A 55,400-nucleotide genomic window follows, 5' to 3' on the forward strand; every position below is an offset into this window, starting at 1 on the left:
CTGTAGCCATGCCGTCCGTCTCATCCCCAGCCTCCCTTTGGCTGGCGATAAAACCGGACAACTCATGTGCTACCTAATCCGGACAACTCATCTGCTTACGACACTGCGCCGGCCTCCCCTTGGCAAGGCGGCGGGCGGCTTGTATAGAGCCCGCCACCCTCAATTCCACTCTCCATCACAAGGACGACCCCATGGCGCTCGAACGCACCTTTTCCATGATCAAGCCGGACGCGACCCGTCGCAATCTCACCGGCGCTATCACCAAGATACTGGAAGATGCCGGCCTGCGCGTCGTCGCTTCGCGCCGGGTGTGGATGAGCCGCCGCGAGGCGGAAGGTTTCTATGCCGTCCACAAGGAACGTCCGTTCTTCGGCGAGCTGGTCGAATCCATGTCGTCGGGCCCGACAGTCGTGCAGGTACTGGAAGGCGAGAACGCCATTGCCAAGAACCGCGAAGTGATGGGCGCCACCAATCCGGCAAGCGCCGCCGAAGGCACTATCCGCAAGCTGCACGCACTGTCGATCGGCGAGAACTCCGTGCACGGTTCCGATGCGCCGGAAACCGCCGCGCAAGAGATCAAATACTGGTTCTCGGATACCGAGATCGTCGGCTAAGCCGGCATCCGAACCCCATCAAAAGGCCGGCGCAACGCCGGCCTTTTTCGCTGAAGCCCGTCGCGTTCGACCGGTCTCATGCGATGCGCTTCAGGTTCTTGTTTTGATGCATGTCGGTATCGCAAAACCGCTGCACGCTGCTGCGCGACATGCAGTAGCGGACATTTTCAGCTTCAGGCTCCTCGATGGGTCACCGGTGCGTTAAGCTCGGAGGGCGGATCAAACGCGGTCCCGACAATGAGGATTTGGGGAGCCGACAAGGCCATGACCAGCGCCATTCCCGGCTTCTTCCAGGGCACCGAAATGCCAACCAGCGGCTGGTGGGAAGCGCTGTGGCCCGAGCCTGCCAGCGTCCTGGCGGCAGTAGGCATGAAGCCCGGCACGGACGTGGTCGATCTCTGCTGCGGCGACGGCTGGTTCACGCTGCCAATCGCCAGGGTCGCCCGTCATGTGATCGCCATCGACATCGATGCCGATCTGCTCGAAGTCGCAAGGCGGCGGTTGGCCGAAGGCGGCGCGGGCAATTGCGAGTTTGTGGCGGGCGACGCCTATGAGCTTGCCGGGCTGGTGCCTCAAACCGTCGACTTCGTTTTCATGGCCAACGCTTTCCATGGCGTTCCGGACCGGCCGCGCCTTGCCCGCGCCGTGCGGACGACGCTTGACCCTGCCGGTCGTTTTGCCATCGTCAACTGGCAGCAGTATCCGCGCGAGCAAACCACGGTCCTGGGCGAGCCGCGCGGGCCAAAGACCGAGCTGAGGCTGTCACCCAAACAGACCATCGCGGCGGTGGAAGCGAGCGGGTTCAAGCTTGCCGAAGTGGTTGATGTGCCGCCCTATCACTATGGCGCGGTATTCAAACAAGCGACAAATTGAGAATGCCGGGCGTATGCGACTTTGTCGCTAGGATGTGTGTCGCCCGCCGCCCCCTAGCGGCGGGTTCTGTCAGTCTATTTCGCCTGGCGTTCCTTCACGTTCGCATGTTCATTCGCCGCCTCCGTGTCGGTGGACGGGGTCTTGGTCTCTTCACCTGAAAACGGGCTGCCCTGCCCCGGTGCGAGATCGCCGCTATGGCCGGCCTTGTTGGTCTGGAACGGTTGGCTGTCCGCTTTGAGACCGTGGTCAAGAGCATTGACAAGATGGTCGTCCGCCTTGGCAAGGCCGGTAAAGGCAAGGAGCGATGCACCGGTGGCGGCAAGGATAAGCGTGTGCGTTTTCATGTCTGGACTCCTTTGAGTTAAGGCCAGAACGAGCCGCAGCCATTCTGGCGGCTTCAACGAAGGGACAAACGTCCCTTTTGCATTACCCGCCATTTTATGTGGAACTAACGCGCCCTCTGCCCGGCCTATTCCCGCTGAAACACATCGTGATCGACATGCGGCTGCCGCGCGGGCCAATCGGCGCGGACTAAGCGCTAGCTCGCGGCATTGAAGCGCAGGATGTCGCGGCCGTTTCTGTCGGCGATGACAAGCTTACCGGCGTCGACGTGGTAGGATGCTGCTTTGGCCAGCGCCTCGAACAGCGCCTTTTCCTCGGCCATGACCTGAGGCGCGCAGGCCTTAAAGGTCGAGCCGATGTCGCTGATAGCGATCGTCGAGCCGTTTATCCTGGCGGTGGCGAAATAGACGTTGCAAGGGCCGCTGCCGCCGGCCTTGCCGGCTTCGCTGATGCGGAATGTCGCCCGCGGCTCGGCAATCACGCCGATGCCGTCGATATATTCGACCAGCCAGCTTTGGCCGAATACGGAAGGTGCCGCCGGCTCGTCGCCCGGCGCCGCCATTTTCAGCATGATGGTCTGTGGCGCGTCGCTGAGCGGGTCGACCTGATGGCGCGTATCGGCGACGAATAGCAGCCGGTCATCGACAGTGATGAGCGCCTGCAGCGCGTAGGTCATATCAGGCCGGATCACCCGCGGGTCGAAGCTGATCTCGAACTTGATCGGCACCTGGCCGGCCGGCACCACCTTGCGCTCGCCGATGATTGCGGCCGGCGCGTCGGCCAGCGACACGTCGGCAAGCTGCACGGAAAGCACGGCATTGGGCGGCAGCGCGATGCGCTCGCGATACATCACCTCGCCCTTGAGGGTCTTTTCGGCAGCCACGGAACGATCCGGAACGGCAAGTATGCCAACGGCCAGCGGCACCAGTCCGAAGATGAAGAACTCGGCGATCCTGTCCAGCATGATCCTGCTCCCCTTCCGGCAAAGGGTTTCGCAGGATTGCGGTCAATGAATGGCCGGCGGCGTATTGGCATGGCTGCCCCAGGAATTTATTTGGACGGCGGGCGCTTTCAGCGGCCCGCCGCCTTGTCGTCGGCCTTCTTGGCCGCTCCGCAAGCTCTGTTCAGTCCACGCTCGGCGACTATTTCGGAAAAGCCCATGCCGCAGGATGAGCTCCAGTCGGGCGATCTCGGCCGCCGGTTTGACTAGGCCGCGGCATTCACCGCCGGTTTGCTCGATCCTGACCGTGCCCCGCCTGACTCGGTCTCGGGGCCGAACGGGAAGGCTGCGATCAAGCGATATGCCGTCTACCGCAACAACGTCACGGTCAGCCTGATCGATGCGCTGGCCGCCAGCTTTCCAGCGACGCTGCGCATCACCGGCCCGGATTTCTTTCGCGCGATGGCGCGCTTTCACATCCGCGAAACGCCACCCACCTCGCCGCTTCTATTCGAATATGGCCGCGACTTTCCCGATTTCATCGAGCGCTACGAACACGCGCAGTCGATGCCGTGGCTGGCCGACGTGGCGCGCATCGAGCGGGCCTGGCTCGATGCCTATCATGCCGCCGACGCGGAGGCGCTGTCGGCTGAGGCACTGGCGTCGATCCCTCGCGAGAGGCTTGCCGACACCGTGCTGCGGCCGCATCCGGCGACGCGGATCGCGCGCTCCCGGTTCCCGGCAGTCACAGTCTTCGCGGCAAACCGGAACGACGCTCCTGTTGGGCCAATCCGGGCAACCGGCGCTGAAGATGCGCTGGTCACGCGGCCCGGCCTTGAGGTCTTCGTCCGCCACCTACCACCCGGCGGCGCAGTATTTATCTCGCATCTGGTCGCGGGCGAGTCGCTCGGCGCAGCGGCCGCGGCGGCGTTTGCGGAGAGTGCCGAATTCGAGCTTTCCGCCAACATTGCCGGCGTGCTGGAAGCGGGAGCCTTCACGACGGCACATCAGGAAAGGTGAGCACGATGAGCGATAGGCAGAACGCGAGCACCGAACCGCGAGGGTTCGCCGCTCTCGTCGAAAGGCTGAATGCCGCCCTGCGCACGATCGCGACGCCATCGCTGACGCAGCTTGTCCTGCGCTGCGCCCTCGCTGTCCCGTTCTGGCGGTCCGGCGTCAACAAATGGGACGGTTTTCTACACTTGAACGATGTCGCAGTGCTGCTTTTCAGCTCGGAACTCAAATTGCATCTGCCGGGCGGTCCTTATGATTTTCCGGCACCCGCGCTGGTGGCGTTCGCCTCAGGGTCAGCGGAGATCGTGTTGCCAGTTCTCCTTGTTATCGGCCTGGCGACGCGACTGGCGGCATTCGGGTTGCTGCTGATGACGCTGGTCATCGAGTTCACCGTGCCGGACGGCTGGCCGCTGCACATTACCTGGGCGGCGATGGCGCTTGGCATCATGGCCTGGGGACCCGGCCGGATTTCGCTCGATCATCTGATCGGCACTGACAAAGGTTGAGGGCTCGCGGAAGCCTGGTCAGTCTCGCTTCCAGCGGCTCGCCGCCTTGTCGTCGGCCTCCTTGGCGTCAACCCAGCCGCCTTCGGAACCGTCGCTATGGTGTTCCTTTTTCCAGAACGGCGCCCGTGATTTCAAATAATCCATCAGGAAATTCGCGGCCTCGAACGCCGCCTGCCGGTGGGCGGAAGCGGACACCACCAGCACGATGTTTTCGCCCGGCGCGATCTTGCCGTGGCGATGGATGACGGTGAGCCCCTGCAGCGGCCAGCGCGCGATTGCCTCGCCCGCGATGCGAGATATCTCGGCTTCGGCCATTCCGGGATAATGTTCGAGCTCGAGCGCGGAGAGCCTGCCTTGCTCGTCGCGGCAGAGGCCGGAGAAGGTCACCACAGCGCCGATGTCGTTGCGACCCCTCGTCAGCCTGGCGATCTCGGCGGCGACGTCGAAATCCTCCGCCTGGATGCGCACGACAGGCACCACCGCGGACATGGTTCAACCACCGGTCATCGGCGGGAACAGCGCGATCTCGCGCGCGCCGGCGATCTTTTCGCGGTGCTCGACATGTTCCTGGTTGATGGCGACGCGGATCACGTCAGGATATTGCAGCGCGTGCTCGTATTCCTCGCCGCGCGATTTCAGCCAGCGCAACAGGTCGGCGACCGTTTCGATGCCGGCCGGCAACTCGACGTCTTCTTCCGGTCTGCCGATCCGCTCGCGCACCCAGGCGAAATAAATGAGCTTCGTCGACATGCTACTCGTCCATGATGTGCTTGAGGCCGGCGCGGAAATAGTCGTAGCCAGTGTAGAGCGTCACCAGGGCGGCGATCCACAGCAGCACCAGCCCGGTCTGGGTGGTCAGCGGAAAGAGCTTGTCGCCGGCCGGGCCCGCAAGCAGGAAGGCGATGGCGATCATCTGGATGGTGGTCTTCCATTTGGCGAGTTGCGTCACCGGCACCGAGACCTTCAAAGCCGCCAGATATTCGCGCAGGCCCGAGACCAGGATCTCGCGGCACAGGATGATGATCGCCGCCCACAGCGACCAGCCGGCGATGCCGGCATGGCGGTCGGTGTCGGCGGCAAGCAGCAGCAGGCAAGTGGCGACCAGCAGCTTGTCGGCGATCGGGTCGAGCATCTTGCCGATGTTGGAGGTCTGCTGCCAGGCGCGCGCCAGATAGCCGTCGAAGTAATCGGTGATCGAGGCGAGCAGGAAAATGATGAGCGCCGACCAGCGCGCGAAGTCGCTCGATTTCAGATGCCCCTCCAGGAAGAAGCACAGCACCACCAGCGGCACCGCCAGGATGCGGGCGTAAGTGAGCATGTTGGGCAGGTTGAACGCGCGCTGGGACATGTTTTGGGAACTCTTTCTGCCTGCTTAGTCAAATCAGAAGCGAATGTGGGGGGTCAACAGGCCAGAATCGATTAGCCAGCCGAAATATCGGCAATAAGTCTTAGCTCTCGTGAAAATGATTGTAGACCAATTTCGCCACCTGTTCGGAAATGCCGTCGACCTTGACCAAGTCCTCGACGGCGGCACGGCTGACCGCCTTGGCCGTACCGAAATGCATCAGCAGCGCGCGCTTGCGGCCGGGTCCGATGCCGCTGATCTCGTCGAGCGGGCTCTTGACCATCTCCTTCTTGCGGCGGGCGCGGTGCGAACCGATGGCGAACCGATGGACCTCGTCGCGCAGCCGCTGGACGAAATAGAGCACCGGATCGCGAACGGGCAGCGAGAATGGGGCCCTGTCCTTGACGAAGAAGCGTTCGCGGCCGGCATCGCGGTCCTGACCCTTGGCGATGCCGATGGCGACAACGCGATCCTCGATGCCGAGATCGGCGAGGATCTTGCGCACCGCCGTCATCTGGCCCTGGCCGCCATCGATGAGGATGACGTCGGGCCAGGCGGGGAAGCCGCCCGCGTCCTCGATATCGTCGCCCGGTTCGGTAGGGCCCGCCTCGCCCGCGCCCTCGGTTTGCCGGGCATCGCCATGTTCCTTCAACAGCCGCGAGAAGCGCCGCTGCATCACCTCGCGCATCATGCCGAAATCGTCGCCCGGCGTGATCTCGGTCGAGCGGATGTTGAACTTTCGATACTGGTTCTTCACAAAACCTTCCGGCCCGGCGACGACCATGGCGCCGACGGCGTTGGTTCCCATGATGTGCGAGTTGTCATAGACCTCGATGCGCACCGGCGGCTTTTCCAGGCCGAAGGTCTCGGCAAAGCCAGTGAGCAGCCGCGCCTGAGTTGAGGTTTCGGCCAGCCGCCGGCCGAGCGCTTCGCGCGAATTCTGCAGCGCATTGTCGGTCAGGTCCTTTTTCTCGCCGCGCTGCGGCACCGAGATCGACACCTTGCGGCCGGCGCGGGTGGAGAGCGCCTCCGCCAGCAATTCCTGGTCCTCGACGCCATGCGACAACAGGATGGTGCGCGGCGTCGGCTTGTCGTCGTAGAACTGCGCCAGGAACGATCCCAGCACCTCGCCGGCTTCGAGCGCCGGATCGGCCTTGGGAAAATAGGCGCGGTTGCCCCAGTTCTGGCCGGTGCGGAAGAAGAACACCTGGATGCAGACCTGGCCGCCCTCCTGATGGATGGCGAAGACATCGGCCTCGTCGACGGTCTGCGGATTGATGCCTTGATGGCTCTGCACATGCGACAGCGCCGCCAGCCGGTCGCGATAGATGGCGGCGCGTTCGAAATCGAGGTTCTCCGAAGCCTGCTGCATGGCGGCGGAGATCTCCGTCTTCACCTTCTGGCTGCGGCCGGAAAGGAAATCCTTCGCCTCGGCGACAAGCCTTGCATAATCGCCATGCGAGATTTCGCCGGTGCATGGGCCGGCGCAGCGCTTGATCTGGAACAAAAGGCAAGGCCGGGTGCGGTTCTCGTAGAAGGAGTCGGTGCAGCTCCTGAGCAGGAAGGCGCGCTGCAGCGAGTTGATGGTACGGCCGACGGCGCCGGCCGAGGCGAACGGGCCGAAATAGTCTCCCTTGCGTGAGCGCGCGCCGCGATGCTTGTAGATACCGGGCGAGACATGATCGCCGGTCAACAGGATATAGGGGAACGACTTGTCGTCGCGCATCAGCACGTTGAAGCGTGGCCGCAAGCGCTTGATGAGGTTGGCTTCAAGCAGCAGCGCTTCGATCTCGGTGCGGGTGACGACGAACTCCATCGTCGACGTCTCGCGCACCATGCGGCCGATGCGGCTGGTGTGGAACCGGCCTTGCGCGTAGCTGGTGACCCGCTTCTTCAGGCTGCGTGCCTTGCCGACATAGAGCACGTCGCCGTTGGCATTCATCATGCGGTAGACGCCGGGCGCATTGGGCAGCCGCTTGACCAGCGTCTGGATCACCTCGGCGCCGACCATGCCGTCGGCGTCGCCGGCATGCGGGGTCCAGTCGATGGCGGTGAAGGTGACGTCCGGACCGCCGGCTGCAGGCTCGACGACCTCTTCGGCCGCCTCGTCCTCGAGGTCGATTTCGGGCGGCAGGTCGTCGGCGCCACCGCGCGTTTTTTGTTTCTGGTCCATGGGGCTCATTCCGCCATGCCTGTCACATCGGGCGTCTGCCATGCAAGGTGCTGGCCGCCGTCAAGCGCGATCATCTGGCCGGTGACCGAGCGTGCCGCCCAGAGATAACGGATGGTGGCACCGAATTCCGGCAATTCCGGGCCGCGTTTCAGGATCAGCCCGGCAATCTGGGCATCGAAATCGCTGTCGTGCTGGCGCGTGTTCTTCAAGGTCGGGCCAGGACCAATAGCGTTGACGCGGATGCGGGGACCCAGCGCCTGCGCCATCATCTCGGTCGCCGCCCACAATGTCGACTTCGACAGCGCATAGGAAAAATAACGCGGCGTCGGGCGCCAGACGCGCTGGTCGATCATGTTGACGATCAGCCCCTCACTGCTCTGCGGCAAGGCCCGGGCGAAAGTCTGCGCCAACAGCGCCGGCGCCTTGACATGCACGGCGAAATGGCGATCCCAGGCCGGCCAGTCGAAATCCTCAACACTGTCGTGCTCGAACAGCGAGGCGTTGTTGACCAGCAGCGACACCGGCCCGAGCGCCGCCGCCGCGCGGCCGACTAGGTCGCCGACCGCGTTCATGTCGGTCAGGTCGGCAGCAACCACTGCGGCCCGGCCATGTCGACCAAAATGACCACTGTTGATTTCGGCCGCCAGTGCCTCGGCCTCGGCCAGCGAGCGATTGCAGTGAATGGCGACGGCAAAACCATGCGCGGCAAGGTCCTCGACGATCGCCCTGCCGATCCGCTTCGCCCCGCCCGTCACCAGTGCCGTCGCGGCGACCTTGCTCATCTGTCAATCCTTAATCCGATGCCGATTCCGACCTGCCGGGATGGCGCCGGCAAATTATGGCCCGCCAAGCGTTAAATCCCATTTCCACCTGGGGCAGGATTGTGGCAAAGTGGCCAGTGGGCGTTCTGGCTCGACCGGAATTCGGACCAGCCCGCCCGCAATATAGGGTGCTGGAGCCCTTACACCAAGCCGTGTGCAGTGCAGCACGGCGAACCTGCTGACATTGGCTGTTGCGAAGATGCAACGTCAAGGTTCTGCCTCATTCGTGCCAGGGAATGACCCAAGTTCAGGTTCGCTTCAGCCGCATTTCGACACGACATTTGGAACCGTTGAACGCCGGATCCGTTTCACCCCCCGGACGGGTTGAGGGCGCTCATAAACAACAAGCCTGTGTCCTGTGGCTTAAGGAGTAAAGAACAATGCAAGCCAATCTTAAATTTGCGCGACCGCTCGCGGTGGCGTTTGGGCTGTTCGCCCTCGGCGGAACCGCCTATGCCGCGGACGTGGTTCAGGAAGAGCCGCCGGCACCTGCCCCAATTGCAGAACTTCCGGTCGCATCCTGGGCCGGTCCCTATGCCGGTGTGAGCGTCGGCTACGGCTTCGCTGGCCACGCCAAAGCCAAAGACATTGGCGTCGACGTCGACACCAAGGGTTTCGTCGGCGGCGTCTTCGGCGGCTATAATTGGCAGCAGGAGAACTTCGTCTACGGTGCCGAAGCCGATATCGGCTACAACGGCGTCAAGGGCGACGATGCCGGCATCGAGGCCAAGGGTGGCTTCGAGGGCTCGCTGCGTGCCCGCCTCGGCTATGCCGTCAGCCCGGACATCCTGCTCTACGGCACCGCCGGTGGCGCGCTGAAGAACCAGAAGATTGAAGCTGCCGGCGTAAGCGACACCAACACGCAGTTCGGCTGGACAGCCGGCGTCGGTACCGACATCAAGATCACCGACAATGTGTTCGGCCGTGTCGAGTATCGTTACACGGACTTCGGCAGGAAGGACTTCGACGGTATCGGCAAAGTCAAGTCGACCGACAATCGCGTCACTTTCGGCGTCGGTATGAAGTTCTAAGTCGTCCAAGCCACGACACGAAAAAGCCGGGCCTCGCGCCCGGCTTTTTTTGTGGCACCGGTTGAGGCCGCCCGCCTTCAAGCCGGGATGGCGGGCTTCAGTTCCGGGAACTTCTCGTCGAAGCGTGCCGCCCAGCGCGTCAGCCGGCCGCGGCCCTTTTCCCATTTTCCGGCGAAGCGCAGCGAGAGATAGCCAAGGCAGGCGCGCAATGCGATTTGGCCTAAGGTGATTTTCTTCGGCAGCTTCGGCGGGTTGGCGTTGAGCAGATCGAGCGCGGCCGAAATCTTCGTCCACTGGCGCTCGAGCCAAGGCTGGTAGACCATCTCTTCCGGCCGCGTGCGCCGCTCATAGACCATCGACAGCGCGCAGTCGCAGATACCGTCGGCCAATGCCTCCAGCACCTCCGCCTCAAGGCGCTTGTCGGGATTGCGCGGAAACAATGCGTTCTTCGACATCCGGTTGAGATGCTGGGTGATGGCGCGGCTGTCGTGGACCGAGCGGCCGTCATCGAGCACCAGCACCGGGATCTTGCCGAGCGGATTGGCGCCGATCAGTTCGGCCGGCCTTTCCTCGGTCTTTATCGGCACGAGATCGACCGCGATGCCAGCATAAAGTGCTGCCATGCGCACTTTGGAACTGTAGGGGGAAGTAGACGCGTAGAGCAGTCTGGGCATTGTCGATTCCTGTTTGCCGGCTACAGCTCCATATGCCCCGTTGGACGCGCAAAAGGACGCCGTAGCATTGTGACTTCGCGCATAACCCTCACCGAAAACCGATTCCGACGGGGCTCGTGCGTGGGCACTGTTGACCGATCATGCAGGGTTCATCAACGGCCAGAGGCGGAAAACCGCGCCGCCAGAGTACAGCCATTGTCTCGACGTCAATCGCGATGCGATAAGCCGCAGTGCGGCGGCAGACGCGAGCGCGTCGGACAATCCAAATCCGAATTGGCTACCAACTCGGCCTTGCACCGAAGGTTGGCCTTTGGCAGCCACGAAAACCCCACCGGACTTCGCCGCATGGCGAAGTCCTGGGAGCTGCGAAAAGACGTCTTCCTCCCGCCTCTTTCTCGTCTGCCCGACCGTCAACCAAGAAGCGAGGCGCCTGTCCGGCATCCCGCCCTGACTGTCTTGAGTATTGTCCCCGACGGTAGCAGGGCGGCGACTACTTCTTGGCCTTCGCCTTTGCGGGCGCTGCCTTCGGCTTGGCCGCGGGCGCTGCTTTCTTCACTGCCGCAGAAGATTTCGCAGCGGCGGCCTTTGCCGGTGCTGCCTTCTTCGCAGCTGGCTTCGCCGCGGCCTTTGCAGCCGGCTTCTTGGCCGGTGCCGCCTTTTTTGCCGGTGCAGCCTTGGCCGGTGCTGCCTTTGCCTTGGCAGGTGCTGCTTTCTTCACGGCCGGTTTTGCCGCGGCCTTGGCGGCCGGCTTTTTGGCCGGCGCTGCTTTTGCCTTAGGCGCGGCCTTCGCTTTGGCAGCGGGTGCCGCTTTCTTCACAGCAGTTGCGGCCTTTGCCGCGGGTGCTTTTGCTGGTGCTTTCTTTGCCGGTGCCTTGGATGCCGGCGCCTTGGATGACTGCTTAGCCATATCATGCCCCTTCCGTTGTGCCGACGGCCGTTATTGACCCGGCGCGCATTGCATATCTGACTCGCGGCTTGCTAGCCAGCGAAGCATTAGAATGATTTTTGCAGCTTAAGTTTCGGTTACGGCGAGCGCACGACCATTTTACCCGCGCAAAAACCGGCTGCGAATCTTTGTCTCCCGCAGTGAAGTTCTGCGACAGAAATTCTGGCCGCTCTATCTCGACCGGTCTTCTCGTCAAGCTCAGGACCTTTTCGACCAGCTTTGCGCTTCAACGTCCGACGCTCAGCGCGAACATTGTCCAGAACGAAGGCGGTCGCCCGCCTCGTCTTGTTTGAAAAGATAAACTACAGGTAAGTAGGAAGCAACGCGACGAGCACGCCGCAGCACTATCTTGCACGGCGCGATGAAAGTAAGCAGACAGCTCACATTTCTGAAGGACAGGATATCGTTCGATAGATCCGGTCGAGCCGACCGCGTGATCGAAAGCGCTTGGCCGTTCAGGTGCCGAGCGGCTCACGGCTCATCTGCAGCCGGCGCGAAGGCTCGGCCCTGTGGAGATGGACGGCGAAGGTATCCCATGGCGGCATGACGGAAATCTGTGCCAGGATGCGCCCCGCTTCACCGAGATGATAGCCGCCGTGCAGTACGACGTGGGTCAGCATTTCCTGTCGCGACATCAATACCTTATCCCCGTCGGTGAACACGAAGGCGAGGGGCTCGGACAGCTGCCGCGACGAAACGGTTTCGAGATAATCGGGATACCAGCGATCGGTCGCTGCGACCGCGGCGCGAAGTTCGTCGAACGCCGGCGTGTCCTCAGTGGTGGCGGCGCAGTAGCCATGGCTTGCGTCAACCAGGTGCGCCGAGAATATCCGCGACACCACATGGCTGTGATCGACGAGCCGTATCACGGCCTGCCGTTCCTTGCCGTGAACATGCGGGTCGAGACTCGCGAGCTTTTCCAGCAGTTCGTCATGGCCCAGGCCTGATAGGCAAACAGGCTGCGAAGCAGAGCGAGCGCACTCATGGTCGGTGTCCTTTTCCGGAAATGCGAGTATGTTGTTTATATTTTCAGGAGAATGAGAGGGCGTGTCTACTCGCATTGCAAAACCGCATCCGCGCATGCGCAAGCAGCCGCGCCAGGCGCGTTCCAGGGCAACCGTCGAGGCGATCATCGAGGCAGCGGCTCATGTTCTGAGCGGGCTGGGCTGGGCCGGCTTCACCACCAACAAAGTGGCCGAGACAGCAGGTGTAAGCATCGGCACGCTCTACCAGTATTTTCCCGACAAGCTCTCCCTGCTCGCAGCCGTCCGGCGCCGTCACTTCGATCATGTGCTGTCGGTCATTCGCGATTCGGCGGAAGACCAAAAGCCGCTCAGGACATTCGCGCAGGAGCTGGTGCGCGGCATGATCGCGGCACACAGCATTCACCCGACACTACACCAGGTGCTGCTCGACGAGGCGCCTGGCGATCGTGGCTCCAGGGCCGCCCATGCTTCGTTCCAGGCACAATACCTCAATCACTATGCGACTGCTGTCGCCAGTTATCGCAAGCCAAGGAAAGGCGCCGACACGGAGTCCGTGGCGCGGGTGCTGTCGTCAGCGATCGAAGGTGTGATCCACAACGCGGCACGCCGGAACATGCTCGCCGCGCCGGAGCTGCAAAAGCAACTCGTCGAACTGATCTGCGCCTATCTATCGGGAGCGGGCCGTACCGGTCGATAGCGCATGGCACGGCGAAAATCGGGATTTCTGTGTGTCGTTCAAACCCGGCTTGTGAGGTGCGGCAGGGACGATGCCAACAATGCCGCACCTGATGCGGTCAAGAGTGTGAGGACGATCTTTCGAAAAGTCGCCTCGCCGATGCCGATGTAGAGTCTCGCGCCAAGGAGTGTCGGTATCAACATCGCCGGCGCGACGACGGCAAACATCGGCAGCATTTCGAGCTTGATCTTTCCGGCCGCAAGATAGGCGGCCATCGTCATGGAGAGGGTCACAAGGTTGAAATTCTGGATGACAATACGCTGCCTGTCCTTTTCCCATTGGCGCAGCACGCACCACAGCGTTGGAACCGGGCCGGTGAAGCCGCCAAGTCCACCCATGATGCCGCCGACCAGACCTATTGCACCGTCTGCAACAGGACCCCCGACCGTGATGGGAGGGAGGCGACGCGCAAAGAGCATCAAGGGACACCAAACGACCAGCAGCGCGCCGAAGACAAGCTTGAACAACTGCACATCCAGCAAGGGCAGGATGGCGACACCGACCGGAATCCCTATGGTCCCGCCGATCAGGAAGGGCAGCAGAAGCCTGAGATCGAAACCCCGGCGGACGGTGACGGCAGCGATGATCTGACCGGTGAGCGCCCCAAAGACCGCCATGGCAGCAGCCAGTTGGGGTTCCACGGTCCAAACCCAAATCGACATGGCAACCAGGCTGAAAGCGAACCCGGAAAGCCCCTGGACGAAGCCAGCAACGACCGCGCCGAGAGCAACAGTATAAACAAGCAAATCCATGTGGTGCTGTTTCCCCGCAAACTCGTGACAGCAGATCGCGCATCCCGCGAATGCTGCGCCGCATGGAAACGGTGACGGTCGATCAGGTGGCCGGTGCTAAAAAGTCGGAATCAGCGAGTGCGCGATCAGCGCAGGACGCGGCAGCGGCCGTTGTAGACCATCCAGCGGTCGAAGCCCGACACGCAGAATTCGACATTGTCGCCGATCGACGCAAAGCCCTGGCCTTCCTCGATCAGGTACCAGATGGTGCGGGCGCGGCCATCGGAGAGGCTGACGGTGGCGCCGCAATAACGGCGACCGATCGGCCAGATGTCGTCGGCCGGCAGATAGCGATGCTGGTGGATGCGCTGGAAGTCGACGATCTGCACATCCGGCAAATGCGGCACGTGATGCACCTGATAGGAGAAGCGGTCGGTGATTTTGTTCAGCACCCAGGCCTCGCCGCACACGCCGCTGTCCTCGTCGGTATAGATTGCAAGGTCGGCGGCCTGCACCGCCTGAGTAACGCCGAGAGGCGCAGCCAGCGGCGTGCAAACGGCGAGCAGTACGGCAAGGGCGGATTGGGCGAAGCGAGTCATGGCAGCCTCTCAAGGTCGACTGCGCGCACTGTGCGGATTCGCTGACGCGCGGTCAAGCGGTTGTAGCGACTATGGTTGTGGTGACGCGGTTGCACTGAGGGAACGGCAAGGACCGCATCTCAAACTACTCTCCCGCCAGCCAGTCCAGCGTCCAATGCGATGGCTGCTCGACAGCAAGCAGCCGGTGCAGCGCCGGCAGCAGCGTCCGCAACTCGCCCTCCAGGGTGAAGGGCGGATTGACCACCACCATGCCGCAGCCATCGAGGCTCGGCTCGACGGAGGCCGGCCTGATCTCAAAACCGATGTCGAGCAGCCTGGGAACGCCCGTCTGCTTCAGCGCCTTGCGGAAGGCGGCGACCGCCTTGCGGTCCTTGAGCGGATACCAGAGCGCGTAAATCCCTCCTGGCCAGCGCCGATGGGCTCTTTGCAGCCCGTCGACCAAGCGACCGAACTCGCCCTCTTCCTCGAAAGGCGGATCGATGAGGACGAGACCGCGCTTCTCCTTTGGCGGCAGATGCGCGCCGAGCGCCAGCCAGCCGTCGAGCTCGATCACCCGGGTCTGGAAGTCGCCGTCGAACAGCGACTTCAGCCTGGCGGCATCCTTGGGATGCAACTCGACCGCCGACAGCCGGTCCTGCTTGCGCATCAGGTGCCGGGCGATCAGCGGCGAACCCGGGTATTTTGTCACGCCGCCGTCCGGATTGAGCGAGCGGACGGCTTCAAGATACGGCGCCAGCAGTGCTGCCGCCGGCGCATCGAGGGCCGCATCGACCAGCCGGCCGATGCCGCCTTGCCATTCGCCGGTCTTTTGCGCTTCGGTCGAGGACAGATCGTAACGGCCGATCCCGGCATGGGTGTCGATGACCCGAAACGCCTTGTCCTTCTGCTTCAGATATTCGATCAGCCGGCTGAGCACGACATGCTTGACGACATCGGCGAAGTTTCCGGCATGGTAGGCGTGGCGATAGTTCAATTGGAGCCCCTGCCCCAGCGAGGCGGTGGCGGCTGCGAGTTCGGATTTTCCGGCCGGCGGCCGAAACGGAATGCCAGCACCAGCCCGGCCAGGCCGGCCGCCATCAGGGAAAAACCGACCGGTCGCGCCCGGCGGTCGACCTCGCCGGCAGCCGAGCGCAGGACGAGATCGACGGCCCGCATCGGAATGCCCTCGGCGTCGCCTGGACCAACGGTGAAAATGTAGGGGCCGGTGGTAACGGTCGGGATCAGGCCGGCCTCGTCGCGAAAGATCCTGTCCGGCAGTTGCGGACTGACCTGCCGAGGATTGTCGGAATGGTTGAACTGCAGCGTCGAGGCGAGCACCGTCCTGCCGGCGGTGGCGGCAGTAAGGGTCAACACGGTGCGCTGCTGCGAGACGATACGCTCGGCTCTTGCCGTAAGGTCGACCAGCACGCGTAGCGGCCCGTCGCGTGCGCTAAGGGCCACCGTCACTGGCTTGAACCGGCCCTGGTCGTAAACCCTCCAGGTGCCGATCTCACGGCCGGAGAAATTGGTCATCGCCCAGGGATAGACGACGCCGATGCCGGTACCGATGAGCAGTATCAGGGCGAACAGAGAGCGCATGAGGTCAAGACCCGGTATTCGGCGTGCTGGTGCCGTCGCGGGCGCGCTCCATTTCGTCCAGGAGCATGTCAAGGCCGAGATCAAACGTCCGGTCAAATTCGGCGGTGCCGAAATAACGCCCGGCCGCAGCTACTTTTGGAAAATCCTGCGCCAGTTGCTCATCGCTGACCGTGGTCACGGCCGAAGGCCCCTTCGCATAGCCGGCAGTCTCGTCGAGGATGGCACCCATCAGATAATAGCCGGTGGTACGGAACAGCCGCGCACCAAGTTCCGGTCCGAAGCCGCCGGCCTCGAACAGGCCGAGGATGCCGTTCAGCCACGCAAGGCAGGTCGGCGAGTTCATCCGGTAGGTAACAAAGAAGCTGGCGAAAGCCGGGTGCTCACGCGCGACGCGGCGGAAATCCTGCACGGCGATGCGCAACCTTTGTCGCCAAGGTAGGTCCGTGTCGGGCATTTCGAGGGAGCCGATCAGCCGGTCCACCAAGGCTTCGAAGAGATGCGCCACCGAAGGAAAGTGGTGATAGATGCTCATCGCCTCGCAGCCGAGTGCAGTCGCTAGCTTGCGCATCGAAAAACCGGCGAGGCCCTCGCTCTCGATCACCTTCAAAGCGGCAGCCTCGATCATCTCGCGAGACAGTCTGCCGCGCGGTCGCTTTTTTTTGATCGATGTGTCCATGGTGCCGCTTGACAACTTACACTGTAAGGTTCATTTTCGACATTACCTTACACCGTAAGGTCTACAAACGCCAGAGGAGAACGTCATGTCTGTCTATCGTACTTTTTCATCAACGCATTCTTCCATCCGCCGTGCCTGCCTGCTCGCCGCCGCCTGTGTGCTGACGCTGGCTGCAACTCCTTCTTATGCCGATGAGTATGACGCAACCGTCAAGGACATCCAGTCGACCATGGGCGGGGTGCCCGGTTTCGTAAAGCAGTTCCCGAAAGCCGGTCTGCCCGGTGCATGGGCCGAGGTCAAGGCTATCCAGCTCAGCGACAAGACGGCGCTGCCGCCGAAGGTCAAGTCGCTGATCTCGCTGGCGGTGGCGGCGCAAATCCCGTGCAACTACTGTATCTGGTCGGACACGCAGGACGCCAAGCGGGCCGGCGCCACCGACGAGGAGATCCAGGAGGCGGTCGCCGTTTCAGCGCTGACCCGCCATTGGAGCACCATCTTCAACGGCATGCAGGTCGATTTCGATACATTCAAGAAGGAGATGGGCGGCCAGTAATGCGCTCGTCATTAGAGCGGGATCCGTTCAAACTGAATTGGCCCTCCCGCTCTGACTGTTTGTGTGATCCGCCAGCACCTCATTGATGACCCGCCACGATTTTTCCGCCTCGCGCTGATTGCCGTCATGTCCCGAAGCGACGATCAGCGCCTTCCACAACGCCCAGCCCCGAGCGCGCGCCCAGCTGTGCTCGTCAAGGGCAATGGCATCGCGGAACGCCTGACGGCTCTCGCCGTAAAATTCCGTCCACGCGATCACCAGATCACAGGCAGGATCGCCGATAGCCGAACTACCGAAATCGACCACCGCGCACAGCTTGCCATCTTCGACGAGCAGATTGCCCGAGGCGACGTCGCCATGGACCCAGACCGGCGGCCCTTGCCATCGCGAGGCAAGGGCTGTCGCCCACACGGCTTCGGCTGCGGCCTTGTCGATGCGGCCGCCGAGCGCCGAGAGCGCGGCTCGGGTCTCGGCGTCGTAGACCGAAAGCCGGCCACCGCGGTGGAAATTATGCCGCCCTGCCGGTGGCCCATCGGCAGCGTCGATCCGGTAGAGCGCAACCAGAAAGCCGGCCAGCGAACGGGCGAACTCAGTAAGATCGGCAATCAGTCCACCAGCCGCCGGTCTGCCGCCAAGCCAGCGATAGACGGACCAAGGCCATGGATAGCCTTCCCCGGGCGCGCCTTTGGCCAGCGGCACGGGTATGGGCAGAGGCAGGTGAGGCGCCAGGCGGGGCAGCCAGCGATGCTCCTTCTCGACCTGGGCGACATAGGCGGCAGCGCTCGGCAGCCGCACCGACATGCGATCGCCCAGTCGGAACGTGCGGTTGTCCCAGCCGCCAGGCTCGACCGGCTCTACCGGCAGGTCCGCCCATTTGGGGAACTGCGCGGCAATCAGCCGGCGAACAAGTGCGGCATCTATCGGCATGCCTGGTGTTCGTTCATCGGGCGGCATCGGGCTTGCTCAGGTCTTTTGAATAGCCGGCAGTCCATCTTTTTGGCGTCGCATTCTTGCGGCGCCAGTGATTCCACTAGGCGGCAAATTCCCTAAGCCTTGCGTTCCCAGCGCCGGTCGGGCGTTTGCTGCCAGTAGGTCACGGTGTGGCCAGCCTCCTTCATTGTCTTCCAGTGCGTGCGTGCCGCCTCTAGCTGGGCTGCATCGTGACCGTCGAACAGGAACACGGCGCGCTGGTAGCCGCCAAGCTCCGGCGGCACCGCCCCATCGACCAGGAAGCGTATCTGCGCCTGGTTCGGATTGTCAGGGCCGACGGTCAGAAGCACCGGCTGCTCGGCGGGACGGGCTTCGCGGTCCGTTGCGTGGGCCAGGAATGAATCGTCCCGGAAAGTCCACAGATGCTGGTCCAGCGCGTCGCGCCGTTCCTCGGTGCCGGTCTGTACCACGGCGCGCCAGCCGCGATCGATACTGCGCTCCAGGAGGCCGGGCAGCGCATCCTCCAGCGTCGATTCGGTCAGGTGATAAAACAGAATCTCGGCCATGGCTCAGTCTACATTTTCGGAATCCCGCCCCAGCCGCTCATTGCTCGTAATGATCGCGCAGCAGCCGGTCGAGCAGCCTGACGCCGAAGCCGGAAGCCCATGACTGGTTGATCTCGTTGGAGGGCGCGCCCATAGCGGTGCCGGCAATGTCGAGATGCGCCCAGGGCGTGTCCTTGACGAAACGCTGCAGGAACTGCGCGGCGATGATGGCGCCGCCGTGGCGGCCGCCGATGTTCTTCATGTCGGCATTCTTGGAATCGATCAGCTTGTCGTATTCGGCACCGAGCGGCATGCGCCACACCCGCTCCTGCGTCGCCTGTCCAGCCGCCGTCAGCCGGTCCGCCAACTCGTCATTGTTGGAAAACAGGCCGGCATAATGCTGGCCGAGCGCGACCATGATGGCGCCGGTCAGCGTCGCCAGATTGATCATGAATTTCGGCTGGAAGCGGTCGTTGCAGTACCACAGCGCATCGGCCAGCACCAAGCGGCCCTCGGCGTCGGTATTGAGCACTTCGATGGTCTGGCCCGACATCGAGGTGACGATGTCGCCCGGTCGCTGAGCGTGGCCATCGACGGCGTTTTCGACCAGTCCGACAATACCGACGACATTGACCTTCGCCTTGCGCGCGGCTAGCGCGTGCATCAGCCCGGTGACGGCAGCAGCGCCGCCCATATCCCCCTTCATGTCCTCCATGCCCGAGGCCGGCTTGATCGAATTGCCGCCGGTGTCGAAGGTGACGCCCTTGCCGACGAAGGCGACCGGGCTTTCCTTGGCCTTGCCGCCGTCCCACCGCATGACCGCGATGCGGGCGCCACGCGGCGAGCCCTGCGCTACGCCCAGCAGCGAACCCATGCCGAGCTTCTTCATCTCCTTCTCGGCCAGGATCTCGACCGTGACGCCGAGCGCCTCCAGTTCGGCGATGCGGGTGGCGAATTCCACCGGCCCCAGAACATTGGCCGGTTCATTGACCAAATCGCGCGCCAGCAAGACACCGTCGATCACCGCCGCTTCATCGGCGAAGGCCTTCTTTGCAGCTGCCGGATCGGCGGTGTGAATAGTTACCTTGACCGGCTTTTTTGGCTCGCGCTTGTCGTCACCATTGTTCTTTTTGGTCTTATACTTGTCGAAGGAATAGCTGCGCAGCAGGATGCCTGCTGCGAGCTGAACGGCTTGCCTGCCGCTGATGGCGGCACCGGGAAGATCGAGCACGACGGCCACTTCGGTTGCCTTGCGAAAGGACGCGGCAATCGTGCCACCGAGCTTCAGCCAACCATAATCATCGAGATTGGAGCCCTTGCCGGCACCGACCGCTACCAGCCGCTCGAGCGATGTCCCTTCCGGTGCCAACACTTCGACCAGGCTAGCGAATTTGCCAGTGAAGTCGGCGACCGGAAAAGCCCGATCGAGGGTCTTTGCCGGATCACAAGCCCTGGCGGCATCGCTGAGGTCGCCCTCGTCGGCCACCAGAACGAAAACGCTGCCCTTTTTGGGCGCGGCGATTTTGGCGAAGGCAATCGAGGGTCTCGAATTCATGATGTCCTGCTTTCGGGAAGTGCGTTGGATTATCGCGAGAGGCGTTCGATTGGTCGGACCGAAAGGTCCCGTGTTGTTGCGTCAGTGAGCGGCGGGTTGAAACAGCTCGATGACATTGCCCGATGGGTCTTCGAGCAGGGTCTGGGAACCACCGACGCCCGTTATGATATCGTTGCGAAAGACAAGTCCAGCACTCTTGAGGCGCGCAACCTCTTCTTTCAGGTCCGGCACCACCAACTGGATGCGGTTCCAGCCTCCCGGCACCGGCTGCCGGCCATCCGGCATAGATCGTGCGCCCGAACTGCCAGGCCCGCTCAGAAGGAGCCGTAACGCGCCGCGCGTGACGGAAGCAAAAGCCGGTCGCGCGTCCTGTTCGACGGTAAAGCCCAGTTGTCCACAGTAGAAATCGATCGAGGTGGCGACATCATCGACCATGTAGCGAATGCTGACTGGCGTCATGATCATTGACCTTTCGGTTCGGGCACGCTCCAACAAGGTGTGTCTATTGCGGGCGGAACAATCGGCATAGTCCTGCTCACTATCGCTGCTTGACAATCCGCGCCGCTATCGCCCTGGCCTGAATGCGGGCATTGGCGAAACAACCGCGAATGCTCGGCCGCATGCCGGTAAACCACAGGCCGGGCAATTTCGGATCGGCATCGCCGCCGTTGAAAAGCGGAACGCCCTTGCCGTCGAGAACGCCGAGCTTGCCAACCATCTGCTCCAGACCGGTGCGATAGCCGGTCGCTGCAATGACGATATCGGGCGTGATCAACCTGCCGTCATTCAACACGACGCCGTCCTGGGTAAATTCCCGCAATGATGGCATCACCACGATCGTGCCTGCCTTGATGGCGCGAACCGCGCCGTCGTCGGCTGCGATCGCGGTATAGTCGGCGCTCAGACGGCTCGCACCGCCTGTGGGCGCCAGCGGAAGCCCAAATTTCGTCAGGTCGCCGAAAACCAGGCGCTGGGTTGTCGCCATCACCGCATCGGCCAGCCGCACCGGCAAGCTCGCCATTAACGGTGAAAGCCTGTGGACGGCGACCTTGCCGATGCGTTTCGGCAGCAGAGAGGGGCCGTTGCGGGCCGACAGCCAGATGCTTTGGGCGTCTGCATTCGCCAGATGATTGAGTGCGTCGAAACCCGAATTGCCGGCACCGACCACCAGCACCCTTTTGCCGGCGTAGTCCTTCGCATCGCCAAAATCGGCCGAATGGATAATCCGGCCTGCAAAATCCTTCATGCCTTTCCACGCGGGAATAAACGGCTGCCGGTCGCGCCCGGTGGCGACGACGACATGGCGCGCCAGACGACGTCCGGCGTTCGTCCGCACGGTCCAGTGATCGCCGTCGAACGTGACCTCTTCAACGGCAACGCCGAACGCGACCGGCAGACCATGCGTCTGGCTGAAATCATTCAGATGGCGAATGACGGCCGATTTATGCGGAAAAGCCGGGGTGCCTGCGGGATAGCCGACACCGGGGAGCGTCGAGAGATCGCGATGGGTATTGAGGTGCAGCCGCTGGTGGCGCCGATGCCAGGGTTCGGCAAGCCGGCTCTCCTTTTCCAGGACGAGCGTCGGTACGCCGGCCTTCATCAAGGCGTGGGCGGCGGCAAGGCCGGCCGCGCCGGCGCCGACCACGATCGCGCCGTCAAAGACGGTTTCCCGACCGGTTTGACTGCGCAATTTTTCCGCTTCCATGCTGGGGCTCAACAGATCCTGACCCGTCTTATCACGCCGCGGCGGTCGCGACCGGCGCGACATTTGGTCGTTTTGCCGCATTTGACAAGACTTTGGCCGAAATCGCTCCCATATGCGATATCGAACCACCCACGATTCGTCGCGGCACGGCCCCGCTTCCCGCCGCAACCTGTTGTTAACCAACAAATGTTCGCCCTTTCTTATCCATTGCCGCCGACACTCCGGCCCAGCGGAATGTATGATACGGGACAGAACCCGGATCGAACCGCCAAACTGAGCCAGTTGTGCAGCCGGCGCCGGACGACTACCTTGTTCCAAGGCATGATGCCGTTCGAAATCGCCGAGAAAAGCCTTCATGAAGGTCGTTGAACGTTACATCATGCGCCGTGCCTTCGCGGTATTCGCGCTGGCGCTCGTCTGGACGCTGGCGATCGTCTGGACGACTCAGGTCCTCGCCCGCATCGACCTCGTCACCGATAGCGGTCAGTCGGCCCTCACCTTCTTCGAAGTCGCAGCGCTGATCATCCCGACGATCGTTCCGATCGTCGTACCGTTCGCCCTGGTGGTCGCGGTCGCCCAGATCCTCAGCGTGATGAATTCGGATTCGGAGCTCGCCGTCATCAATGCCGCCGGCGCTTCACGCTGGACAATCGTCAGGCCGATCATGCTTCTGGCACTCGCAGCCAGCGTTTTTTCGTTCGCCGTCGACAATGGCGTCGACCCCTACGCGCGCCAGAAGAACCGCGAGCTGATAGCATCTTCGCGTGCGGATCTGTTGTCGTTGATCATCCAGGAAGGCACCTTCCGCAAGATCGATGACGGCCTGTTCCTGCAGGTTGGCGAACGGCTTCCCGACAATCGCCTCGGCGGCATCTTCGTCGCCGATTCGCGCGAAGAAGGCATCAATCTCGTCTATTATGCCAAGTCCGGCAGCATCATCGAACGCGGCGACGAGAAGGTGCTGATGATGAATGACGGGGTGATCCATCGCAAAACCATGACCGGCGACCTCTCGGTGATCCGGTTCACCTCCTATGCCTTCGATTTGTCCGCTTTCATGTCGGCATCATCCGACATCCTGCTTTTGCCGAAGGACCGGACGACCCAGTATCTGCTCAATCCCAGTCCGAACGACAAGATGTACCAGCAAAAGCCGAACAGGTACCTGGCCGAGCTCGACCAGCGTTTTTCCGAGTGGTCCTATTCGCTCGTCTTCGCGCTGATCGCGCTCGCCGTCGCCGGAGATGCACGCTCGCATCGTGAGGCGCGTGTGCACCCGCTGATCACGGCAATCGCGATCGCGCTGTTCGTGCGCTGGCTCGGGTTCTTTGCCGCCGGCAAGGCCGACAAGGTGCCGCAATATGCCTATATGGTCTACGGCGTCCCGATCGTGACATCGGCGATCGCCATCTGGTTCATTGTTTCCAACCGGACCATGGAACTGCCTGTTGCCTGGGCCGACTGGGTGACCAATCTTGCCGGCCGCTTCAGTGAGGGCTGGAGCGCCATCAAGCTCCGTTTTGCTGGGCGCGGCGCTTCCGGACAGGGAGCCGGCTGATGGGCTGGACTCTGGGTCGATACTTCTTCTTTCGCTATGTGACGATCACCATCTGGTTCTTCATCGGTCTTTTGGCGCTGGTGTTCCTGATCGATTTCACCGAGCTTTCCGGCCGCACGACCGGCGTGCCAGGCTTCACTTACGGAACTGCCTTCGCCATTTCCGGGCTCAGGATGCCGATGATCATGCTGCAGACGGTGCCGTTCGTCGGCCTGTTCTCGGCGATGGCAACCCTGGTGTCGCTCAACCGCAAATATGAATTGGTAATCGCCCGTTCCGCCGGGGTTTCGGCATGGCAGTTCCTGCTGCCATGCTGCATCGGGGCGCTGCTGTTTGGTGCCTTGTCGGTTGGCGTCATCAATCCGATAGCCGCCCACGCCTATTCCTGGTCCGAGCAGATCGAGACCCAGCTCCGTTCGGGCAAGTCGAATACGGTCTCGGCCGATGCCGCCCCCTGGATCAGGCAGAAAACCAGTTCCGGCGATACCATCATCGGAGCGCGCGCCATTCTCGATCAAGGCCTGGAGATGGCCGACGCGGTCTTCTTCAGCTTCAGTCCGCAAGGCGATATCATCGAGCGCAAGGATGCGGCGCGCGCCTTTTTGCGGGACGGCTACTGGGAATTGCAGGACGTCAAGATATTCCGGGACGGCACCATCCAGTCGTTACCCAGCGGTCGGCTACCGACCAATCTCAAGCCGGAATTCGTGCAAGAGCGGTTGGCGCGCCCTGAGACTATCCCCTTCTACGATTTGCCCGGCAAAGTCGAGGTGGCCCGCTCCTTCGGCCTCAAGGCAAATGCCTTCGCCATGCAGTTCGATTCCCTGGTGGCGCTGCCCTTCCTGCTCGTGGCGATGACGCTGATTGCGGCAACGGTATCAATGCGATTTGCGAGGATGGGGCAGTCGGCGACGATGATTCTGGGTGGCATCGTGGCCGGCTTTCTGCTTTATGTCGTTTCGGTGCTGGTCAAGGCATTCGGCGTAGCGGGATTCGTACCCACAGCCGTAGCGGCTTGGGTCCCGGTTGTCGTGGCTATGTTCTTCGGGGTGACATTCCTGCTATACAAGGAAGACGGCTAGTGAGGGAGGCGGTTTTGCGCAGCCATAGGCACGCCGGTTTGGCACGCCTCTCTGCGGCGAGCGCCTTGGCATGCCTGCTTGCCACCGTCGCCCCGGCTGCTCCGGCTTTTGCCCAGGACGTCAGTGACCTGGCGACGAAGGTTCCGAGTGGCACGCAGATGCTGCTGGCAGCCGATACGCTGGTTTACGACAACGACAAGCAGACCGTGACGGCCGTCGGCGGCGTCCAGATCGACTATGGCGGCAACCGTCTCGTCGCCCAGCGGGTCGAATACAACCGCAACACCAAACGCCTCGTCGCCAGCGGCAATGTCGAACTCGTCAATAGCGACGGCACCAAGATCTATTCGCAGCATGCGGACATCACCGACGATTTCGCCGACGGCTTCGTCAACGCGTTGCGGGTCGAGACCATAGACAAGGCGTACTTCGCCGCCGAAAGCGCGGAGCGCATGGGCGGCGTGCTGACGACATTCCACAATGGCGTCTACACCGCGTGCGAGCCGTGCGAGGACAAGCCCGACAAAGCGCCGACCTGGCGTATCAAGGCCAGGAAGATCATCTGGAACGGCGAAAAGAAGACGGTTCGCTTCGAAAACTCGAACTTCGAGTTCTTCGGCTTTCCGCTGGCCTATCTGCCGGCTTTCGAGATCGCCGACCCAACGGTCAAGCGCAAGAGCGGCTTCCTGATTCCCGGCGTCGCCTACAAGAGCGACCTCGGCGTCGGTGTTAAGGTCCCTTACTATTTCGCGCTCTCGCCGACCTACGATCTCACTGTCACCGGCAGCGGCTATACCAAGCAAGGTTTCCTCGGTGAGGCCGAGTGGCGGCAGCGCTTCAACAACGGTCAGTACAGCCTGAAAATTGCAGGCATCCGGCAGGAGAATCCCGACGCCTTCATCGACGACAATGGCCACAACGTCAATTCGGGTACCGAAGGCGACCCGAACAGGTTCCGCGGCATGATGGGCACCCAGGGCCAGTTCGCCATCAACACGCGCTGGGACTTCGGTTGGGACATCCTGCTGCAGAGCGACAAGAATTTCGCGCGCACTTACGACATCGATGGCTTCAACGACAGCGTGCACCGCTCCGAGGTGTATCTGACGGGACTCAACGATCGCAATTACTTCGATGTGCGCGCCATGCACTTCGACGTTCAGGAAGACACTCTCGCCAGCGATCCGACCGCACGCGCCGCCAAGCAGCCCTGGGTGCTGCCCTCGCTCGACTACGCCTATATCCCCGACATGCCGGTGGCCGGCGGACAGCTGTCGTTCGACGTCAACGCGCGGGTCATAGACCGCGACAGGCTCGATACGGCTCTTGCAGATTCGGGCATCCCTTCGTCCGTCAACAACGTTCGCGGCATCGACGGTCAATCCGGCCGCCTTACCGCGGAAGCCGAATGGAAGCGCACCTTCACCACCGATGGCGGGCTGCTGCTCACACCGCTCTTGGCGCTGCGCGGCGACGCCGGCTACGTCAACGCCTCCTCGGCCTCGCTCGACGCCATCAACCAGATGGCGACCAATCTCGGCGTCGAAGACGATATGCGTTCATCGCTTGCCCGCTACATGGCGACCGCCGGCCTTGAGATGCGCTGGCCGGTGCTGTTCTCGATGACCAGTTCCAGCCATGTCTTCGAGCCGATGGCGCAAGTATTCATGCGTCCGAACGAGCAATATGTCGGCGGGCTGGCGGTTCCCAACGAGGACGCCCAGAGCTTCGTCTTCGACGCCACGACGCTGTTTGAGCGCGACAAATTCTCGGGCTATGACCGCATGGAAGGCGGCACACGCGCCAATGTCGGGCTCCGCTATTCCGGCGCATACGACAATGGCTGGGGCACCAATGCGGTGTTCGGCCAATCCTACCAGCTCGGCGGCCAGAACTCGTTCGGCACGCCGGATCTGGTCAACGTCGGTGCCTATTCGGGTCTTGAAACTGCAACCTCCGACTATGTCGGCCTTGTCGGCTTCAACAGCCCCAGCGGATTTTCCGGCTCGGTCAGCGGCCGTTTCGACGAGCAAAGCTTCGAGATCCGCCGCGCTGAGGTAAAGGCCGCCTTTTCAGGCCTGCCGGTATCGCTGAGCGCCAAATACGCCTTCATCCAGGCGCAGCCGCTCTATGGCTTCTCCACGGATCGCCATGAGGTCACGCTCGGCGCCTCGACGCATCTTGCCGAGAACTGGCGCGTCTTTGGCACCGGCACATATGATCTTGAGCAGAGCGTGCTGGTCAAGGACGGCGTCGGGTTTGCCTATAGTGATTCGTGCTTTACCTATTTGATGACGTTTTCGGAAAGACGTGACCTTAACACCAGGGAAGTGTCGCAGAACGTCGGCTTCAACCTGTCGTTCCGCACGCTCGGCGATTTCGGTTCGTCGCAACGCTCCATCGACACCATCCAATAACGGCAGTCGGCAACGGGGCGGCTGGCGGACGACATTGTTTCGCCGCATAGAGCAGGCACGGATTTCGGCGACCTGAACTGGGATGGGTTGGGTCGAATCGGGATGGAACTGGGATGCTTTCGATGAGGAAATACCTCTTTTCGGCAGGGTTCGCGCTGCTGGTGGCGTTCTCGACCACCGCAGTGACGCCGCCGGCTTTCGCCACCGAGATCAAATACGTCGTCAACAACGTACCGATCACCACAGGCGACATCCAGCATCGGGCCGCTTTCCTGCGCCTGCAGCGCAGAAAGGGCGATGCCGGCCAGGAAATGATAGATCAGACGCTGCGCTCGGCCGAGGCCCGGCGCCTAGGCATCCGCATCAGCGATGCGCAGGTCGATGCCGCCTATCAGCGTTTCGCCACGAACAACAAGATGCAGCTCAAGCAGCTTGATGGTGTGATGGCGCAATCAGGCGTCACCAAGGAGCACTTCAAGGAATTCATCCGAGCGCAGATGGCCTGGAACCAGGCGCTGTCCGCGCGCTACCGCTCCGCCGACGGGGGCGGCGCCATAAGCGAGCAGGACGTCGTCAAGCGCATGCTCGAAAAAGGCGGCAGCAAGCCGAGCGCCACCGAATACATGCTGCAGCAGGTCATCTTCGTGGTGCCGGCAGCCGAGCGCAGCGCGACGCTGGCCAAGCGCAAGCGCGAAGCCGATGCCATGCGCGCCCGCTTCAACGGCTGCAACACCACCCGCGAATTCGCCAAGGGCCTGATCGATGTCACCGTTCGCGACCTCGGCCGGGTGCTGGCGCCGCAACTGCCGCCGGACTGGGCCGAGCAGATCAAGGCCACCAAGGTCGGCGGCGCCACCGCGACGCGCGAGACCGACCGCGGCGTCGAATTCGTCGGCATCTGCTCCTCGCGCGAAGTGTCGGACGACAAAGTCGCGCAGATGGTGTTCCAGAGCGAGGGCTCGAGCGACAAGAACGCCGATGAGCTCTCAAAGAAATACGTCGAGGAGTTGCGGAAGAAAGCCCGCATCATCGAGCGCTGAAGTCGCGATCGCCATGCCTGACGCAGAGCTTCCGCTGGCGTTGAGCGTCGGCGATCCGTCCGGCGTGGGGCCGGACATCGCCATCGCCGCTTGGCAGGCCCGCGACAGCGCCGGCGTTCCGTCTTTTTATCTCCTTGCCGATCCGGCGCTGATTGCCGCGCGGGCGCACGGGCTCGGCACCGATATCGCGATTGCCGAGACGACGCCGGCGCTAGCGCCTAGTGTGTTTTCGCGCGCGCTGCCGGTGGTGGCGCTTTCCGCCCGTTTCGTCGACAGTCCCGGCCGCCCGGATCCAGCCAACGCCGCCGGAATCATCGAGGCGATCGACCGCGCCGTTGCCGACTGCCTGGCCGGCCGCGCTGCCGCGGTCGTCACCTGCCCGATTGCCAAGAAGCCGCTCTACGATGCCGGCTTTCGCTTTCCCGGGCACACCGAATATCTGGCGCATCTGGCATCACTTCACACCGGCACCGAAGTGACGCCGGTGATGCTGCTTGCCGGTCCGGACCTGCGCACCGTGCCGGTCACCATTCACATCGCACTGGCCGAGGTGCCGAAGGCGCTGACGACCGACCTGATCGTCGCCACCGGCCGCATTACCGCCGCCGACCTTGCAAACCGCTTCGGAATTGCCAAGCCGCGGCTCGCCATCGCCGGCCTCAACCCTCATGCCGGCGAAGGCGGCGCGATAGGCACCGAAGACGAGCGGATCGTGCGCCCGGCGATCGACAGGCTGAGGCAGGAAGGAATAGAAGCCTTCGGGCCATTGCCGGCCGACACCCTGTTTCACGCTCGCGCCCGCGCCGGCTATGACGTGGTGCTCTGCATGTATCATGACCAGGCGCTGATCCCCGCCAAGGCGCTGGCGTTTGACGAGGCAGTCAACGTCACGCTCGGCCTGCCCTTCATCCGCACCTCGCCCGACCACGGCACCGCCTTCGACATCGCCGGCAAGGGCATTGCCCGTGCCGACAGCCTGATTGCGGCGCTGAAACTCGCTCGCCTGCTTGCCGATACCGGGAAAAGGCCGTAGGCCACTGGGCCCAATGAGCCCAATTCGATGGCCTTAACCCGACGAGCCCAGCCCGATGAGCCCAGCCCGATGAGCCCAACCCGATGAGCATAGACGGCCTGCCGGCACTGCGCGAGGTGATCGAGCGCTATGGGCTGCAGGCGAACAAGGCACTCGGCCAGAATTTTCTGCTCGACCTTAACCTGACAAGCAAGATTGCGCGGACCGCCGGCGACCTGAGCAACGTTACGGTTATCGAGGTCGGTCCCGGTCCGGGCGGGCTGACTCGGGCCCTGCTCCTCAACGGCGCCCGCCGGGTCGTCGCGATCGAGCGCGATGAGCGCTGCCTGGCGGCCTTGGCCGAGATCGCGAACCACTATCCGGGTCGGCTCGAGATCGTGGCCGGCGATGCGCTGAAAACTGATTTTGCAGCGCTTGCCAAAGGAGCGCCGGGAAGCGGGGGGTCGGTGAAAATCGTTGCCAACCTGCCTTACAATATCGGCACCGAATTGCTGATCCGCTGGCTGACCGTGACCGAGTGGCCGCCTTTCTACGCGTCGATGACGCTGATGTTCCAGCGCGAGGTCGCCGAACGCATTGCAGCCAGCCCCGGCAGCGAGGCCTATGGCCGGCTCGGCGTGCTTGCAGGCTGGCGGACGGAGGCGAGGATTGTCTTCGACGTGCCGCCCCAGGCGTTCACACCGCCACCCAAGGTGACGTCCTCGGTGGTGCATCTGGTGCCGCGCGCCAGCCCCTTGCCGGCAGAGGTCAAACGGCTTAGCCGCGTCACCGAAGCGGCATTCGGCCAGCGCCGGAAAATGCTGCGGCAGAGCGTGAAAAGCCTCGGCGGCGAGGCACTGCTCACCCGCGCCGGCATTGATCCGACCAGGCGTGCGGAGACGCTCAGCGTCGAGGAATTCGTTCGCCTGACCAACGCGGTGTGATGCCGGGAAGCGTCCGCGTGGAATTTCCGCTCTCATGGCATAGATAGCCGGACATACCCTGCCCGGAGGCAAACAGTGGCCGCCTATGTCATTTCCGACGTCACGATCCGTGACGCCGAGGCTATCGAAGCCTACCGCGCCCGTGCGGCTGCCTCCATCGCCCAGCATGGCGGGCGCTGTCTGGTACGCGGCGGCGAGGTGGAAAGGTTGGAAGGCGACTGGTCTCCCGGGCCGCTGATCATCGTGGAATTCCCCGACATGGACACGGCGCGGCGTTGGTACCGCTCCGCCGAATATGCCGCGGCATTGGAACTGCGCGACGCCGCGCTCAGCCGCAATCTGATCCTGGTCGCGGGGACAGCGCCTTGATCAATCCGTCTTCTCATCGAGCAGCCCCGAGACGAAATCGAACAGGCCCGGCCGGCGATCGCGTCTGAGCCGTTCGGCCGTAACGATGCCGCGCACCTCGGCGAAAGCGCGGTCGAGATCGTCGTTGACGATGACGAAATCATACTCCTTCCAGTGCTCGATCTCGTTGCGGGCGTTCTTGAGCCGCGTCTCGATCACCGCTTCCTGGTCCTCGGCGCGACGCTTCAGCCGCGCCTTCAATTCCTTCATCGATGGCGGCAGGATGAAGATCGAGACGATGTCGGCGCGCATCTTCTCCTTGAGCTGCTGAGCGCCTTGCCAGTCGATGTCGAACAGCATGTCGCGGCCTTCGGCCAGCGCCTGTTCGGCCGGCTCGCGCGGGGTCGCGTAGCAATTGCCGTGCACCTCCGCCCATTCGAGCAGCGCATCGGAATCGCGTAGCCGCTCGAACTCGCGCATGGTGCGGAAGTGGTAATGGACGCCCTCTATCTCGCTGCCGCGGCGTGGCCGCGTGGTGACCGAGACCGACAATTCTAGGCTGGAATCGCTCTCCAGCAGATTGCGCGCAATCGTCGACTTGCCGGCGCCTGAGGGCGACGACAAGACCAGCATCAGCCCGCGGCGCCGAATGCGGGAACCCAAATCCCTAGCGGTCATGGGGCTTGGCAGTCATGTGGCTTGGCATCGGGATCATTCCAGATTCTGGACCTGTTCGCGAAACTGGTCGACGACCGCCTTCAGCTCCAGCCCGATGGCGGTGACTGCGGCAGCATTCGACTTGGAACACAGCGTATTCGATTCGCGGTTGAATTCCTGTGCCAGGAAATCGAGCTTGCGGCCGATGGCGCCACCGCCGGCGAGCAGCGCCCGCCCCGACGCCACGTGCGTCTTCAGCCTGTCGATTTCCTCGCGTATGTCGGCCTTGGTGGCCAGAAACGCCGCTTCCATATGCAGCCGGCTGGCGTCCAGATTGGCGGACGCGTCCATCAACAAGCGGATCTGCTCGGCGAGCCTTTCGCGGATCGTGGCCGGCTCGCGTGATGGATCGGCCTCGGCCCGCAGCGTCAGCGCCTCGATGGCATCGATATGGCCGGACAGCAGGGCACGAAGTGCGGCACCTTCGCCCTGGCGCGCCTGCTGCAGCCCGTTCAGTGCTGCTTCCAGCGCCGACAGTATCGCGGTATCGAGCGCACTGCGCGCCTCTTCGGTTTCGATGGTTTCGGGAATGTCGAGGACGCCGCGCAGCGCAAGCAGGCCGTCGGCCGCCGCAGGGGCTACTCCGAACTCCTCCTGCAGCCGCTTGGCCAAGCCCGCCAGATCCTTCAGGAAAGCCTCGTTGACCACGGGTTGCGCTTGCGCGCCGGCGGCGCGGCCAATGGTCAGCGTCATCTGGAAATTGCCGCGCGCAAAACGCTTTTGCACCGTCTGCCGGACGGCCGGCTCCAGCCGGTCGAAACCTTGCGGCAGCCGCAACCTGACCTCGACGCTTTTGCCGTTGACGGACTTGGCTTCCCAGGCAATCGAAGTACCGTCGTGTTCGGCGACACTGCGCGCAAAACCGGTCATGCTCTGCAAGTTCATGTAGCCGTGCGTCCCTTTGCCGAATGCCCTCAAGCCGGAGCGATTTTCTCCGGGCAGGATCATGTGAATTTCAATGCCATAGCAGCCCTTGCACATCCACCCGGACATGCACAGGGCCAACCTGATGGCGTCCGGCCCTACTGGGCGGCGGTGGCGCCCGCATCGTCAACGATGGCTCCCGCCGGCGTGTCGGCTCCGGTATTGGTTGCCCCGGCCTTGGCGGCGTCCTGCGCCTGCTTTTTCAGCAGTGCCCGGTAGCGAGCGACATTCTCGTTATGCTCATCGAGCGTCGAGGCAAAGACGTGGCCGCCGCTGCCGTCGGCGACGAAGTAGAGATCGCTGGTCTTCGACGGATTGGCGACGGCCTCCAGCGCCGCACGGCCGGGATTGGCGATCGGCGTCGGCGGCAAACCGTTGATCAGATAGGTGTTGTAGGGCGTCGGCTTCTGGATGTCCGACTGATAGATCGGGCGATCGATAGGTTTGCCCTTGCCACCGAAGAGGCCGTAGATGATGGTCGGGTCCGACTGCAGCCGCATACCCTTGGCCAGCCGATTGAGGAAGACGGCGGCTACGCGCGAGCGTTCATCGCCCTTGCCGGTCTCCTTCTCGACGATCGAGGCCAGGGTGACAAAATCCTCAACATTGGCGATCGGCAGATCTGGCGCTCGGCGCTGCCAGACCTCGTCGACCAGCTTCTTCTGGTCGGCCAGAAGCTTGTCGACCATCTGCTGGCGTGTTGCGCCGCGGGTGAAGCGCAGCGTGTCGGTGGCGAGGCTGCCCTCAGGTGGAGTGGTCGACGGCATATCGCCGGTCAGCGCGTCCTGCTCGGCGATCCGTTGCAGCGCCTGCTCCACCGTCAGCCCCTCGGGGATAGTCAGCGAATACATCACCGACTTGCCGCTCTTCAGCAGTTCCATGATGTCGTGCATCGACGCCTGCGGCTTGATCTCGTATTCGCCGGCCTTCAGGGCGGAATCATTGCCGAAGGCGCGCACGCCAAGGCGGAAAATGCGGGCGTCGCTGATCAGTCCTCGCCGCTCAAGCTGGTCGGCGATCTCCTGGACGCCGCTATTCGGCTTGACCAGGAAAGTATCCCCATTGGCCGACGGGCCGGGCTCGTTGAACTCCTGCTTGCCGAAATACAGCGCAACGCCTGCCGCCAGAACCATCAGCATCACCGAAGAGATGACAAAGTTCATGAACACGACGAACTGGCTGCGCGAGGCACGCGAGCGCTTCGGCGGCGGCGTGCCGGCCTCGGGCCGCAACGCCTCGCTGGCCGTTTTCGGCACGATCGGGCCGGACGTTGCTGGCCGTTGCCCGAATTCCCCGTTATCGGCCGGATTTGTGTTCATAGCGCCCTACCATTTGATCTTGCGACGAATCCCCTCGGGCAGAGTAGGGGCGAATATGGCAAAATTGACGGCAGACGGAAACCGGCAGAGCGGTCAGCCATTGTAGCGCTGGAAGACGAGCGAGGCGTTGGTGCCACCGAAGCCGAAGGAGTTGGACAGCGCCACGTCGATCTGCCGGGCTCGCGGCTTGTGCGGCACCAGGTCGATCGCCGTTTCGCGCTCCGGATTGTCGAGATTGATGGTCGGCGGCGCGATGTTGTCGCGAATGGCGAGGATCGAAAAGATCGCCTCGGCAGCACCAGCCGCGCCCAGCAGGTGGCCAATCGACGATTTGGTCGACGACATCGATATCTTAGAGGCGGCGTTGCCGACCAGCCGTTCGACGGCGCCGAGTTCGATCGTGTCGGCCATGGTCGATGTGCCGTGCGCGTTGATGTAGTCGACATCTGCGGGCGTCAGCTTCGCCCGGTTTAGCGCCGCTGTCATGCAACGGAAAGCGCCGTCGCCATCCTCGGCAGGCGCGGTGATGTGATAGGCGTCGCCGGTCAGACCGTAGCCGGTGACCTCGGCATAGATCTTGGCGCCGCGGGCCTTGGCGTGTTCGAGTTCCTCGAGCACGACAACACCGGCGCCCTCGCCCATGACGAAGCCGTCGCGATCGCGATCATAGGGGCGCGAGGCCGTTTGCGGCGCGTCGTTGCGCTCGGTGGAGAGCGCGCGGCAAGCGGCGAACCCGGCGACCGAGAGTCTCGTCACCGGCGCTTCGGCGCCGCCTGCGACCATAACGTCTGCATCGCCCCAGATGATCAGGCGGGCGGCGTCGCCGATGGCGTGGGCACCGGTCGAGCAAGCGGTGACAACGGCGTGGTTTGGGCCTTTCAGCCCATGCCGGATCGAGACCTGGCCGGAGACGAGGTTGATGATCTGGCCGGGGATGAAGAACGGGCTGATGCGGCGCGGGCCGCGTTCCTTGAGGATCATCGCATTCTCGGCGATGCCTTCGATGCCGCCGATGCCAGAACCGATCAGCACGCCGGTGGCGCACTGATCCTCGTGCGTCTTCGGCTGCCAGCCGGAATCCTTGAGTGCCTCGTCGGCGGCCGCGATTCCGTACAGGATAAAATCGCCGATCTTACGCAGTTCCTTCGGCTCGAGAACGGCTTCAGGATTGAAAGTGGCGTTGGAGCCGTCACCGCGCGGAATGACGTGGGCGACCTTGCAGGCAAGGTCTTCCACCTCGAATTCGGTGATGCGCTTGGCTGCGCTGCGGCCGGTTAGAAGCTCCTTCCAGCTGTGCTCGAAGCCCATGCCGAACGGCGAAAGCAGCCCAAGGCCCGTGACGACGACACGCCTCATCGCAGGTCCTCCTCGGTGATGACTGCAAATAGCGTCAGGCCGAGGCCTTGTCGATGTATTTCACCGCATCGCCAACAGTCAGGATGGTCTCGGCGGCGTCGTCCGGGATCTCGACACCGAACTCTTCTTCGAACGCCATGACAAGTTCGACCGTGTCGAGGCTGTCCGCGCCCAGATCATCGATGAAGCTCGCCTGCTCCGTCACCTTGTCGGCATCGACGCCAAGGTGCTCGATGACGATCTTCTTGACGCGCTCTGCGGTGTCACTCATTTGGGCATCCTCGTCTTTTGGTTGTCTGTCTTCGTTAGCGGGCAGAATGCCGCTAATCAAGCTGAAAGATGGTCCTGCCGGAAACGCAGCGGAACAGGACCGGTTTTTGCCCGAACCGCCGGGTTGCGGGCGGCATTACACGAAAAATCCCGTGCATCCAAGACGGAATGAAGCGTTTTCCCAAGTGTTAGATCATTGCCATGCCGCCATTGACATGAATGGTCTGGCCGGTGACGTAGGCTGCCTCGTTGGAAGCGAGGTAGGCGACGGCAGAGGCGACTTCGGCGCCCGTGCCCATGCGCCGGGTCGGGATCGCCGCCATGATCGCCTCTTTCTGCTTGTCGTTGAGCTTGGCGGTCATCGCCGATTCGATGAAGCCCGGGGCGACGCAGTTGACGGTGATATTGCGGGTGGCGATCTCCTGCGCCAGCGATTTGGTAAAGCCGATCATACCGGCTTTGGAGGCGCAGTAATTGGTCTGGCCGGGATTGCCGGTGACGCCAACCACTGAAGTGATGTTGATGATGCGGCCATGGCGGCGCCGCATCATCGGATGGGTAAGCTCACGGGTCAGCCGGAACACGGCGGTCAGGTTGACCTCGAGCACGCTATCCCAGTCGGCGTCAGCCATGCGCACGAACAACCCGTCCTTGGTGATGCCGGCATTGTTGACGAGGATGTCGACGCCTTCGAGGTCGGCCTCCGCCTTCTGGCCGAGCGCCTTGACGTCGTCGCGGTTGGAAAGATTGGCCGGGAAAAGCTTGACCCGGTCGCCCAGTTCGGCAGCCAGCGCCTCCAATTTCTCGATACGTGTGCCATGCAGGCCGACGATGGCGCCCTGGCCGTGCAGCACGCGGGCGATCGCCTCGCCGATACCTCCCGATGCGCCGGTGACGAGCGCCTTGCGGCCGGTCAATTCGAACATTCTTGCCTCCTGATCTGAGCGAACACCCTTTGCATGGAGCGGGGTCAAATCGCCAGTTGATTATGCAAGCGCCGCCAGCGCCGCCTCGACATCCGCCGCGGATCCGATGGCAGTGGTGGCAATATCGCGGTTGATGCGGCGGGCCAGCCCCGACAGCACCTTGCCGGCGCCCACTTCGTAAAGCGTCGCAACGCCGTTGCTGCCGAACCACTCCACCGTTTCGCGCCAGCGCACGCGCCCGACCACCTGTTCGACGAGGCGGCGCGCAATCTCGTCGGGATCGCTCGTCGGGGCCACCGTAACGTTGGAGACCAGCGGCACGGCGGGCGCACTCTTAGTCACGGCGGCCAGCGCCTCCCGCATGATCTCGGCCGCAGGCTTCATCAATGCCGAATGGAAGGGCGCCGAAACCTGCAGCATCAGCGCCCGCTTGGCGCCCTTCTCCGTGCATAGCTTCGCCGCCAGTTCGACCGCCGGCCTGGCGCCGGAGATCACCAGCTGGCCGCCGCCATTGTCGTTGGCGATCTGGCACACCAAGGCTTGCGCGGGATCTTTGGCGGTGCCTTGGGCGGCCTCTGCGCAAGCGGCCTCGACGTCGGCCTGTTCCAGCCCGATGATCGCCGCCATGGCGCCCTCGCCGGCCGGTACAGCCGCCTGCATGGCATTGCCGCGGATACGCAACAGCCGGGCGGCGTCGGCGACCGAAACGAAACCAGCGGCCGCAAGTGCCGAATATTCACCGAGCGAATGGCCGGCGACATAGGTGACCTTGCCGTTCAGGGAGAAGCCGCGCGCCTCCAGCGCCCGGACTGCGGCAAGTGACACCGCCATCAGTGCCGGCTGGGCATTGGCGGTCAGCGTCAGCGTCTCTTCCGGGCCTTCCCAGATCAGCTGCGATAGTTTTTCACCGAGCGCGTCGTCGACTTCCTCGAAGATCCGCCGCGATTCCACAAAAGTATCGGCGAGGTCCTTGCCCATGCCGACGGCCTGGCTGCCCTGCCCCGGAAAGGTGAATGCGATGGCCATCGTCGGCTCCCAGCTGCTGGTTCTCGCTGCCTGTGACGCAAGGCGTGCGCCCAAGTCAAGTCCAACCTTGACCGCTCAGCGTCGGCCGAGTGCCTGTTTCGGCAGGCTTTTTGGCGATCACTCATGATGAAAACCGCTCACGATTTGTTTGCTGGCTCTTCTTATTTCCGCCGCAGGCGCTAGGCTTTGCGTGACAGTTCGATGACAATCGAGTGACGCCTTTGTTGCGGGCCGGGGAACTATTGAAGTGGCAAAGACCAAGCAGAGCGCAGCCGAGGCGGCGCCACAGTTTCTTGAAGGCGATCCGTCGACTGGCTATCTGCCGGCGCGCAGATGGCCTGTCATCCGCTATGGCCTTATCAGCTTGCTGGCTGCGGCCATCCTGGTGTTTGCCATCGAACTGATCGTGCGCGGCAACTTTGCCGGCACCATTGATTTCTTTCTGCAGCCTTTCAAACCCGGCTGGACCACGATCATCATTTTTGCGCTGATCCTCATCGGCCTCGACGCCGTGCTCGGCCGCAGCCATCAAAGCCTGATGATCGTCGCGCCGCTGACATTGTCGCTGGCGTTCGTCGGCCACCAGAAGTCGCTCTATCTCGGCGATCCGCTCTATCCGACCGATTTCCTCTATTCCCGGCAGATCGTGGCACTGATGCCGCTCCTGGTCCGCGACCGCCCGGGAACCGCCATTGCCCTGGCGATCGGCATCGTCGGCGGGCTGTCGCTGCTCGTCTATGGCTGGCGGTTATGGCGCCGCCGCGTTCCGGCGCTCAGCCACAAGGGCCGCCTTGCCCGGCTGACGCTGACGGTGCCGCTGATCGCTTTCTTCGTCTCCATCATGGACTATGCCACTTTCTCGTGGACGCGCGACCGGCTGCAGATCATCCCGATTATGTGGGACCAGAAGGAAAACTATGCCTCGAACGGTTTTGCGCTCGCCTTCGCGCTGAACGTCCCGATGGCGCATGTCTCGGCGCCGCCCGGCTATTCCGACAAGGCGATCGAAGCGATCGGCAAACCGCAGGTGACCGCCTCGGTACCTGCCGAGAAGCCCGACATCATCGTCGTGATGAGCGAATCCTTCTGGGATCCGACCAAGCTGCCCGGCGTCACCATCACACCCGACCCTATCCCCAATGTGCGGGCACTGCGCACGGGCTACATGTTCTCGCCCGAGTTCGGCGGCATGACGGCCAACATCGAGTTCGAGGCCCTGACCGGCTTTTCCAACGCCTTCCTGCCGGCGGGCAGCATTCCCTACCAGCAATATGTGCGGACACCGACCCCCTCGCTGGCGACCTTCCTGAAAAGTCAGGGCTACCGGGCACGCGCCATCCATCCCGGCACCAACTGGTTCTGGAATCGGGGGGCCGTCTATGCCGATTTCGGCTTCAACGACTTCAAGTCCGAGGAGACGTTGCCGCCCATGCAGAAACGCGGACCGCTCGCGTCGGACGCAGCGATGACCGACGAGATCATCCGCGAAGCCGATACCAGCGCCGAGCCGGTCTTCTTTTTCGCCGTCAGCCTGCAGAACCACGGGCCGTATGAGCCGTATCGCTATAACAATCCGACCCACAAGGTGCAGGCGCCGATCAGCCAATGGGCACGTGAATCGCTGTTGAGCTACGCCGAAGGCTCTTCCGATGCGGACCGCGGCCTCGAACGGCTGATCGAATGGGCGAAGAAACGCGAGCGGCCGACCGTCATCGCATTCTTCGGCGATCACCTGCCGCCGCTTGGGCCGGTCTACGTCGAGACCGGTTTCCTGAAGGACAATGTCGCGCCGCGCAAGGAGGCGGCCGACCAGATGCTGCAGCACCACCAGACACCATTGATCGTCTGGTCGAACCGCAGCGGCCCGGCCGAGGATCTGGGCGCCGTCAGCCCGGCCTTCCTGCCCTACCATATCCTGAAAACGGCCGGCATCAGCCATCCATATTACACCGGCTTCCTCGGCCAGTTGCGAGAGCGCTACCGCGTCATCGACCGTAATTTGCTGTTGGCACCGGAAGGCGACGCCATCCCCGATTGGTCGCGTCAGAAAGAGATCGATCCGGCAATCCGCGACTTCCGTCTGCTGCAATACGACATGATGTTCGGCAAGCGCCATGCGGCGCCCGATTTCTTCCCCGAAACCACAGGCAAAGTGGCTGCACACACGAGCTGAGGCAGCTGAAGTTGCAGCGTGATGCGCGAACTCCGATCGTGCCGTCGAGAGACGGGAATTGTTGCAGCTGATTGCCGACTGCGTAGAGCTGTTCGATTTGTTGGCGTTACCTCGATCGTCTCCCGCGATTATACGAACAGGGCATCCGGTTTGTTTTGTCAGGCGAAATGCCGGAAAACATCCTTGGGTCCGGGCAGGAAATCCATAAGACCTTGCGAATGAGGCCAGCAGCCCGATAAAACCGGACAACTCGCGTGCAACTCATCTGCTTACGACACGTCGGCCGTTTGCCCTTGCCTTGCGGCCAAATTCCTGTATAGACGCCCGCAATCTGCCGGTCCTTGCTGGGGGCTGAACGGAGGGCCGGAGGTTTTTCGAAACCTTCGTGTGAAGCCGGAAGCGCTTCCGCCTCCCGTGTCTCCGCTCTCGACCGTCTCGTCATGCTCCTTTCTTCCCCGCCTTCGCAAGGATTGCGGGTCAGAGAAGTTGCAGAGGCTTTTGCCGCAGGGAACCGGGAGAGAAACGAAGAAAGGCACGAACACTATGGCTCTATACGAACATGTGTTTCTTGCTCGGCAGGACCTCTCGCAGCAGCAGGTCGATGCGCTTGTCGAACAGTACAAGGGCGTCATCACCGCGAATGGCGGGTCCGTCGGCCGGGTCGAGAACTGGGGACTGAAGTCCCTCACCTACCGGGTGAACAAGAACCGGAAGGCATATTATACACTCATGGACATCACCTGCCCGCCGGCCGCGCTCAACGAAATGGAGCGCCAGATGGGTCTGTCCGAGGACGTACTGCGTTTCCTGACCATCAAGGTCGATGCGCATGAGGAAGGTCCGTCGGCAATGATGCAGAAGCGCGAAGAGCGGTCGGAACGCGGCGGCTTCGGCGACCGCGACCGTGGCCCGCGCTCATTCGGCGACCGCGATCGCGGTGACCGCGGTGATCGTCCGCCGCGCAGCTTCGGCGATGGCGGTGCCGATCGTGGCCCGCGCCGTCCGCGCGAAGGCTTTGAAGGAGCGGCAGAATAATGGTCGACATCAATCAGATCCCAACCCGGCGCCCCTTCCACCGCCGCCGCAAGACTTGCCCGTTCTCCGGCGCCAACGCGCCGAAGATCGACTACAAGGACGTGCGGCTTCTGCAGCGCTACATCTCCGAGCGCGGCAAGATCGTGCCATCGCGCATCACCGCCGTCAGCCAGAAGAAGCAGCGCGAACTCGCCAAGGCGATCAAGCGTGCCCGCTTCCTCGGCCTGCTGCCCTACGTGGTCCGATAAATCTACGCGGGCGGTTCGCCGCCCGCTTTTTGTCGCCGGCCACGACGGGCGTAGCCGGATCGAACACCAAATCCCGGGTTGGATTTCGACAAGAGATCCTAACTGCCGCGACAGGCAGGACAGCGACACAGGCGGCGACGCCCCAGCTTCCTGACCTGTTCCAGACAACTCGGCGCCGATCCTGAGGATAGCGCCCAAGCGAAGGAACAAAACCATGGAAGTCATTCTTCTCGAACGCGTTTCCCGCCTCGGCCAGATGGGCGACACCGTCAAGGTCAAGGACGGATTCGCCCGCAATTTCCTGTTGCCGCAGGGCAAGGCGCTGCGCGCCAACGAAGCTAACAAGAAGAAGTTCGAGGGACAGCGGGCGCAACTGGAAGCCCGCAACCTGGAGCGCAAGTCCGAGGCCGCGCAGATTGCAGAAAAGCTCGACGGCAAGAGCTTCATCGCCGTGCGCTCGGCCGGCGAGACCGGTCAGCTTTATGGTTCGGTCTCGACACGCGACATCGCCGAGCTGGTGACCGCGGAAGGTTTTTCGGTCAACCGCAACCAGATCCTGCTCAACCAGCCGATCAAGACCATTGGCGTCACCAATGTGGCGATCGCGCTGCATCCGGAGGTCGAGGTTACCATCACGCTCAACATTGCCCGCACGGCCGACGAAGCCGAGCGCCAGGCCAAGGGCGAAACGCTGACAACCGCCGAAGCCATCTACGGCGAGGACATCAACGATAATGCGCGACCGGAAAACTTCTTCGATCCGAATGCGGAGTTCGAGGGCGGCGAAGACAACGGCTGATCGTCATTCGTCGGCATTCGCCGGCTAATCGCTATTCTGGACCAATGCCCGGGCCTCGTACCCGGGCATTTTTATGCCAAATGGAACTTTTCGAACCCCTATATCTTGATGCAGAATAAGACAGCCTGTCTGACCGAGAGGGGACATTTGGTCATGAATATTCTGCTGAAACGCATTCTCGACCGCCTGGTCCGCACAGGCAATCTCAAGGTGACAGGGCCGCAAGGCTCGATGGTGACTTTCGGTGACGGCAGCGGCGAGCCGGTGCACATGCATATCAAGACAAGGCATGCCGAGCGCGCCATCACGTTCGATCCGATGCTGGCGGTGCCGGAAGCCTACATGGACGGTGAACTCGACATTCTCGAGGGCGGCGTGCTGGGGGTGATGCGCATTGCGTTCCAGAACATGGGCAGCGGCGGCATCGATGCCACCTGGTCGAAAGCGATCGAAGGTCTGCGCCACGCCTTCCGGCGCCTGCAGCAGATCAACACGGCGTCGCGGGCGCGCCGCAACGTGCAGCGCCATTACGATCTGTCGGGCGACCTCTACCGCCTCTTCCTCGATGAGGACATGCAATATTCCTGCGCTTATTTCGAGCAGCCGGATATGACCCTCGACGAGGCACAAGCGGCCAAGAAGCGCCATATTGCCGCCAAGCTCAGGCTGAGGGCCGGCCAGACGGTGCTCGATATCGGCTCCGGCTGGGGTGGGCTTGGGCTTTATCTCGCCAAGGCGTTCGACGTCGACGTACAGGGCGTGACGCTGTCGACCGAGCAGCACGGCGTCGCCACCGACCGCGCCCATGCGCAAGGCCTGCAAAACCGGGTTCATTTCGACATCAAGGACTATCGCGAACTCAATGAACGTTTCGATCGCATCGTCTCGGTCGGCATGTTCGAGCATGTCGGCGTCAATCATTTCCGCACCTTCTTCGACAAGTCGGCGACGCTGCTGAAGCCGGACGGCGTCATGCTGCTGCATACGATCGGCCGCTCCGGCGTGCCGTGGGCGACCAGCGCCTTCATCCGCAAATACATCTTCCCGGGCGGCTATATTCCGTCGCTCTCCGAAGTGATGCCGGCCATCGAAAAATCGGGGCTCGTCGTCACCGACATCGAGGTTCTGCGGCTGCATTATGCCGAGACGCTGAAGCATTGGGGCGAACGCTTCGCGGCCAACCGCGACAAGGCCAAGGCGATTTATGACGAGCGCTTCTGCCGTATGTGGGAGTTCTATCTTGCCGCCTCGGAAGCTGCGTTCCGCTGGCAGGATCTGGTGATCTTCCAGATCCAGATTGCCAAGAAGAACGACACGCTGCCGATGACGCGCGACTACATGGCCAATTGTGAGAAGGCGCTGGAGATGCGCGATCTTGGACGTCGTGAAAAGGCCCCGGCGGCCAAGCCCGCTCGCCGCCGCAAAATGGTGGATCCGGAGTAGACGGCCGGCGATCGCGCCATTGCCGCTTGCCATTTGCCGACTGGCACGCTGAAAAGGCTCCCGTCAACGCGGGACCTTTTTTATGACCTACCTCCTCTACATCGCTGCCGCACTTGCCGAGATCGCCGGCTGCTTTTCGTTCTGGGCATGGTGGCGGCTGGAAAAATCGCCGCTGTGGTTGGCGCCCGGTCTCGTCTCGCTGGCGCTATTCGCGTGGCTGCTGGCGCTGGTCGACACCAGCGCGGCGGGCCGGGCCTACGCCGCCTATGGCGGCATCTACATTGCCGCCTCGCTGGCCTGGCTGTGGCTGGCGGAAGGCGTGCACCCCGACCGCTGGGATCTTGCCGGTGCCGCGATCTGCATCGTTGGCGCCTCGGTCATTCTGCTCTCACCTCGGACTGTCTAAGCGATGGAACTGCCCGTCCCGCTTAGACAAGGCGTCGATCGCCTTCTCGAACAGGTGCCGTTGCCGATGCTTAAGCAAGCGGCAAAGACGCTGTCGGACCGCTACCGCGCAGAGTTGCGCGACGGTCGCCTGCACATGGCCGAAGACATGGCGGTGAAGGCCTATCTGGCAACGCGGCTGCCGGCGACTTATGCTGCCGTCCGCGCCAGCCTCGACGCGGTAAGCGAGGCGCGGCCCGATTATGCTCCGAGAACGCTGCTCGATGTCGGCGCCGGCCCTGGCACGGTGCTTTGGGCCACAATCAATCTCTGGCCTGATCTCCAGCAGGCGGTGCTGCTCGAGGCCGGCGCCGCGGTACGAAGGGTCGGCGAAGCACTTGCCGCGCATGCGATCACGGCCAGGACCGCCTGGCGGACCGGCGACGTCACCGTCGACCTGGTCGATCTGGAGCCGGCCGAGTTGGTGACTTCAGCCTATGTGCTGGATGAGATCGCGCCGGCATCGCTGGCAAAACTCGTCGACCGGCTCTGGCAGCTGACCGCCGACACGCTGCTGGTCGTCGAGCCGGGCACGCCGGCCGGCTGGCAGCGTATTCTTGCCGTGCGGCGGCAGCTGATCGATACGGGGGCGCACGTGCTTGCGCCCTGCCCGCATGAGGCGCCCTGCCCTCTCGTCGCTCCCGACTGGTGCCATTTCGCCCGCCGCGTCGCCCGCTCGCGCCTGCACCGTCTGGCCAAGGATGCCGAGGTGCCGTGGGAGGACGAGAAATTCATCTTTGTCGCGGCTTCCCGCCATCCGGCCGCTCCGCCTCGAGCGCGAGTGATCGCACTGCCGAAGTCGGGCTCCGGCAAGGTCTTGCTGAAGCTTTGCCAACAGGATGGGAGTGCTGCCGAGCGACTGTTCACCAAGCGCGATGGCGAGACGTTCAAGGCCGCACGGCGACTGGACTGGGGTGATGCCTTGCCGGAATGACCGGCAGCTATTTTCCTGTTTTGTTCTCGCCCAAGAACGGCTAGGCTCGCCATCTTGATTCGAGTCAATTGAGATTCTTTCCACCGAAAGAACCTGGCTGTGAATCGCGGGCATCAAAGTTGGTTGGTTGGGGACTGATGCAGATAAGTCATCACCGACTTGTCTCGTTCTGATATCGAGAGACCGGGGATCAGGACCGGGGACATCATGGCAGAGGCAGCACGAAAATTCGGCGTGGCGGAAACACCGCTCTATCGCGAGGCGCCGAACAACATCGAGGCCGAGCAGGCGCTGCTCGGCGCCATACTGGTCAACAACGATGCCTTCTACCGCGTCTCCGACTTCCTGAAGCCCGGCCATTTCTACGAGCCGCTGCATAGAAAGATCTTCGAGGTCGCGGCTGAGCTCATCCGCATGGGCAAGATCGCGACGCCAATCACGCTGAAGACCTTCCTGCCGGCCGACGAGAAGGTCGGCGACATGACGGTGGCGCAATATGTCGTGCGGTTGGCGGTCGAGGCCGTCACGGTCGTCAACGCCACCGACTATGGCCGCGCCATCTACGATCTGGCCACGCGGCGCGCGCTGATCACCGTCGGCGAGGACATGGTCAACATCGCCTATGACGCGCCGGTCGACATGTCGCCCTCCGACCAGATCGAGGATGCCGAGCGGCGCCTGTTCGAGTTGGCCGAGACCGGCCGCTATGATGGCGGCTTCGAGAGCTTCACCGACGCCGTCAAGACCGCCGTCGACATGGCCAATGCCGCCTATATGCGCGACGGGCATCTGTCGGGCGTCGCCACCGGCTTGCGCGACCTCGACCGCCGTATGGGCGGCCTGCAGTCGTCCGACCTGATCATCATTGCGGGGCGCCCCGGCATGGGCAAGACCTCGCTAGCCACCAATATCGCCTTCAATATCGCCGAGGCCTACGTCCCGGCGCAGCAGGCCGACGGGTCGTTCAAAGCGGCCAATGGCGGCGTCGTCGGCTTCTTTTCGCTCGAAATGTCGTCCGAACAGCTGGCCACCCGCATCATCTCCGAACAGACCGAAATCCCGTCGTCGAAAATCCGCCGCGGCGAGATAAGCGAGATGGATTTCGAAAAGCTCGTCGCGTGCTCGCAGACGATGCAGAAAATCCCGCTGTTCATCGATCAGACCGGCGGCATTTCCATTGCTCAGCTGTCTGCCCGGGCACGTCGCCTGAAGCGCCAGCGCGGCCTCGACGTCATCGTCATCGACTATATCCAGCTGATGCAGGGGTCGAGCGCGAAATCATCGCAAAATCGCGTCCAGGAGATCACCGAGATCACCACCGGGCTCAAGGCGCTGGCCAAGGAGCTGGCGGTGCCGATCATTGCGCTGTCGCAGCTGTCGCGCCAGGTCGAGAGCCGCGACGACAAGCGCCCGCAGCTTTCGGATCTGCGCGAATCCGGTTCGATCGAGCAGGACGCCGACGTGGTGCTGTTCGTCTACCGCGAGGAATACTACCTGAAGAACCGCGAGCCGAAGCCGGGCACCGACGAATACATCAAATGGGAACACGAGATGAACGAAATGCGCGGCAAGGCCGAAGTCATCGTCGCCAAGCAGCGCCACGGACCGACCGGCTCGGTCAGCCTCGCCTTCCAGGGCGAGTTCACCCGCTTCTCCGACCTTGCCGAGGAGCATCATTTGCCGGATCGGTTTGAGTAAGCGTTTGGCCGACATTACAAAAAGAATGCGGGAGTACGGCGATCCTTCGCGCCCCCCTCTGTCCTGCCGGACAGCTCCCCCACGAGGGGGGAGATTGACTGTCATCCTACCCGGCTCTCTAATAGGGGACGTTGGAGATTGGCGAAATCCGAAGCGCAATCCGATCTCACCCCTCGTGGGGGAGATGTCCGGCAGGACAGAGGGGGGCGCTGTCCCGCCTGCCTATCCTGCGCTGGCACCTGCCACACCCGAACCGGGCCACGCCTGATGGCCAAATCGCGCGTCCAGTTCATCTGCCAGAATTGTGGTTCGGTGCATCAGCGCTGGGCCGGCAAATGCGATGCGTGCGGCGAGTGGAACACGCTGGTCGAGGAAGGTACGTCCGGCGGCATCGGCTCGGGTCCGGCCAATAGCCGTAACGCGCGCAAGGGTCGCGCCGTAGTGCTCACCACCTTGTCCGGCGACATCGAGGACGCGCCGCGCATCGTCTCCGGCATCGGCGAGCTCGACCGCGCCACGGGCGGCGGCTTCGTGCGCGGCTCGGCGCTGCTGGTCGGCGGCGATCCCGGCATCGGCAAGTCGACGCTGCTCACCCAGGCCGCGGCCGCGCTGGCGGCAAAGGGCCACCGCATCGTCTACGTCTCGGGTGAAGAGGCGGTCGCCCAGATCAGGCTGCGCGCCCAGCGGCTCGGCGTCGCCGACACCCCGGTCGAGCTCGCCGCCGAAACCAATGTCGAGGACATCCTCGCCACCATCGCCGATGGCAAGCGGCCGGATCTGGTCATTCTCGATTCGATCCAGACGCTGTGGACCGACATGGCCGATTCGGCGCCCGGCACGGTGACCCAGGTGCGTGCCGCGGCCCAGGCGATGATCCGCTACGCAAAATCCACAGGGGCGGCGATCGTTCTGGTCGGCCATGTCACCAAGGAGGGCCAGATCGCCGGCCCACGCGTCGTCGAGCACATGGTCGACGCGGTGCTCTATTTCGAGGGCGAAGGCGGCCACCACTTCCGCATCCTGCGCACGGTCAAGAATCGATTCGGGCCAACCGACGAGATCGGCGTCTTCGAAATGTCGGACAAGGGCTTGCGAGAAGTCGCCAACCCGTCCGAGCTTTTCCTCGGCGAGCGCCATGCGAAGTCGCCGGGTGCCGCGGTTTTCGCCGGCATGGAGGGCACACGGCCGGTGCTGGTCGAGATCCAGGCGCTGGTGGCGCCGTCAACGCTGGGCACGCCGCGCCGCGCCGTCGTCGGCTGGGACGGTGCCCGGCTATCGATGATCCTGGCGGTTCTGGAAGCTCATTGCGGCGTCCGCTTCGGCACCCACGACGTCTATCTCAACGTTGCCGGCGGCTACCGCATTTCGGAGCCGGCGGCCGATCTGGCGGTGGCGGCGGCACTGGTTTCCTCGCTCACCGGTCTTGCCCTTCCCGCCGATTGCGTCTATTTCGGCGAAATCAGCCTTTCGGGTGCGGTGAGGCCGGTTGCGCACGCGCAGCAGCGCCTCAAGGAAGCCGAAAAGCTGGGTTTCGGAAGCGCGGTTCTGCCCTTGGGCAGCGAGGAACTTGTCGGTGGTAATGGGGTCGGGGGGATCGGAGCCGGCGCTTTCCAGCCCACCGAGCTTGCCGATCTCGTGGCGCGCATAGCCGGCTCACGGCGCAGCCGCGTCGACGAGCGAGAGTGATGCGGCTCGTCGAGCCGCGAAAAAGAGATCGGAGTGGGGCGAAAACATGCCGATTACGCTGCTTGACGGAATTCTCGTCGGCTTCACCCTGGTCTCGGCGATGCTCGCCATGGTTCGCGGCTTTTCGCGCGAGATTCTGTCGATCATCTCCTGGGCAGCCGCCGCGGCGGCCGCCTTCTTCTTCTACAAGCCGGTGCTGCCTTACATTCAGCCCTATATCGACAACGAAAAGGCCGCCATGGCGGCGGCCGCCGGTATCGTCTTCATTGTCGCGCTGATCGTCGTTTCGGTCATCACCATGAAGCTCGCCGACTGGATCATCGATTCCAGGATCGGCGCGCTCGATCGTACACTTGGCTTCCTCTATGGCGCGGCGCGCGGTATCCTGGTCGTCGCTGTTGCGCTGCTTTTCTTCAATTGGCTGGCCGGCGCCAAGGCCCCAGGCTGGATTGCCAACGCCAAGTCAAAGCCGCTGCTCGAATCGATCGGCGCCAAGCTCGAAAGCCTGCTGCCCGAGGATCCGGAAAACGCTATCCTCAACAAGCTCAATCCGAATCAGCCAGCCACCGAGACGCCTCTGGCCCCAGACGCGCCTGCAGCGGAAGCACCTGCCGCCGGCGACGACGCCACCGCTCCGGCACCCGATGACAGCGACGCGCCACCGGCCGACAATGCGCCCGCGACGCCGGCACCTGCAAACCCGGCGCCGGCAAACTGATTTCGACAGACTTGCCAATCTGCAGACTTGGCGAGGCATCAAGACTGACGATCATGCGAACGCCGCACGACGTGCGTTGCTTTCGATGCGCTATGACCTTATATGGCGACTTTAGCGGAGCTTGAGCCCTCAATGGCAGACGCAGACGACGTGCTTTCCGCCGAAGCCGACGACCATTTCCACGACGAATGCGGCGTGTTCGGCATTTTCGGCCGGCAGGACGCCGCAGCCATCGTAACGCTCGGCCTGCATGCGTTGCAGCATCGAGGCCAGGAAGCGGCCGGCATCGTTTCCTACGACGGCACCCAATTCCATGTAGAACGCCATGTCGGCCTGATCGGCGACACCTTCACCAAGCAGCGTGTCATCGACAGCCTGCAAGGCAACCGTGCCATCGGCCACACGCGCTATGCCACCACCGGCGGCTCCGGCCTGCGCAACATCCAGCCTTTCTTCGCCGAACTTGCCGATGGCGGCTTTGCCGTCGCCCACAACGGCAATCTCACCAACGCCATGACCGTGCAGCGCGCGCTACAGAAGCAAGGCGCCATCTTCTCTTCCACCTCCGATACCGAGACGCTCTTGCATCTGGTTGCCACCAGCAAGGAGCGCGACCTGAATTCGCGCTTTATCGATGCGGTGCGCCAGGTCGAAGGCGCCTTCTCGCTGGTGGCGATGACGTCCAAGAAGATGATCGGCTGCCGCGATCCGCTCGGCATCCGCCCGCTGGTACTCGGCGATCTCGACGGTGCCTGGATCCTCGCCTCGGAGACCTGTGCGCTCGATATCATCGGGGCGCGTTTCGTGCGTGACCTGAAGCCCGGCGAAATGGTCGTCGTCACCAGCAAGGGGATCGAAAGCCTGTTCCCGTTCGAGCCGCAGAAGACCCGCTTCTGCATTTTCGAATATGTCTATTTCGCGCGGCCGGATTCGTCTGTCGAAGGCCGCAATGTCTACGAAGTGCGCAAGCGCATCGGCGCCGAGCTGGCCCTGGAAAGCCCAGTCGAGGCGGACATCGTCGTGCCGGTACCGGATTCGGGCACGCCGGCGGCGATCGGCTTCTCGCAGGCCGCGGGCATTCCGTTCGAGCTCGGCATCATCCGCAACCACTATGTCGGTCGTACCTTCATTCAGCCCGGCGATTCGATCCGCCACATGGGCGTCAAGCTGAAGCACAACGCCAATCGCCGCATGATCGAAGGCAAGCGTGTGGTGTTGGTTGACGATTCCATTGTGCGCGGCACCACCAGCCAGAAGATCGTGCAGATGGTGCGCGATGCCGGCGCGAAGGAAGTGCATATGCGCATTGCCTCGCCGCCGACGCGCGCCTCCTGCTTTTACGGCGTCGACACGCCGGAGAAATCGAAGCTGCTGGCATCGCGCATGTCGGTGGAGGAGATGGCCGAGTTCATCCGCGTCGATTCGCTCGGCTTCCTCTCGATAGACGGGCTCTATCGCGCCGTCGGCGAAGCCGGCCGCGACAACGAGCAGCCGCAATTCTGCGACGCCTGCTTCACCGGTCAGTATCCGACCCGGCTTGCCGATTTCGAAGGCTCCGACAATGTGCGCACGCTGTCGCTGTTAGCGGCCGGCGGGTCGTAGGCCTTGCCGGTCCGTTTGTCTCCGTCCCCTTGGCCCCTTACGGCGGCTTCACCTTGCCTGTCGGAATCCATCGTATGAGCCTTGACCTCTCCGGCCGCGTTGCGGTCGTCACCGGCGCGTCGCGCGGTATCGGCTATTTCATCGCCAGGGAGCTTGCCGCGGCCGGTGCGCATGTGATTGCGGTTGCTCGCACCGTCGGCGGCTTGGAAGAACTCGACGACCAGATCAAGGCAGGTGGCGGACAGGCGACGCTGGCCCCGCTCGATCTTGCCGACATGGCGGGGATCGACCGGCTGGGCGGCGCCATCCACGAGCGCTGGGGCAAGCTCGATATACTGGTCGCCAACGCCGCTGTGCTCGGCGTCATCGCCCCGATCGGCCATGTCGAGGCCAAGACCTTCGAGAAGGTGATGACCATCAACGTCACCGCAACATGGCGGCTGATCCGCTCGGTCGACCCGCTGCTCAGGCTTTCCGATGCCGGCCGTGCTATCGTGCTTTCCTCCAGCCTTGCCCACTCCGCACGCGCCTTCTGGGCGCCTTATGCGGCGTCGAAGGCGGCGGTCGAGGCCATGACGCGTTCATGGGCGCATGAGACCGAAAACCTGCCGCTCAGGGTCAATGCCGCCGATCCCGGGGCAACGCGCACCGCGATGCGGGCGCAGGCCGTACCCGGCGAGGATCCTGAAACACTGCCGCACCCTTCGGAGATCGCCAAGCGTATCGTGCCGCTGGCCAGCCCTATGCTCAAGGAGACCGGGCTGATCTTCCAGGCCAAGCACAATCGCTTTGTCGCCTACCGGCAGCCGGAGTAGCCACACATCGCATTTTGCCGGAAGAATTGCGCCGGCACCAACGTTGTTCGGGTGCCACAATTCGAGGAACGGAGGACCATATGCGGAGACTGCTTCTCTTGACTGCCACCGCGCTGCTTGCAGTTATCGGCGCCACGTCGTCGCAGGAGGCAACGATGAGCTTTTTCGTCACCAGCGTCGGCTCCGGCAAAGGCGCCGATCTCGGCGGTGTGGCCGGCGCCGACGCCCATTGTAGTTCACTGGCCGAAGCCGCGGGCGTTACCGGCAAGACATGGCGCGCTTATCTCTCGACCAGCGATACCGATGCACGCGACCGTATCGGCAAAGGCCCGTGGTTCAACGCCAAGGGCGTCAAGATCGCCGATGATGTCGCTTCCTTGCATAGCGATGCCAACGCCATCACCAAAAAGACGGCACTCGACGAAAAGGGCCAAATGGTCAACGGCCGCGGCGACACGCCCAACCGGCACGACGTGTTGACCGGCTCCAAGCCGGATGGCACGAAAATAGCCGACCAGACCTGCGGCGACTGGACGCTGAGCGGAGCAGAAGGTGTGGCGATGATGGGTCATCACGATCGTACCGGCCTCGATGATTCGGCAGCCGCCAAATCGTGGAATTCCTCGCATGCGTCACGCGGTGGCTGCAGCCAGGAGGCGCTGAAGGGCACCGGCGGCGACGGCCTGTTCTATTGTTTTGCGGTGAACTGAACCACAGCCGGAAAACGACCGACATCACGCGGCTGTGATGCCGTGGCTTAACGCCGCGCTTTGGCCCAGCTTTCGCCGCTGGGCCGGAGTTGCTAGGATCGTGCGACTCCCAAACAAGCAGAGCGAGGAAATACTCATGGCGGCACCGAGCGTAGCGTTAGTCTGGTATCTGGTGATCGCCGGCCCGCAAGGCGGCATGGTCGTGCTGCCCAGCACATTCGACACCCGCGAACAGTGCGCCTTCGCCATAACCGAATACCAGAAGCAACCGACGCCGGCCGGCTGGTCGGTGCAGTGCGTGCCGAGCGCCTCGCCCTTCGCCGACGAGGGCGACGCCGAGGAGCCGTCGGCGCAGTAGGAGAACGTGATCTCCCCCCTTGAGGGACCCTTGGGGGGACATGGCCGACAGGCCAGGCTGGTCCGACCGCGCTCGGCCTGCTGCAGCGGTTGGCACTTCACGCGAGACAACCCCTCTGTCGCCTTCGGCGACATCTCCCCCTGAGGGACCCTCAAGGGGGAGATCGTCAGCGTCGCGCGCTGACCGTCAGCTCCGGCTTCTGGCTGATGGTCTGAAACACCACGCAGTAGCGCTCGGTCAGCTTGAGCAGCGCATCGATGCGCTCCTGCGGTTCGTCGGTGTCGAGCCCAAATGTCAGCCGGATGGCGCGGAAGCCAACCGGCGCATCCCTCGCCACGCCAAGCGTGCCGCGAAAGTCGAGATCGCCTTCGGCTTCCACCGTGGCGGCCCCAAGCTTGAATTCCAGCGCCGTCGCCACTGCCTTCAGCGTGACACCGGCGCAAGCCACCAGCGCTTCCAGAAGCATGTCGCCGGAGCAGAGTTCGAGCCCGGTGCCGCCGGTCGCCGGATGCAGCCCTGCAATGGCAATCGCCCTGCCCGTCTCGACCTTGCAGGCGATCGATTGGTCGTCGATCGAGCCCTTGGCCTTGAGGGTAATCAGCGCGCGCGAGGCGTCGTCGCGATAGGCCTCCTTCAGCGGCGCCTGCATGGCCTTCAATGCGATCGCGTCCATTTCATTTCTCTCCCATAGTTGTCTGGCTTCGCCGCTTAACGGCGGTGTCGCCTGCCCCAAACGCAAGTCCCCGCTGGCGTAGCGCTTGGCAGGGTTTCGCCCGTATAGCCGGACGATACGGATGCCCGACATCCAACGCCTTCACACCCTCTCTCGCAACACATTCGTAAGGCCGCCGGACATATGGCCGATATCGCCACCCTGGAAACCCGCGAAAGGGTTCTTGCGGGCATCCTGTTCAACGGCGCTGCCGTCTGCTGTTTCGATGCACGACGCCTCGATCAAGCTGACACTATGGTGTCAGGACGGGGCAGCGTAAGCTGGTGAAATGACGGAATCGCTGGACATGTCAGGCACAGTGGAAAGCGCCCGCGAACGTACCCTCGGCATCATCCTGGTCTCGGCATCGGCGGCCGTCTTCGGCCTCACCGGCGTGCTGACCAAATCGATCCATGCCGACCCGCTGACCATCACCTGCTGGCGCGGCTTCGTCGGCTCGATCCTGATCAGCCTTTATGTGCTATGGCGTCGCCAGCGCTCCGGCGGTCGCGACAGCCTGCGGCTCGGCTGGCGCGGCTGGCTGCTGGCGATCGAGGGCGCGCTCGCCAGCATCGCCTTCATCTCGGCGTTCAAGTTCACCTTTGTCGCCAATGTCGCGATCATCTACGCCACCGCACCCTTCGTCACCGCGCTGCTTGCCTTCATGCTGGTCCGCGAGCCGTTCCGGCTGCAGACGCTTGCCGCCGCCGCCGTGTCACTGTGCGGTGTGGCGATCATGGTCTGGTCCGGCTTCGGCACCGGCCATCTGTTCGGCGACGGGTTGGCGCTGCTGATGACGATCGGCAGTGCCCTCTACATGATCATGGTGCGGGCCTTCCGCGACACGCCGGTGGTGTGGGCGGGTGCCGTGTCGGCGTTCCTCCTGTTCGTGCTCGGCTGGCTTATCGCCGAGCCGCTGGCCGTCTCGGCCTGGGATGCTGTGCTTCTAGCCACCTTCGGCGCCTCGTTCGCGCTGGCCTCGATCTTGTGGACGGAGGGCACCCGGCTTATTCCGGCGGCCGAGTCCGGATTGCTGGGCTCGGCCGAAGTGCCATTCGCGATCCTGTTTGCCTTCCTGTTCCTCGCGGAGATCCCGCCGGCAGCCAGCATGCTCGGCGGGGCCATCGTGCTTTGCGCGGTGTTCGCTCACGCCGGCCGAGACTGGCTCATGGCTAGGCAGCGCGCAGAGGATGCAGGACCGATCCTCGCCGCGTCCGAGGGCGAGTTGGCGGTCCGATCACGAGAAGTCCGTTCCTCAAAATAAATTTGAAAAGTCATGGAACCATCATAGGGCTCAGTCATTATGGCTGCGACGGGCCACCCCAAGTCCCCCCAAACCCCTCGGCCCGTCCTACTCAGAGCCGACCGCAAGGTCGGCTTTTTCTTTGCTGGCTCAGTTGGCCAAGGCTAGGTTGCCGCTGAACAACGCGGCCAGATCCTGCGCTGGCCGATCGGCATCCTCACGCAAGCGGATGGCGAATTCGGCGACCGGCACTGGCGGCAGATCAAGATCGCGCGGCGCCTCGACGATGCCGGAATGAGCGAAGCGCGCAGTCCTCAACGTCAAGGCGATGCCGGCGTGCACTGCCGTGCGCAGGCCGGCAAGGCTGGCACTGCCGGCAGCAATGCGGTAGCGACGGCCGGCCGCATCGAGTGCACTGGTCGCCGCTTCCCGAAACCCGCAATGAGGATCGAGCAGTGCCAAGGGCAGTTCGTCATGGCGGGTGGCCAGCCCATTCTGTGAGCAAAGCCAGATCATCGGTTCCTTGAGCACGCCGACTTCGTCGCGTGTCGCCACCTGCCGCATGGCAATGGCCAGATCAAGGGTGCCGGCCTGCAAAGCCTGCGCCAGTTCAGCGGAACGGCCGACGCGCAATTCGATCCTGACGCGCGGATGGCTGACAGCGAAAGCCCTGAGAAGCTGCGGCAAGCCGCTGTCGGCGAAGTCCTGCGTGGTGCCGATGGCGACGCGCCCGTCGGCACGCGCCCCTTTGAGGGCCAGCCACGCCTCGCGGTGCGCGGCAAGGATGCGACGCGCGTGGCCGACCAGATCCTCGCCTGCCGGCGTCAGACCGCGCCCTCGCCCCTGCGGCACCAGCAGCGCTTCGCCGACAACATCCTCCAGCCGCTGCATCTGCGCGGTCACTGCGGACGGGGAGCGGCCGACGATCGACGCGGCCCGCGCCAGGGAACCGCCATCGACGAAAGCGAGGAAAGTCTTGAGGAGGTCGGGATCGAACATCTGCATAATTCGACACTATCAAAGTGTTTATCAAAAACAATTCGATTTTTTTGATTTAGTAATGATGGCACGATTTTATCGACGGCGAGAAACGCCGCTTGAAGCCGAGGAGAAGAAACATGCCGATCATCAATGTCAGCGTCACCGGCAAACCCGATGCCGGTTTGTCAGCCGCCATTGCCAAGGAGGTGACCGAACTGACGGCCATGCATCTGCGCAAAGATGCAACGATTACAGCTGTTGCCATTTCCTATCACGACCCCGAGCACTGGTTCGCCGGCGGCAAGTCGCTGGCCGAGCATGGCGCCAACACGGCTTGGCTCGACATCAAGGTTGTCGACGGCACCAACACCAAGCTCGAGCTGGAGGCGTATCTGCAGGCAATTTTTGCCGCATTCGGCCGGCTTCTGGGCAAGGTGCATGAGGAAAGCTACGCCCTCGTGCATGAAGTGCCTGCGGCCGCCTATGGCTTTGGCGGCAAGACGCAGGAATTCCGCTTCATCAGCGGAAGGATGAAAGCGGCGTAGCTGCGATAGGCAGCCGAATCCAGTGATGACAGGAGAAAAGGAAAATGGAGCCGCATTGACGTTGATCCAACTTCGGCTAGGTTCTCACCCGAAGCGGCCACTGAAGAGCCGTGACGTGAGATTGTTGGGAGATGCGGCGATGATCCTGACACTGGCGCTGCTTGCGGGTCTTGTCGCGGCCTGGCTGCTGATCGGCGTGGTGGAGACGTTCCGCCTCGGCCTGCGTTTGAGCCAGGCGCTGCTCTACGTGCCGTTCAAGCTCGCCTACCGGATCAGCGACGAGCGCATCAAGATTGCCCGCAAGTCGGCGGCCCCGGTCATCTACGTCGTTTGGCATCAGTCACGCATCGAGCCGGCGCTGATGCTGTCGCTGCTGCCGGAGGACACGCTGCACATCCTCGACCAGGCTTCGGCCAGGTCGCCGTGGCTGGAGCCGTGGCGTGA

The 55,400-nt window shown here is 63.1% G+C and carries 60 protein-coding genes (1 of these 60 running past the window's edge); 31 read left to right on the forward strand and 29 right to left on the reverse strand.

All coding sequences use genetic code 11. From position 1 onward, the window contains the following. The first annotated feature begins 191 nt into the window (after nt 1–191). Together ndk and NKI79_RS27260 are read left to right on the forward strand one after the other, a co-directional pair. Entirely contained in the window at nt 192–614 is a 423-nt protein-coding gene (ndk, locus tag NKI79_RS27255) for a nucleoside-diphosphate kinase (RefSeq protein ID WP_023677669.1), read from the forward strand. A gap of 237 nt (nt 615–851) precedes the next feature. Continuing rightward, on the forward strand, nt 852–1,487 hold the full coding sequence (locus NKI79_RS27260; RefSeq protein ID WP_352805959.1) for a class I SAM-dependent methyltransferase: 636 nt from the start codon (nt 852–854) through the stop codon (nt 1,485–1,487). Nucleotides 1,488–1,561: 74 nt separating this feature from the next. Here the strand turns inward: NKI79_RS27260 and NKI79_RS27265 are convergent, their stop codons facing one another. Continuing rightward, entirely contained in the window at nt 1,562–1,831 is a 270-nt protein-coding gene (locus NKI79_RS27265) for a hypothetical protein (RefSeq protein WP_254820285.1), read from the reverse strand. A gap of 194 nt (nt 1,832–2,025) precedes the next feature. Next, a complete protein-coding gene (locus tag NKI79_RS27270) occupies nt 2,026–2,793 on the reverse strand; it encodes a YbaY family lipoprotein (RefSeq protein WP_254820286.1) in 768 nt (255 codons plus the stop codon). Between the two features lie 267 nt (nt 2,794–3,060). Between NKI79_RS27270 and NKI79_RS27275 the strand changes: the two genes are divergently transcribed. Further along, nucleotides 3,061–3,789: an HvfC/BufC family peptide modification chaperone gene (locus NKI79_RS27275; RefSeq protein ID WP_352805962.1), complete on the forward strand. Its 729-nt coding sequence runs from the start codon at nt 3,061–3,063 to the stop codon at nt 3,787–3,789. Between the two features lie 5 nt (nt 3,790–3,794). Beyond that, complete coding sequence (locus NKI79_RS27280; protein ID WP_352805964.1) at nt 3,795–4,289, forward strand: DoxX family protein; 495 nt, start codon at nt 3,795–3,797, stop codon at nt 4,287–4,289. Nucleotides 4,290–4,307: 18 nt separating this feature from the next. Here NKI79_RS27280 and NKI79_RS27285 read toward each other — a convergent pair whose 3' ends face one another. The 5 genes from NKI79_RS27285 to NKI79_RS27305 all read right to left on the reverse strand — a co-directional run bounded on the left by NKI79_RS27285 (nt 4,308) and on the right by NKI79_RS27305 (nt 8,589). After that, nucleotides 4,308–4,778 carry a molybdenum cofactor biosynthesis protein MoaE gene (locus NKI79_RS27285; protein WP_352805966.1) on the reverse strand — a complete coding sequence of 157 codons (471 nt, stop codon included), beginning with the start codon at nt 4,776–4,778 and terminating at the stop codon, nt 4,308–4,310. A gap of 3 nt (nt 4,779–4,781) precedes the next feature. Next, nucleotides 4,782–5,039, reverse strand: coding sequence for a molybdopterin converting factor subunit 1 (moaD, locus tag NKI79_RS27290; RefSeq protein ID WP_352507910.1), 258 nt, complete (start codon nt 5,037–5,039; stop codon nt 4,782–4,784). Between the two features lies 1 nt (nt 5,040). Next, nucleotides 5,041–5,637 (reverse strand): CDP-diacylglycerol--glycerol-3-phosphate 3-phosphatidyltransferase, encoded by a 597-nt coding sequence (pgsA, locus tag NKI79_RS27295; protein WP_254820290.1) that lies wholly within the window; start codon nt 5,635–5,637, stop codon nt 5,041–5,043. Between the two features lie 100 nt (nt 5,638–5,737). After that, nucleotides 5,738–7,816: an excinuclease ABC subunit UvrC gene (gene uvrC / locus NKI79_RS27300; protein WP_352805968.1), complete on the reverse strand. Its 2,079-nt coding sequence runs from the start codon at nt 7,814–7,816 to the stop codon at nt 5,738–5,740. Continuing rightward, nucleotides 7,813–8,589 (reverse strand): SDR family oxidoreductase, encoded by a 777-nt coding sequence (locus NKI79_RS27305; protein ID WP_352805971.1) that lies wholly within the window; start codon nt 8,587–8,589, stop codon nt 7,813–7,815. The genes uvrC and NKI79_RS27305 overlap by 4 nt, the downstream gene beginning before the upstream one ends. Before the next feature lie 419 nt (nt 8,590–9,008). On the opposite strand from NKI79_RS27305, the gene NKI79_RS27310 reads away from it, so the two are divergent. Beyond that, complete coding sequence (locus NKI79_RS27310; RefSeq protein ID WP_254820293.1) at nt 9,009–9,659, forward strand: outer membrane protein; 651 nt, start codon at nt 9,009–9,011, stop codon at nt 9,657–9,659. Between the two features lie 77 nt (nt 9,660–9,736). Here NKI79_RS27310 and NKI79_RS27315 read toward each other — a convergent pair whose 3' ends face one another. The 3 genes from NKI79_RS27315 to NKI79_RS27325 all read right to left on the reverse strand — a co-directional run bounded on the left by NKI79_RS27315 (nt 9,737) and on the right by NKI79_RS27325 (nt 12,148). Further along, nucleotides 9,737–10,333, reverse strand: coding sequence for a glutathione S-transferase family protein (locus NKI79_RS27315; RefSeq protein WP_352567498.1), 597 nt, complete (start codon nt 10,331–10,333; stop codon nt 9,737–9,739). 490 nt (nt 10,334–10,823) lie between these two features. Then, entirely contained in the window at nt 10,824–11,240 is a 417-nt protein-coding gene (locus NKI79_RS27320; protein WP_352805973.1) for a hypothetical protein, read from the reverse strand. A gap of 494 nt (nt 11,241–11,734) precedes the next feature. Beyond that, nucleotides 11,735–12,148, reverse strand: coding sequence for a DinB family protein (locus NKI79_RS27325; RefSeq protein WP_352805976.1), 414 nt, complete (start codon nt 12,146–12,148; stop codon nt 11,735–11,737). A 178-nt stretch (nt 12,149–12,326) separates the two neighbouring features. Between NKI79_RS27325 and NKI79_RS27330 the strand changes: the two genes are divergently transcribed. Then, nucleotides 12,327–12,962, forward strand: a complete 636-nt coding sequence (locus NKI79_RS27330) for a TetR/AcrR family transcriptional regulator (protein ID WP_352802480.1) — start codon at nt 12,327–12,329, stop codon at nt 12,960–12,962. A gap of 38 nt (nt 12,963–13,000) precedes the next feature. On the opposite strand, the gene NKI79_RS27335 is transcribed toward NKI79_RS27330, so the two are convergent. The 5 genes from NKI79_RS27335 to NKI79_RS27355 all read right to left on the reverse strand — a co-directional run bounded on the left by NKI79_RS27335 (nt 13,001) and on the right by NKI79_RS27355 (nt 16,585). Beyond that, the gene (locus NKI79_RS27335) at nt 13,001–13,753 is read right to left on the reverse strand and encodes a sulfite exporter TauE/SafE family protein (RefSeq protein ID WP_352802477.1); all 753 of its coding nucleotides are present in this window, start codon (nt 13,751–13,753) and stop codon (nt 13,001–13,003) included. Between the two features lie 125 nt (nt 13,754–13,878). Beyond that, a complete protein-coding gene (locus tag NKI79_RS27340) occupies nt 13,879–14,331 on the reverse strand; it encodes a hypothetical protein (RefSeq protein ID WP_352651252.1) in 453 nt (150 codons plus the stop codon). Nucleotides 14,332–14,455: 124 nt separating this feature from the next. Further along, nucleotides 14,456–15,304 carry a 23S rRNA (adenine(2030)-N(6))-methyltransferase RlmJ gene (locus NKI79_RS27345; RefSeq protein ID WP_352802474.1) on the reverse strand — a complete coding sequence of 283 codons (849 nt, stop codon included), beginning with the start codon at nt 15,302–15,304 and terminating at the stop codon, nt 14,456–14,458. Beyond that, nucleotides 15,301–15,909, reverse strand: a complete 609-nt coding sequence (locus NKI79_RS27350; protein ID WP_352802471.1) for a hypothetical protein — start codon at nt 15,907–15,909, stop codon at nt 15,301–15,303. The genes NKI79_RS27345 and NKI79_RS27350 overlap by 4 nt, the downstream gene beginning before the upstream one ends. Before the next feature lie 4 nt (nt 15,910–15,913). After that, on the reverse strand, nt 15,914–16,585 hold the full coding sequence (locus NKI79_RS27355; protein WP_352802469.1) for a TetR/AcrR family transcriptional regulator: 672 nt from the start codon (nt 16,583–16,585) through the stop codon (nt 15,914–15,916). An 85-nt stretch (nt 16,586–16,670) separates the two neighbouring features. Here NKI79_RS27355 and NKI79_RS27360 point away from each other — a divergent pair, with 85 nt between their 5' ends. Beyond that, nucleotides 16,671–17,138 carry a carboxymuconolactone decarboxylase family protein gene (locus NKI79_RS27360; RefSeq protein WP_352802466.1) on the forward strand — a complete coding sequence of 156 codons (468 nt, stop codon included), beginning with the start codon at nt 16,671–16,673 and terminating at the stop codon, nt 17,136–17,138. Nucleotides 17,139–17,165: 27 nt separating this feature from the next. Here the strand turns inward: NKI79_RS27360 and NKI79_RS27365 are convergent, their stop codons facing one another. The 5 genes from NKI79_RS27365 to NKI79_RS27385 all read right to left on the reverse strand — a co-directional run bounded on the left by NKI79_RS27365 (nt 17,166) and on the right by NKI79_RS27385 (nt 21,873). Further along, nucleotides 17,166–18,065 (reverse strand): aminoglycoside phosphotransferase family protein, encoded by a 900-nt coding sequence (locus tag NKI79_RS27365; protein ID WP_352802464.1) that lies wholly within the window; start codon nt 18,063–18,065, stop codon nt 17,166–17,168. A 119-nt stretch (nt 18,066–18,184) separates the two neighbouring features. Then, nucleotides 18,185–18,634 (reverse strand): DNA polymerase III subunit chi, encoded by a 450-nt coding sequence (locus NKI79_RS27370; RefSeq protein ID WP_352647401.1) that lies wholly within the window; start codon nt 18,632–18,634, stop codon nt 18,185–18,187. A 37-nt stretch (nt 18,635–18,671) separates the two neighbouring features. Next, nucleotides 18,672–20,168: a leucyl aminopeptidase gene (locus NKI79_RS27375; RefSeq protein ID WP_352802461.1), complete on the reverse strand. Its 1,497-nt coding sequence runs from the start codon at nt 20,166–20,168 to the stop codon at nt 18,672–18,674. A gap of 81 nt (nt 20,169–20,249) precedes the next feature. Next, the gene (locus tag NKI79_RS27380; RefSeq protein WP_352805981.1) at nt 20,250–20,633 is read right to left on the reverse strand and encodes a VOC family protein; all 384 of its coding nucleotides are present in this window, start codon (nt 20,631–20,633) and stop codon (nt 20,250–20,252) included. A gap of 73 nt (nt 20,634–20,706) precedes the next feature. Further along, nucleotides 20,707–21,873, reverse strand: a complete 1,167-nt coding sequence (locus tag NKI79_RS27385) for a flavin-containing monooxygenase (RefSeq protein ID WP_352805984.1) — start codon at nt 21,871–21,873, stop codon at nt 20,707–20,709. Between the two features lie 355 nt (nt 21,874–22,228). Between NKI79_RS27385 and lptF the strand changes: the two genes are divergently transcribed. The 7 genes from lptF to NKI79_RS27420 all read left to right on the forward strand — a co-directional run bounded on the left by lptF (nt 22,229) and on the right by NKI79_RS27420 (nt 30,295). Continuing rightward, nucleotides 22,229–23,431 (forward strand): LPS export ABC transporter permease LptF, encoded by a 1,203-nt coding sequence (gene lptF / locus NKI79_RS27390; RefSeq protein WP_352802453.1) that lies wholly within the window; start codon nt 22,229–22,231, stop codon nt 23,429–23,431. Beyond that, complete coding sequence (gene lptG, locus NKI79_RS27395) at nt 23,428–24,513, forward strand: LPS export ABC transporter permease LptG (RefSeq protein ID WP_352806027.1); 1,086 nt, start codon at nt 23,428–23,430, stop codon at nt 24,511–24,513. Before lptF ends, lptG begins: the two co-directional genes overlap by 4 nt. After that, nucleotides 24,513–26,930: an LPS-assembly protein LptD gene (locus tag NKI79_RS27400; RefSeq protein WP_352802451.1), complete on the forward strand. Its 2,418-nt coding sequence runs from the start codon at nt 24,513–24,515 to the stop codon at nt 26,928–26,930. The genes lptG and NKI79_RS27400 overlap by 1 nt, the downstream gene beginning before the upstream one ends. 113 nt (nt 26,931–27,043) lie before the next feature. Then, nucleotides 27,044–27,970, forward strand: coding sequence for a peptidylprolyl isomerase (locus NKI79_RS27405; RefSeq protein ID WP_352479239.1), 927 nt, complete (start codon nt 27,044–27,046; stop codon nt 27,968–27,970). A 13-nt stretch (nt 27,971–27,983) separates the two neighbouring features. After that, nucleotides 27,984–29,003, forward strand: a complete 1,020-nt coding sequence (gene pdxA / locus NKI79_RS27410; RefSeq protein ID WP_352802448.1) for a 4-hydroxythreonine-4-phosphate dehydrogenase PdxA — start codon at nt 27,984–27,986, stop codon at nt 29,001–29,003. An 83-nt stretch (nt 29,004–29,086) separates the two neighbouring features. Then, on the forward strand, nt 29,087–29,926 hold the full coding sequence (rsmA, locus tag NKI79_RS27415) for a 16S rRNA (adenine(1518)-N(6)/adenine(1519)-N(6))-dimethyltransferase RsmA (protein WP_352805987.1): 840 nt from the start codon (nt 29,087–29,089) through the stop codon (nt 29,924–29,926). A gap of 75 nt (nt 29,927–30,001) precedes the next feature. Next, nucleotides 30,002–30,295: a DUF1330 domain-containing protein gene (locus tag NKI79_RS27420; RefSeq protein WP_352805990.1), complete on the forward strand. Its 294-nt coding sequence runs from the start codon at nt 30,002–30,004 to the stop codon at nt 30,293–30,295. On the opposite strand, the gene gmk is transcribed toward NKI79_RS27420, so the two are convergent. The 7 genes from gmk to fabD all read right to left on the reverse strand — a co-directional run bounded on the left by gmk (nt 30,296) and on the right by fabD (nt 36,812). Continuing rightward, a complete protein-coding gene (gmk, locus tag NKI79_RS27425; RefSeq protein WP_254820312.1) occupies nt 30,296–30,952 on the reverse strand; it encodes a guanylate kinase in 657 nt (218 codons plus the stop codon). It lies immediately after the preceding gene. A 33-nt stretch (nt 30,953–30,985) separates the two neighbouring features. Continuing rightward, nucleotides 30,986–31,876 carry a YicC/YloC family endoribonuclease gene (locus tag NKI79_RS27430; RefSeq protein WP_352806030.1) on the reverse strand — a complete coding sequence of 297 codons (891 nt, stop codon included), beginning with the start codon at nt 31,874–31,876 and terminating at the stop codon, nt 30,986–30,988. Between the two features lie 137 nt (nt 31,877–32,013). After that, nucleotides 32,014–33,234 (reverse strand): endolytic transglycosylase MltG, encoded by a 1,221-nt coding sequence (mltG, locus tag NKI79_RS27435; protein ID WP_352479235.1) that lies wholly within the window; start codon nt 33,232–33,234, stop codon nt 32,014–32,016. A 93-nt stretch (nt 33,235–33,327) separates the two neighbouring features. Continuing rightward, nucleotides 33,328–34,590, reverse strand: a complete 1,263-nt coding sequence (gene fabF, locus NKI79_RS27440; RefSeq protein ID WP_352805992.1) for a beta-ketoacyl-ACP synthase II — start codon at nt 34,588–34,590, stop codon at nt 33,328–33,330. Nucleotides 34,591–34,624: 34 nt separating this feature from the next. After that, nucleotides 34,625–34,861: an acyl carrier protein gene (locus NKI79_RS27445; protein WP_006203723.1), complete on the reverse strand. Its 237-nt coding sequence runs from the start codon at nt 34,859–34,861 to the stop codon at nt 34,625–34,627. Between the two features lie 187 nt (nt 34,862–35,048). After that, on the reverse strand, nt 35,049–35,786 hold the full coding sequence (gene fabG / locus NKI79_RS27450) for a 3-oxoacyl-[acyl-carrier-protein] reductase (protein WP_352805994.1): 738 nt from the start codon (nt 35,784–35,786) through the stop codon (nt 35,049–35,051). Nucleotides 35,787–35,846: 60 nt separating this feature from the next. After that, entirely contained in the window at nt 35,847–36,812 is a 966-nt protein-coding gene (gene fabD / locus NKI79_RS27455) for an ACP S-malonyltransferase (protein ID WP_352805996.1), read from the reverse strand. Nucleotides 36,813–37,059: 247 nt separating this feature from the next. On the opposite strand from fabD, the gene NKI79_RS27460 reads away from it, so the two are divergent. From NKI79_RS27460 to NKI79_RS27525, 14 genes are all read left to right on the forward strand, one after another. After that, nucleotides 37,060–38,985, forward strand: coding sequence for an LTA synthase family protein (locus NKI79_RS27460; RefSeq protein WP_352805999.1), 1,926 nt, complete (start codon nt 37,060–37,062; stop codon nt 38,983–38,985). A 543-nt stretch (nt 38,986–39,528) separates the two neighbouring features. Then, nucleotides 39,529–40,020, forward strand: a complete 492-nt coding sequence (rpsF, locus tag NKI79_RS27465) for a 30S ribosomal protein S6 (protein WP_254820244.1) — start codon at nt 39,529–39,531, stop codon at nt 40,018–40,020. Then, entirely contained in the window at nt 40,020–40,268 is a 249-nt protein-coding gene (gene rpsR, locus NKI79_RS27470; RefSeq protein ID WP_006203718.1) for a 30S ribosomal protein S18, read from the forward strand. The genes rpsF and rpsR overlap by 1 nt, the downstream gene beginning before the upstream one ends. 214 nt (nt 40,269–40,482) lie before the next feature. Then, complete coding sequence (rplI, locus tag NKI79_RS27475; protein ID WP_254820243.1) at nt 40,483–41,067, forward strand: 50S ribosomal protein L9; 585 nt, start codon at nt 40,483–40,485, stop codon at nt 41,065–41,067. Nucleotides 41,068–41,220: 153 nt separating this feature from the next. Further along, nucleotides 41,221–42,510, forward strand: a complete 1,290-nt coding sequence (locus tag NKI79_RS27480; protein ID WP_352647378.1) for a cyclopropane fatty acid synthase — start codon at nt 41,221–41,223, stop codon at nt 42,508–42,510. Nucleotides 42,511–42,592: 82 nt separating this feature from the next. Next, on the forward strand, nt 42,593–42,916 hold the full coding sequence (locus NKI79_RS27485; protein WP_352806002.1) for a YnfA family protein: 324 nt from the start codon (nt 42,593–42,595) through the stop codon (nt 42,914–42,916). 3 nt (nt 42,917–42,919) lie between these two features. Beyond that, entirely contained in the window at nt 42,920–43,888 is a 969-nt protein-coding gene (locus NKI79_RS27490) for a small ribosomal subunit Rsm22 family protein (protein ID WP_352806004.1), read from the forward strand. Between the two features lie 207 nt (nt 43,889–44,095). Beyond that, nucleotides 44,096–45,586: a replicative DNA helicase gene (locus NKI79_RS27495; protein WP_023677714.1), complete on the forward strand. Its 1,491-nt coding sequence runs from the start codon at nt 44,096–44,098 to the stop codon at nt 45,584–45,586. Nucleotides 45,587–45,853: 267 nt separating this feature from the next. Further along, nucleotides 45,854–47,272, forward strand: a complete 1,419-nt coding sequence (gene radA / locus NKI79_RS27500) for a DNA repair protein RadA (RefSeq protein WP_352806007.1) — start codon at nt 45,854–45,856, stop codon at nt 47,270–47,272. 46 nt (nt 47,273–47,318) lie between these two features. Further along, complete coding sequence (locus NKI79_RS27505; protein ID WP_254820238.1) at nt 47,319–47,990, forward strand: CvpA family protein; 672 nt, start codon at nt 47,319–47,321, stop codon at nt 47,988–47,990. A gap of 132 nt (nt 47,991–48,122) precedes the next feature. After that, nucleotides 48,123–49,592 (forward strand): amidophosphoribosyltransferase, encoded by a 1,470-nt coding sequence (gene purF / locus NKI79_RS27510; RefSeq protein WP_352479226.1) that lies wholly within the window; start codon nt 48,123–48,125, stop codon nt 49,590–49,592. Between the two features lie 74 nt (nt 49,593–49,666). After that, complete coding sequence (locus NKI79_RS27515) at nt 49,667–50,407, forward strand: SDR family NAD(P)-dependent oxidoreductase (RefSeq protein ID WP_352479225.1); 741 nt, start codon at nt 49,667–49,669, stop codon at nt 50,405–50,407. Nucleotides 50,408–50,487: 80 nt separating this feature from the next. Next, nucleotides 50,488–51,117: a hypothetical protein gene (locus tag NKI79_RS27520; protein ID WP_352479224.1), complete on the forward strand. Its 630-nt coding sequence runs from the start codon at nt 50,488–50,490 to the stop codon at nt 51,115–51,117. A gap of 136 nt (nt 51,118–51,253) precedes the next feature. Further along, nucleotides 51,254–51,475: a hypothetical protein gene (locus NKI79_RS27525; RefSeq protein ID WP_254820234.1), complete on the forward strand. Its 222-nt coding sequence runs from the start codon at nt 51,254–51,256 to the stop codon at nt 51,473–51,475. A 166-nt stretch (nt 51,476–51,641) separates the two neighbouring features. On the opposite strand, the gene NKI79_RS27530 is transcribed toward NKI79_RS27525, so the two are convergent. Beyond that, complete coding sequence (locus NKI79_RS27530; RefSeq protein WP_352479222.1) at nt 51,642–52,148, reverse strand: OsmC family protein; 507 nt, start codon at nt 52,146–52,148, stop codon at nt 51,642–51,644. Nucleotides 52,149–52,476: 328 nt separating this feature from the next. Between NKI79_RS27530 and NKI79_RS27535 the strand changes: the two genes are divergently transcribed. Continuing rightward, a complete protein-coding gene (locus NKI79_RS27535) occupies nt 52,477–53,451 on the forward strand; it encodes a DMT family transporter (protein WP_352802427.1) in 975 nt (324 codons plus the stop codon). Nucleotides 53,452–53,580: 129 nt separating this feature from the next. On the opposite strand, the gene NKI79_RS27540 is transcribed toward NKI79_RS27535, so the two are convergent. Beyond that, nucleotides 53,581–54,435 (reverse strand): LysR substrate-binding domain-containing protein, encoded by an 855-nt coding sequence (locus NKI79_RS27540; RefSeq protein ID WP_352479220.1) that lies wholly within the window; start codon nt 54,433–54,435, stop codon nt 53,581–53,583. A gap of 113 nt (nt 54,436–54,548) precedes the next feature. Here NKI79_RS27540 and NKI79_RS27545 point away from each other — a divergent pair, with 113 nt between their 5' ends. After that, complete coding sequence (locus tag NKI79_RS27545; RefSeq protein WP_352479219.1) at nt 54,549–54,956, forward strand: tautomerase family protein; 408 nt, start codon at nt 54,549–54,551, stop codon at nt 54,954–54,956. 139 nt (nt 54,957–55,095) lie between these two features. Further along, nucleotides 55,096–55,400, forward strand: partial view of an AMP-binding protein gene (locus NKI79_RS27550; RefSeq protein WP_352479218.1) — the start only. Its footprint extends 1,918 nt past the window's final position; only the first 305 of its 2,223 coding nucleotides appear in the window; its start codon is at nt 55,096–55,098; the stop codon falls past the right edge of the window.

This window comes from Mesorhizobium sp. M0340, from assembly GCF_040321535.1.
GTDB lineage: Bacteria > Pseudomonadota > Alphaproteobacteria > Rhizobiales > Rhizobiaceae > Mesorhizobium.

Bases quoted from the DNA above. Each gene is read 5' to 3' on its own strand.
- lptF (WP_352802453.1), top strand. From the start codon at position 22,229: ATGAAGGTCGTTGAACGTTACATCATGCGCCGTGCCTTCGCGGTATTC.
- NKI79_RS27445 (WP_006203723.1), bottom strand. From the start codon at position 34,861: ATGAGTGACACCGCAGAGCGCGTCAAGAAGATCGTCATCGAGCACCTT.
- radA (WP_352806007.1), top strand. From the start codon at position 45,854: ATGGCCAAATCGCGCGTCCAGTTCATCTGCCAGAATTGTGGTTCGGTG.
- NKI79_RS27265 (WP_254820285.1), bottom strand. From the start codon at position 1,831: ATGAAAACGCACACGCTTATCCTTGCCGCCACCGGTGCATCGCTCCTT.
- gmk (WP_254820312.1), bottom strand. From the start codon at position 30,952: ATGACCGCTAGGGATTTGGGTTCCCGCATTCGGCGCCGCGGGCTGATG.
- rsmA (WP_352805987.1), top strand. From the start codon at position 29,087: ATGAGCATAGACGGCCTGCCGGCACTGCGCGAGGTGATCGAGCGCTAT.
- purF (WP_352479226.1), top strand. From the start codon at position 48,123: ATGGCAGACGCAGACGACGTGCTTTCCGCCGAAGCCGACGACCATTTC.
- NKI79_RS27545 (WP_352479219.1), top strand. From the start codon at position 54,549: ATGCCGATCATCAATGTCAGCGTCACCGGCAAACCCGATGCCGGTTTG.
- moaD (WP_352507910.1), bottom strand. From the start codon at position 5,039: ATGTCGACGAAGCTCATTTATTTCGCCTGGGTGCGCGAGCGGATCGGC.
- fabF (WP_352805992.1), bottom strand. From the start codon at position 34,590: ATGAGGCGTGTCGTCGTCACGGGCCTTGGGCTGCTTTCGCCGTTCGGC.
- uvrC (WP_352805968.1), bottom strand. From the start codon at position 7,816: ATGAGCCCCATGGACCAGAAACAAAAAACGCGCGGTGGCGCCGACGAC.
- NKI79_RS27485 (WP_352806002.1), top strand. From the start codon at position 42,593: ATGACCTACCTCCTCTACATCGCTGCCGCACTTGCCGAGATCGCCGGC.
- NKI79_RS27315 (WP_352567498.1), bottom strand. From the start codon at position 10,333: ATGCCCAGACTGCTCTACGCGTCTACTTCCCCCTACAGTTCCAAAGTG.
- NKI79_RS27520 (WP_352479224.1), top strand. From the start codon at position 50,488: ATGCGGAGACTGCTTCTCTTGACTGCCACCGCGCTGCTTGCAGTTATC.
- NKI79_RS27280 (WP_352805964.1), top strand. From the start codon at position 3,795: ATGAGCGATAGGCAGAACGCGAGCACCGAACCGCGAGGGTTCGCCGCT.
- NKI79_RS27320 (WP_352805973.1), bottom strand. From the start codon at position 11,240: ATGGCTAAGCAGTCATCCAAGGCGCCGGCATCCAAGGCACCGGCAAAG.
- NKI79_RS27530 (WP_352479222.1), bottom strand. From the start codon at position 52,148: ATGGACGCGATCGCATTGAAGGCCATGCAGGCGCCGCTGAAGGAGGCC.
- NKI79_RS27285 (WP_352805966.1), bottom strand. From the start codon at position 4,778: ATGTCCGCGGTGGTGCCTGTCGTGCGCATCCAGGCGGAGGATTTCGAC.
- NKI79_RS27515 (WP_352479225.1), top strand. From the start codon at position 49,667: ATGAGCCTTGACCTCTCCGGCCGCGTTGCGGTCGTCACCGGCGCGTCG.
- rplI (WP_254820243.1), top strand. From the start codon at position 40,483: ATGGAAGTCATTCTTCTCGAACGCGTTTCCCGCCTCGGCCAGATGGGC.
- NKI79_RS27405 (WP_352479239.1), top strand. From the start codon at position 27,044: ATGCTTTCGATGAGGAAATACCTCTTTTCGGCAGGGTTCGCGCTGCTG.
- NKI79_RS27260 (WP_352805959.1), top strand. From the start codon at position 852: ATGAGGATTTGGGGAGCCGACAAGGCCATGACCAGCGCCATTCCCGGC.
- NKI79_RS27305 (WP_352805971.1), bottom strand. From the start codon at position 8,589: ATGAGCAAGGTCGCCGCGACGGCACTGGTGACGGGCGGGGCGAAGCGG.
- NKI79_RS27505 (WP_254820238.1), top strand. From the start codon at position 47,319: ATGCCGATTACGCTGCTTGACGGAATTCTCGTCGGCTTCACCCTGGTC.
- NKI79_RS27370 (WP_352647401.1), bottom strand. From the start codon at position 18,634: ATGGCCGAGATTCTGTTTTATCACCTGACCGAATCGACGCTGGAGGAT.
- NKI79_RS27360 (WP_352802466.1), top strand. From the start codon at position 16,671: ATGTCTGTCTATCGTACTTTTTCATCAACGCATTCTTCCATCCGCCGT.
- NKI79_RS27490 (WP_352806004.1), top strand. From the start codon at position 42,920: ATGGAACTGCCCGTCCCGCTTAGACAAGGCGTCGATCGCCTTCTCGAA.
- NKI79_RS27430 (WP_352806030.1), bottom strand. From the start codon at position 31,876: ATGAACTTGCAGAGCATGACCGGTTTTGCGCGCAGTGTCGCCGAACAC.
- NKI79_RS27335 (WP_352802477.1), bottom strand. From the start codon at position 13,753: ATGGATTTGCTTGTTTATACTGTTGCTCTCGGCGCGGTCGTTGCTGGC.
- NKI79_RS27540 (WP_352479220.1), bottom strand. From the start codon at position 54,435: ATGCAGATGTTCGATCCCGACCTCCTCAAGACTTTCCTCGCTTTCGTC.
- mltG (WP_352479235.1), bottom strand. From the start codon at position 33,234: ATGAACACAAATCCGGCCGATAACGGGGAATTCGGGCAACGGCCAGCA.
- ndk (WP_023677669.1), top strand. From the start codon at position 192: ATGGCGCTCGAACGCACCTTTTCCATGATCAAGCCGGACGCGACCCGT.
- NKI79_RS27535 (WP_352802427.1), top strand. From the start codon at position 52,477: ATGACGGAATCGCTGGACATGTCAGGCACAGTGGAAAGCGCCCGCGAA.
- NKI79_RS27495 (WP_023677714.1), top strand. From the start codon at position 44,096: ATGGCAGAGGCAGCACGAAAATTCGGCGTGGCGGAAACACCGCTCTAT.
- NKI79_RS27350 (WP_352802471.1), bottom strand. From the start codon at position 15,909: ATGCGCTCTCTGTTCGCCCTGATACTGCTCATCGGTACCGGCATCGGC.
- fabD (WP_352805996.1), bottom strand. From the start codon at position 36,812: ATGGCCATCGCATTCACCTTTCCGGGGCAGGGCAGCCAGGCCGTCGGC.
- pdxA (WP_352802448.1), top strand. From the start codon at position 27,984: ATGCCTGACGCAGAGCTTCCGCTGGCGTTGAGCGTCGGCGATCCGTCC.
- NKI79_RS27310 (WP_254820293.1), top strand. From the start codon at position 9,009: ATGCAAGCCAATCTTAAATTTGCGCGACCGCTCGCGGTGGCGTTTGGG.
- pgsA (WP_254820290.1), bottom strand. From the start codon at position 5,637: ATGTCCCAGCGCGCGTTCAACCTGCCCAACATGCTCACTTACGCCCGC.
- fabG (WP_352805994.1), bottom strand. From the start codon at position 35,786: ATGTTCGAATTGACCGGCCGCAAGGCGCTCGTCACCGGCGCATCGGGA.
- rpsF (WP_254820244.1), top strand. From the start codon at position 39,529: ATGGCTCTATACGAACATGTGTTTCTTGCTCGGCAGGACCTCTCGCAG.
- NKI79_RS27375 (WP_352802461.1), bottom strand. From the start codon at position 20,168: ATGAATTCGAGACCCTCGATTGCCTTCGCCAAAATCGCCGCGCCCAAA.
- NKI79_RS27365 (WP_352802464.1), bottom strand. From the start codon at position 18,065: ATGCCGATAGATGCCGCACTTGTTCGCCGGCTGATTGCCGCGCAGTTC.
- NKI79_RS27525 (WP_254820234.1), top strand. From the start codon at position 51,254: ATGGCGGCACCGAGCGTAGCGTTAGTCTGGTATCTGGTGATCGCCGGC.
- NKI79_RS27385 (WP_352805984.1), bottom strand. From the start codon at position 21,873: ATGGAAGCGGAAAAATTGCGCAGTCAAACCGGTCGGGAAACCGTCTTT.
- NKI79_RS27355 (WP_352802469.1), bottom strand. From the start codon at position 16,585: ATGGACACATCGATCAAAAAAAAGCGACCGCGCGGCAGACTGTCTCGC.
- NKI79_RS27380 (WP_352805981.1), bottom strand. From the start codon at position 20,633: ATGATCATGACGCCAGTCAGCATTCGCTACATGGTCGATGATGTCGCC.
- NKI79_RS27340 (WP_352651252.1), bottom strand. From the start codon at position 14,331: ATGACTCGCTTCGCCCAATCCGCCCTTGCCGTACTGCTCGCCGTTTGC.
- NKI79_RS27480 (WP_352647378.1), top strand. From the start codon at position 41,221: ATGAATATTCTGCTGAAACGCATTCTCGACCGCCTGGTCCGCACAGGC.
- NKI79_RS27270 (WP_254820286.1), bottom strand. From the start codon at position 2,793: ATGCTGGACAGGATCGCCGAGTTCTTCATCTTCGGACTGGTGCCGCTG.
- rpsR (WP_006203718.1), top strand. From the start codon at position 40,020: ATGGTCGACATCAATCAGATCCCAACCCGGCGCCCCTTCCACCGCCGC.